Source organism: Streptomyces sp. PL-25, from assembly GCF_058344915.1.
The window spans coordinates 6,900,666-6,956,481 of record NZ_CP136997.1 but is presented as its reverse complement, the minus strand read 5'-3'; the positions used below and the strand labels follow the sequence as shown (position 1 = coordinate 6,956,481).

Below are 55,816 nucleotides of genomic sequence, written 5' to 3'. Positions count from 1 at the left end.
GTCACCGTCGTGCAGCATCTGCCCGGTGTCGGCGGCAATCTCCAGGACCATCTGTTCGTCCCGGTGTGCTACCAGTCCCGCGAGGAGCACCCCGAGGGGGCGATGCTCTCCGAGGCGGGCCTGTTCACGCACACCACGGGCGGTGCGGGCGAGCGGGCGCCCGACCTCCAGTTCACGTTCGGGCCGGTGAAATTCCTCGCCCCGGACGCCCCCGCCGGGCAGCAGGCCGGGCCCGGCTTCACCTTCGCGCCGATCGCGCTGCTGCCGGAGAGCCGCGGCCGGGTCCGGCTGCGCTCCACCGACCCGGCGGCCCCGGCCGTCGTGCAGGCGGGCTACCTCACCGCAGCGGCCGACGTGGACGTCCTGGTCCACGGGGTCGTGCTGGCCCGGGAGCTGGCGCACAGCACGGCCTTCGACCGGCTGCGCGGCCCGGAGCTGGGCCCCGGCGCCGGGGTGCGCGACCCCGCGGAGCTGCGCGCCTACGTCGCCGCCCGCGCCACCACCCTGTGGCACCCGGCCGGCACCTGCCGCATGGGCACAGGACCGGACGCGGTCACCGACCACGAGCTGCGTGTGCACGGCGTCACCGGGCTCCGGATCGCGGACGCCTCCGTGATGCCGACGATCGTCGCGGGCAACACGAACGCGCCCAGCGTGATGATCGGCGAGCGCGCGGCCGAGCTGATCAAGGACTCACACCACCGACGGACCGAGGGGACCCACCATGCCCACGTCTGACAGCACCGCCGTGAACGCGAGCGTCGCCCTGTACCGGCGCTTCCTGGACGCCTTCAACGCGGCGGACTACGACACCGTGGCCGAGGTCATCGGCGCGGACTTCACCGACCACCACCCCGGCTTCGAGATCAAGGGCCTGGACGACTACCTGGCCGCGCTGCGCGCCGCCCACGCCACGTACGGCCTCAAGGGGGAGCTCCAGGAGGCCCTCCCCGTCGACGGCGCGGACGGCGGCGACAAGGTCGTCACCCGGGTGAAGCTGACCGGGACGCACGGTGACACCGTCTTCGGCTTCCCGGCGACCGGGCGCGGCGTGGAGTGGACCACCACGGAGATATGGCGCATCGAGGACGGCCGCTTCGTGGAGCGCTGGGCCCAGGACGACCTGCTCGGACTGCGCGAGCAGGTCTCCACCGACGCGGCGAACCTGGCCACCGTGCAGGCGGTCAGCGACGCGGTCAACGAGCGCCGCTACGACGACCTGGACGAGCTGTTCGGCCCGACCTTCCGGGACAACAACCCGGCCTGGGACGTGGCGAGCCTGGACGAGCTGAAGGTCATCATCAAGGCCGCGCACGACGCCCTCGACTTCACCGTGCACCTGGACGCCCTGTACCCGGCGTCCCCGGACAAGGTGATCATGCACATCACCTTCCGCGGCAAGCACATCGCCCCGTTCTTCGGCCAGGAGCCCGACGGCCGCGAGGTGTCCTGGACCAGCCTGGAGGTCTACCGGCTGGAGGACGCCAAGGTCGTCGAGCGCTGGGTGCAGGCCGACACCGCGGGCCTGATGCGCCAGCTCGACGTCCCGCTGCCGTGACCGCCGCGAACCGCCGACCCCGTGTGCCCTGGAGGCCGTGATGAACACCCGAGAGATCGTCGACACCTACTACCGGCTCGCCAACTCCGGTGACTGGGACCCCTGGTGCGATCTGTTCTCCGTCGACCAGACGATGGACGAGCAGCTCGCCGGCCATGTGGAGGGCCGCGAGACGCTGCGGGACATGATGAAGGGGTTCGGGCAGATGTACGCGTCCTTCTCCAACGTCCCCGTGCACGTCGTCGTCGACGGCGACCAGGCCGCCGTCGTCTCGCACATCTCCGCCCGCACCCCGAAGGGCGAGTCGGTCGAGGCGGACGTGTGCAACTACTTCCGGATCGCCGGCGGAGAGATCGTCTACATGACGAACGTGCACGACACGGTGCCCTTCGCCCCTGTCACCGGTGGGGCGTGAGGCCCATGTCCGCAACCGTGGGCGCCCGCTGGTCGCACGTCGGCCTCAACTGCCGTGACCAGCAGGCCACGGAGGCGTTCTACCGCCGCTGGTTCGGGTTCGAGCGGGCCCGGGTCGTCGAGGCGGACGGGGCCCGGGTCGTCTTCCTCAAGAGCGGCCCGGTCTACCTCGAACTCTTCCCCACCACGTCCGAACCGGCCTTCCCCACCGCCAAGGACGGCCCGGACAACCCCGGCGCCGCCCGCCATCTCGCCTTCCAGGTCGACGACGTGGACGCGTTCATGGCGGCGGCCGACGGGGAGCTGGAGGTGCTCCTCGGGCCGCTGGCCTTCGACGAGTTCATCTCCGGCTGGAAGACGGTCTGGGTGGCCGACCCCGACGGCGTCGTCATCGAGGTGAGCCAGGGCTACACCGACCAGACCCCCGAAGAACTGCGGTCCTACGCGTGAGCGCGTGACGCCGTACGCCCGCACCGGGCACGGCCGGTCGATCCCGACCGGCCGTGCCCACAGCCATGTTCCTACGCACCTGAGGAAACCGAAGACCATGAGCCCTGTCAGCGAACAGACCGTCCTCATCACCGGCGCCACCGACGGACTCGGCCGCGCCCTCGCCCATGAACTCGCCGAGCAGGGCGCCACGCTGATCCTTGCACGGCCGCAGCCCCCGCAAGGGCCAGGAGCTGCTGGAGGAGCTGCGGGCGAAGACCGGCGCCGACCGGTTCAGCTACGAGCTGGCCGACTTCTCCTCGCTGGCCGAGACCCGCGCGCTCGCCGACCGGATCCTGGCCGGGCACGACCGGCTCGACGCCCCTCGTCAACAACGCGGGCATCGGGGTCGAGCTGGCCCGCCAGGAGAGCCGGGACGGGCACGAACTCACCTTCCAGGTGGACTATCTGGCGGGCTACATCCTCAGCTGCCGGCTGGCCCCGCTGCTGGTGCGCTCCGCCCCCGCCCGCATCGTCAACGTCACCTCCGCGGGGCAGGCCCCCCTCGACTTCGACGACGTGATGCTGGAGCGCGGCTGGGACGGCGGGCAGGCGTACTGCCAGGCCAAGCTCGCCCAGATCAGTCTCACCAAGGACCTGGCGGAGCAGCTCGCCGGCACCGGGGTCACCGTCAACGCCCTGCACCCGGCCTCGTACATGCCGACGAAGATCGTGGTGAACCTGTTCACCCCGCAGAGCACCCTGGAGGAGGGCACCCGCAACACCGCCCGCCTGGTGACCGACCCGGCGCTCGCCGAGGTCACCGGCGAGTACTTCAACCGGGCCGCCGTCGCACGGGCCGGCGCCCAGGCCTACGACCCGGCGGCCCGCGCCCGGCTGCGGGAGCTGAGCGAGTCGCTGACCGGCGTCGCCTTCCCCGCGCTCGGCTGACCCGCGCACACGCCGCGGCCCCGCACCTCCCTCGGGAGCTGCGGGGCCGCGGTGCGTCAGTGCGCGGCGGTGACGGACAGCGCGTGGTGGAAGACGTCGCGCGGGTCCCACTTCTTCTTCACGGCCCGCAGCCGCGGCAGGTTGCCCTTCCAGTACAGGGTCTGCCAGGGCACCCCGGAGGTGTTCCACGCCGGGTCGGTCAGGTCGGGGTCGGGGTAGTTGATGTACGACCCGTCGGCGTCGCCGTCCGGCAGCGGCACGCCTCCGGTGGCGGCGTAGAAGTCGCGGTAGAGGGCGCGCAGCCAGGCCACATGCCGGTCGTCCTCGGCGGGGTCGGTCCAGTAGGTGAGGAAGTTGGCTTTGAGCATCGAGTCGCGCTGGGCGAGGGCGGTGGCGTCGGGCGCGACCTCGGTGACCTGGGCGCCGTAGGAGAAGAGGATCGCTCCGCCGTGCCCGGTGTAGGACGGGTCGCTCAGATCGCGGTACAGGACGGCGAGCTGCGCGTCGGACCAGCCCCGGCGCAGATAGGCGCCCTTGAACTTGCCGCGGTTGTAGAGCCCGGTGTCGTAGTGGTCCTTCAGGGACTCCTTGAGCCAGGGCGTGCTGTGCGCGGTGGTGGTGTGCGGCGCGCTCACCCCGGCGGCGACGGTGTCGATGTAACTGTCCAGCAGTTGCCGGGAGTCCGGCAGCGAGCCGTCGATCTGCGCGGTGAGGGAGACGGCGCCCTGGACGTGGTTGTAGAGCAGCAGGGCGCTGTTGAGGGTGTCGTAGTCGGTGCCGGGCTCGTTGTGGGCGGCGTGCCAGGCGTTGTGGTTGTGCACCAGGCGCGTGAAGTCCGCCTCGGTCAGGTCCGTCCACTTCCAGCTGGTGGAGGTCTTCAGCAGGCTGTGCGGCGGCTTGGGCAGCAGGCCCGCCGGGTCGGTGCCGGTGGCGTCCGGGGAGCGGAACCAGAAGGTGGTCACGATCCCGAACTGGCCGCCGCCACCGCCGGTGTGCGCCCACCACAGCTCGCGGTGGGGGTCGTCGGGCTCGCGGGTGGCGACCACGCAGCGGGCGGTGCCGGCGGCGTCGACGTGGACCACCTCGACGGCGTAGAGGTGGTCGACGACCGCGCCGTACTTGCGGTTGAGCGGGCCGTAGCCGCCGCCGGTGACATGGCCGCCGACCCCGACGGTGGGGCAGTCGCCGGCCGGTATGGTCACGCCCCACTCCAGGTAGAGGGTGCGGTAGACCTGCCCGAGGGTGGCGCCGCCCTGCACGGAGAAGGCCCGGCGGGAGGCGTCGTAGCCGATGGCGTTCATCTCGGACAGGTCGATCAGGACGCGTACGCCCGGGTCGTCGACGAGGCCGTCGAGGCAGTGGCCGCCGCTGCGCACCGCGATCCGGGCGCCGGCCGTGACCGCGTCCTGGACGGCGTCGACGACCTGGCGGGTGGAGTGCACGAGCCGTATCGCGTCGGGCCGGGCGGCGAACCGGGCGTTGTAGCCGCGCTGGGTGAGGTCCAGGTAGCGCGGGTCCGACGGGGTCACGGTCACCGTGTCGACGGTGGCTGCGCCTGCGCCGGCCGCCTCGGCGGGGGCCTGGGGCGCCGCCTGCGCGGCCGGGGTGCCGAGCACGGCGGCACCGCCGACACCGGTGGCGGTGCCGAGGAAGCCGCGGCGGGTCAGTCGAGCCATTTCCACTCCTTGAGGGACGAACTGGTCGGGTGGTACGGACCGGTGGGGCAAAAGGTGCTGCCGCCCCTGGAGCGGACTCCGGGAACGGCAGCGGGGTGGGGGCGGGTCAGCCGGTGGCGCGTGCGGCGTTCTCCGCTCCGACGGCCGGGCGGGCGGCGGGGCCCGCCGCGGGGGCCGGTGCCGGCGTCTGCCGCTTCACCATCAGGGCCGAGGCCACGGCGGCGACCATGCCGACCAGCGGCACCACGGCGAGCACACCGATCGCGGTGGACAGGCTCATCGCGCCGACCATGCCGCCGACCGCGGCGGAGCCGAGCGAACCGCCGGTGATGAACACGAGCTGGAACACACCGGCGGCCACCCCGTGCACGGAGCTGTCGACCAGGTGCGGCACCGCGGCCATCAGCGCGACCTGGCCGGCGCTGAACCCGGAGACACAGGCGGCCACCGCGATGACCAGGGCGACCGGCTGGCGACCGGCGAGCGCGGCGAGCAGCAGCCCGGCCGCGCTGAGCACGGTCAGGGCGGTGACCAGGCGCAGCGGGCCCACCTTGTGGGCGAGTCCGCCGGCCGTCCGCGACAGGATGGCGCTGACCACGCCGGTCGGCAGCAGGATCAGTCCGATCTGGGTGACGCTCAGATCGTGGTCCATGAGGATCAGCCGGGGCGCGGCGAACTGGATGATGAGGTAGCCGGCGAAGAGGGTGAAACCGGCCACCGCGGCGAGCACGAAGCGGCTGTTGCTCACCACCAGGCGCGGCAGGAAGCCCTCGGGCACCCGGCGCACGTGCCAGACGGTGGCCGCGGCCAGGGCGACGGCGAGCACCGCGAGCACCAGGACGAGGCTCTCCTTCAGATGGGTGGTGCGGGCCTGGAGGAGCACCGCGAGGGCCGCGGCGAGGGCGAGGCAGAGCACCGCGCCGCGTGCGTCCAGGCGTTCGGCGCGGGGCTGGGTGGCCGGGGCGATGCGCAGCACCCGGATCGCGGCGAGCGCGGAGAGTCCGGGCAGGGCGAGCGCGGCCTGCCAGCCGATCAGGTCGGTCAGGGCACCGCCGAGCAGCGCGCCGCCGCCGGAGACGATGCCGACGACGGCACCCATCGTGCCGATGGTGCGCCCGCGTTCGCGGGGCTCGGTGAACAGGCGGTTGGCGACGCCGAAGGAGAGCACGGCGGCGACACCGCCGCCGATGCCCTGGAGCATGCGGCCCGCGATGACGGCCGGGAACCAGGGGACGGCGACGACGAGGACGGTACCGGCCAGCAGCAGCACCATGCCGGTGACGATGGGCATGCGCAGACCGCGGATGTCGGCGAGGCGGCCGGCGAGGGCGGAGGCGACGGAGAGGGTCAGCGTGTAGCCCGCCAGCACCCAGGCCGTCGCCCCGGAGGCCACCGAGAGGCTGTCGCCGAGTGCGGGCAGTGCGATGGGCGTCGCGGACATTCCGAGCGCGCTGGGCGCCAGGAACGCGCCCAGCACGAGCCCGGCGGAGAGGGCGCCGGGGCGGGTTTGGTCGGACATTTCTACCTCAATCGACATTGACGTACACGGTCTTGTACTGCAGGTACTCCTCGATGCCCTCGGGGCCCAGCTCGCGGCCGTAGCCGGAGGACTTGTAGCCGCCGAAGGACGTGGAGTTCTCGAACGCCGCCCAGGTGTTGACCCAGACGATCCCCGCCTGCAGCCGGGCGGCCACGGTGTGGGCGCGCCGCACGTCACTGGTGTGCAGTCCCGCGGCGAGGCCGTACGGCGTGCCGTTGGCGATCTCGACGGCCTCCTCGTCGGTGTCGAACGGCAGCACCGTGACGACCGGGCCGAAGATCTCCTCCTGCGCGATGCGCATCTGCGGGTTCGCGCCGGTGAACAGCGTGGGCTGGTGGAAGTAGCCGGGGCCGTCGTGGCCGCGCTCGCCGCCGTAGGCGACGGTGGCGCCCTCCGCGCGGCCGATGCCGACGTACTCGACGACCTTGTCCAGCTGCTGCCGGTGCGCCAGCGGGCCGAGCACCGTGTTCTCGTCCAGCGGGTCGCCCACCGGGACGGCGCCCAGGACGCCGGTCAGCGCCTCCACCACCTGGTCGTGCACGGAGCGGTGCACCAGCAGCCGCGAGCCGCTCATGCAGAACTGGCCGGTGTTGAAGAACCCGGCCTGGAACGCGGCCTGCACGGCGGCCTCGATGTCCGCGTCGCCGAAGACGATGTTGGCGCCCTTGCCGCCGAGTTCGACGGTGACCTTCTTCAGCGTCCCGGCCGCCGCCGCGATCAGGCGCTTGCCGGTGGCCGTGGAGCCGGTGAAGGAGATCTTGTCGATGCCGGGGTGCTCGACGAGCGCGGCGCCGACCGTGGCGCCGCCGCCGGTGACCACGTTGTGCACGCCCTCGGGCAGTCCGGCCTCGGCCATGACCCGGGCGAGCACCAGGGCGGTCAGCGGGGTCTGTTCGGCGGGCTTGTCGACGATGGTGTTGCCCGCGGCGAGCGCCGGGGCGATCTTGTTGACCGCGAGGTTCAGCGGGAAGTTGAAGGGCGTGATGGCGCCGACCACGCCGACCGGCTCGCGCCGGGTGTACTGGAGCGAGCGGGCACCGGCCGGTCGGGCGGCGCCCTCCAGCTGCTCGACCATACCGGCGTAGTAGCGGAAGATCTCGGCGGCGGCCCGTACGTCGAAGCCGCGGGTGAAGGTGATCGGCTTGCCGACGTCGAGGGTCTCCAGCCGGGCCAGCTCCTCCCCCGCGCCCTCGATGCCGTCGGCTATCCGCAGCAGCAGCCGGCCGCGCTCCTTGGCCGGCATCCCGGGCCAGGGGCCCAGGTCGAAGGCGCGCCGTGCCGCCTGCACGGCGCGGTCGAGGTCACTCGTCCCGGCCCAGGCCACCTCGCATATCGGCTGCTCCGTCGCCGGGTTGATGTCCTGGACGGTCTCTCCGGAGTCTGCGGGCTGGAACTTGCCGTCGATGAACAAGGAACCGTCGTCGACGGTCTGAGGCGTTGGGATCGTCATCGGACCACTCCTTCGGAGACGGATACCGGGGCTGCCGCACGCACCAGGCCCCGCGGCTGGGCACCCCAGAACGCTAGGGGCGGCCGCGCGGTGGCCGCCGGGCCGCGGCGGGGGGTCGGCACACTGCGTCAAGTCGCCGGAAACACCTGGCCATTTGACCGGGTCAGGGCCCTTGCGGCCGCCCCGCGGCTCAGCGCTTGACGAAGATCAGCGGGACGTGCCGGCCGCCGGTCAGGAGGTAGTGCTCCAGCCCGTTGACGGCGACCAGCACGAAGGTCACGGCGCCGAGCGTGACCAGGCCCGGCAGCCGGGGCGCGGCGGCGGCGACACCGAGCAGGGCGAGCCCGCCGCCGAAGCGGGTCACGGAGGCGGCCCCGAACATCCGGCGGCGGGTGTAGCAGAAGGTGAGCGTGAACAGGGCGGCCCCGGCCGGCAGCAGCCCGGCGGCGAGCCGGTGCGGGGTGGCGTCGGGTTCGGCGACGATCCGTTCGGCGCCCACGGCCACCAGCAACAGGCCGGACACCAGGGCGAGATGGCCGTAGCTGAGCACGTCCCGTATGACCACGGAGGGCCGGGGGTGGGCGCGCAGGGCGTGGGCCACGGCGGAGGCGGCGAGGTGGAAGTAGAGCCACCACAGGCCGCATCCGGTGAGGAAGGCCAGGGCGACGGCGGTGAGTTCCGTCGCGCCGAGGTGGCCCCCGCCGGCCCAGGCGCCGACGGAGACGACGTTCTCGCCGAGCGCGATGATGATGAACATGCCGAATCGTTCCGGCAGATGGTTGACGCCGAAGGCGAGCTGCCGCAGATGGCCGCTGAGCACGAGCGGCGCGAGGATCTCGGCGACCACGGCGATCGCCCACCCGGCGGTGCGCATCCCGTCCGGCAGCGCCGTCACCCCGAACAGCCCCAGCGCGAAGGCGAGTCCGGCCCGGTAGGGGTGGATGGTGTAGACGGCGCACTCCCGCCGGATGGCCTCCCCGATGAGCAGCCGCAGGGCGAGATAGCTGCCCGCGTACAGCAGCGCCTCCGGCCGGCTCTCCAGCGCGTGCTGCGCCGACATGCTCATCCCGTACGTGGCGAGCCCGGCCAGCAGCAGGAACACCCGCTGCGTGTTCGTCTCGTGCACGGCGTTCATCGCCATCACGACGTCCACCCACGCCCACCACAGCGGCACCAGGACCAGCAGGCAGCCGCCCAGCCGCGGCCAGCCCGGGTGCAGCGCCAGCACGTGCGCCACCTGGCCCACCCCGAAGGCGAGCACCAGGTCGTAGAAGAGTTCCGTCCATGTGGCCCGGTCACGCACGTCCGCACGCGTCCGGGCAGTGACCTCGGCCACCGCTGCACCTGCTTCCTCTCGGCCTAAGCACCTACGAACCAGGACCTGCGACAGGAATCACGGATTGCAGCACTGACTGTGTACAGCGGCTCCGGGCGCGGCGCGTACGGGGTCCGGCCGGGCGGGGCATTGCGGGAAGTCGGCGGGCGGGCTTCCGCAACTCCGAGAAGTGGTGGAATTTTCAATCAATGACAGCGGTTGGAGCGCCCGAAGGAGGTCACAAGTGGAGACCACGTACTACGACCACGGGACGGCGGCCGAGCGCTGGGAGCGGGGAGGCCGGTTCTTCGACGCGCGCGACTACGCCGGTGCGGCGCGGGTGCTGGGCACGCTGGTGGAGGAGGTGCCGGAGCAGACGGGTCCGCGGCTGCTGCTGGCGCGGGCCTACTACCACTCGGCCCAGCTCGGCCGGGCCGAGGCGCAGCTGCGGATCCTGGTGGAGCGGGACCCGGTGGAGCAGTACGCCCGGCTGCTGCTGGGCCGCACCCTCCAGCGCCAGGGACGGCACGAGGAGGCCGCCGGGCAGCTGCGGATCGCCTCGGCCCTGGCGGGCGAGTTCGCGGACGCGTGAGGCGCGGGCGGCCCGCTACAGGGCGTGGTGGTGGCGGCCCGCTACAGCGGCGTGGCCGTGGCGACCCGCTACAGCGGCGTGGCCGTCTGGAGGACCAGGAAGAGGGTGACGGCGGAGTTCGCCGAGGACATGGCGGACACCGCCGCACCGGCGGCGGCGCCCCAGGCCGCCGCACCGGCCGCCGTGAAGAGCGAGGGCCAGTCGCGGACCGGGGGCGCGGGTGCCAGCAGGGCGGCCACCCGGCGGGGCACCGGTCCGGTGGCGGCGAGCGCCGCGAGGGTGGGCGCGGGCGCGGCGGCCGACCGGCCCGACAGCAGCGCCGCCCGGCCGATGGCCCGTGCCACCGTGCGCCGGTCGCCGACCGCGCGGGCCGCCTCCTCGTCGGCCCACCGCTCGGCGGTGTAGGCGACGGCGGAGCGCAGCGGGCGCAGGAACGGATTGGCGCGCGCCGCCAGGTGCACGGCGAGCAGATGCCGGTGGTGCCGGGCGGCCAGATGGGCGCGTTCGTGGGCGAACAGCGCGCGCCGCTCGGCCGGTGCCAGGCCGTCCAGCAGGGCGGTGGTGACGACGATCCGCCCGGGGGCGCCCGGCAGCGCGTACGCGTAGGGCGCCGCGTCGTCCGGGAGCACCGCGACCGTGCCGCCGCGCACCCCGGCCAGGGCCCGCCGGGCGCGCCGGGTCACCCGCCGGTGGCGCCACAGGGTGCGGATGCAGGCCGCCGTCACCGCCGCCAGGGCGGGGATGGCGGCGCGGCCCGCGATCCCGTCGTGCGGTACGGCGGCTCTGACCTCGGGGTCGGACCAGCCGTCCGGCAGCGGGTTGCCGGGCAGCTGGGCGGTGCCGACGACCATGAGCAGCAGCAGGCACAGCGTGCTGCACACCGCCATGACGACGGCCACCGCCGTCAGCAGCCGGGTGGCGGTGCGCGGGTGCAGACGCAGTTCGGCCAGGCGCGCGACCGGCCAGGCGGTCAGCGGCAGCACCAGCGGCAGGAAGACGAAGACTCCCATGTGCGGTCAGTGCTCCGTGCGGTCCTCGTCCGTGTTCCGGCCCCCGGGCGCGCAGCTCTCGTCCACCGAGTCCAGCAGGGCGCGCAGCACCTGCTCGTCGCCGGGCGGCAGCGCGGTGACGAAGCTGGCGAGGACCGCCTCGCGGTCGCGCTCGCCGTCCAGCAGCCGGCGCATCCTCAGGGCGGCGAGCCGGGCCACGTCGGCGGTCGGCGTCCATACGAAGGAGCGGCCCCGGCGCTCGCGGGCGACCACGTCCTTGGCGAGCAGCCGGGTCAGGATGGTGACGACGGTGGTGTAGGCGAGGTCGCCGCCGAGCCGTTCCTGCACCCAGGCGGCGGTCACCGGTCCGTCGGCCTCGCGGAGCGCGGCGAGCACCTGGCCCTCCAGCTCCCCCTGTCTGCGCCGGATCCGCCGGTCCTGCTCGGCCATGTCGGTCTCCCTCCGGCGTCGGCGTGCCGGACCACGCTACTTCACTCCGTGGCATGCTGACGGAATGGCTCTCGACAGTGCGCGTACGCCCCTTGCCGAACAGGTCGCGGAACTCCTCGCCGTGGACGGCCCGTTGCCCATCGTCACGGCCGGTGACCCGGTGCTGCGCGGCGCCGCCGAGCCGTTCGACGGCCAGTTGGAGCCCGCGTTGCTCGACCGGTTCGTCCAGGCGCTGCGCCTCACCATGCACGCGGCGCCGGGGGTGGGGCTGGCCGCGCCGCAGGTGGGCGTGGCCCTGCGGATCGCCGTCGTGGAGGACCCGGCGCCGGTGCCGGAGGAGGTGCGGCTGGCGCGCGGCCGGGTGCCGCTTCCGTTCAGGGTCCTGGTCAACCCCGTCTACGAGCCGGTCGGTCCGGACCGGGCCGCGTTCTTCGAGGGTTGTCTGAGCGTGCCGGGGTGGCAGGCGGTGGTGGCCCGGCACGCCCGGGTGCGGCTGCGGGCCGAGGACGAGCGGGGGCGCCCGGTGGACGAGGTGCTGACCGGCTGGCCGGCCCGTATCGCGCAGCACGAGACCGACCATCTCGACGGCACCCTCTACCTCGACCGCGCCGAGATCCGCTCGCTGTCCTCGAACGAGGTGGCGGTGGCCCGCTGGTCCCAGCCGACACCCGAACGGGCGGCGGAGGCGCTGGGCTTCCCGCTGGGGTGACGGGGCGCCGCGGGCGCACACGCGGTGACGGCGGCCCGACGGGTTCGCGGGGCTGCGGGGCTGCGGGCTCACGGCACCGGACTCCCTGAACCCGCGGGACCGCCGGGCGGCACTGCTCGCACCGCCGGGCGGGACTCCTCGCACCGCCGAGCGGCAGCGCCCGGCTCCCCTCCCGCACCCGACCACGTCGCTCACGCGCAGGACCGGCCGCCGCCCGCCCCCACCGGGCCCACCGAACGGCCGGTCCTCCGGCCCGCAGGCCATCGGCTCGCCGGACCTTCCCTCCCTTCCCGCGCCTGGGCTCAGCCCCGGTACGCCTCCAGCAGCCGCAGCCACGCCTCGCTGATCGTCGGGTACGAGGGGACCGCGTGCCAGAGCAGGTCGACAGGGATCCGGCCGGCGACGGCGACCGTCGCGGAGTGCAGCAGTTCGCCGACGCCGGGGCCGACGAAGGTGACGCCGCGCAGGATGTGCTCGTCGAGGTCGACCACCATGCGGGCGCGGCCCCGGTAGCCCTCCCCGTACAGTCCGGCGCCCGCGACCGAGGCGAGGTCGACGTCGACGGCGCGGACCCGGTGTCCGGCCTGTTCGGCCTCCGCCAGGGAGAGTCCGACGGCGGCGGCCTCGGGGTCGGTGAAGACGACCTGCGGGACGGCGTGGTGGTCGGCGGTGGCGGCGTAGGGCCCCCACGGCTGGGGTGCGGCGGGGGCGGTGCCCGCGGCGCGGGCGCCGATGACGTCGCCCGCGATCCGGGCCTGGTACTTGCCCTGGTGGGTGAGGAGGGCGCGGTGGTTGACGTCGCCGCACGCGTACAGCCAGTCGGTGCCCTCCACCCGCAGGGTGTCGTCGACGGAGAGCCACGAGCCGGGTTCCAGGCCGACCGTCTCCAGGCCGATGTCGCCGGTGCGCGGGGCGCGTCCGGTGGCGAAGAGGATCTCGTCGGCCTCGATCCGCTCGCCGGTGCCGGTGACGGCCACGACGGTGCCGTTCTCGCGGGTCACCGACTCCACCGAGGTACCGGTGCGCAGCTCGGCGCCGGCCTCGGTGAGCGCCTCGGCGACGACTTCCCCGGCGAAGGGCTCCATGCGCGGCAGCAGTCCCTTGCCGCGCACCAGCAGGGTGACCTGGGAGCCGAGGGCCTGGTAGACGGTGGCCATCTCGGTGGCGACGACACCGCCGCCGACCACGATCAGCCGCCGGGGCACCTCCTCGGCGCTGGTGGCCTCGCGGCTGGTCCACGGCCCGACGCCGTCGAGACCGGGCAGCTCGGGCAGGCTCGCCCGGGTGCCGGTGCAGACAACCACGGCGTGCCGGGCGGTCAGGGTCCGCCGCTCGCCGTCCGGGCCGGTGACCGTGACGGTACGGGGACCGGCGAGGCGGCCGTGGCCGCGGTACAGGTCCGCTCCGATGCCCTCGACCCAGGCGACCTGGCCGTCGTCGTGCCAGTGCGAGGTGTACTCGTCGCGGCGGGCGAGGACCGCCGCGGTGTCCAGCGGCCCCTGCACGGCCTGGCTCAGTCCGGGCAGGCGGCGGGCGTCGGCGCGGGCGATGACCGGGCGCAGCAGGGCCTTGCTCGGCATGCACGCCCAATAGGAGCACTCGCCGCCGACCAGTTCGCTCTCCACGATCGCGGTGGACAGGCCCGCCGCGCGGGTGCGGTCGGCGACGTTCTCGCCGACCGGTCCGGCTCCGAGCACCACGACGTCGTACGCGAGGGTTTCCGTTTCCGTCATGGGGTCAGTCTGGTGGTTGGCGTGTCCGGTGGCCACAGGGACCACGGGCCGTGTGACGGCGGGGCGCGCCCTTGACCAGGTGGGTTGCCGCGCCCTTGACCAGGTGGGTTGCCCGGTCGGCCGCTTGGGTACGCGCGCGGAATAGCCCGTAGGGTCGGCCGTGTTGTGCGGACGGCTCAACCCGACATCAGGAAGAGGGATCACGCCATGAGCAGCACCGTGGAGCTGACCAAGGAGAATTTCGACCAGACGGTCACGGAGAACGAGTTCGTTCTCATCGACTTCTGGGCGTCCTGGTGCGGGCCGTGCCGTTCGTTCGCCCCGGTCTACGAGAAGGCGGCGGCGGACAACCCGGACCTGGTGTTCGGCAAGGTGGACACGGAGGCGCAGCCGGAGCTGGCGGCGGCCTTCGGCATCCAGTCGATCCCGACACTGATGATCGTCCGTGACCAGGTGGCCGTGTTCGCGCAGCCCGGCGCGCTGCCGGAGGCAGCCCTGACCGATGTGATCGGCCAGGCCCGCAAGCTGGACATGGACGAGGTGCGCAAGGCGGTCGCCGAGCAGCAGGCGCAGGCGGAGCAGTCCGGCGAGTAGCGGACACCGAAGGCAGCCGGCGGCCGGTCCGGTCGCCGCCCGGCGCCGCGGGGCCCTCCCTGGTGGGACGGGCCCCGCCGCCGTGTCCGGGCCCGGTCAGCTGGATTCGCGGTGCACCACGGTGGCGCCCCGCACCGTGCGCCGCTCCGGTGCACCGCCGGGGTCGCGTACGGCGCGGTCGACCAGCTCGGCGAGGTCGCGGCCCGCGGGCAGCTCGATGTGCACCGTGCTCAGCCGGGGCCGCAGCAGTCTGCCGAGCATCAGGTCGTCGGCGCCCACCACGGCCGTCTCCTCGGGCACGCGCAGGCCCACGTCCTGGAGGGCGCGCATCAGGAGCATGGCGTACTCGTCGTTGTAGGCGAACACCGCGTCCAGGCCGAGCGCGCGCCAGCGGGCGGCGAGCCGGGCCGCCGACTCCTCGTCGTAGCCGAGGGGAAGCTCGGTGACGGTCCCGTCGGTCCCGCTCAGGGCGCGCCGTACGCCTTCCAGGCGGGGCCGGGAGAACACCCCGAGCCCGCGTTCCTCGGGGACGACCACGCCGATCCGGCGACGGCCGCGGGCGTACAGATGGGCTCCGGCGCGGCGGCCGACGCTGTGGTGGTCCAGGAGCACGGCGTGCGCCCCCTCGACGGCCTCGGGTCCGATGGTGACGACGGCCCGCGCCCCGGAGCGCCGCAGCACCGCGACCCCCTCGGGACCGATGCCGGTGCCGGGCACCAGGACGGCGACCGGGCGCAGTTCGGCCCAGGCGCGGGCGGCCTCCTCACCGCGCAGACCGACGCTGCCGTGCTGCACGACGGTGTAGTCGAGGCGGCCCAGCGCCCACTGGAGCTCGTCGATGAACCCGTGGTACAGCGGCCCCATCGGGACGGCGGGCGTGGGCATCAGGACGATACGGCTGTGCCCGGCGCGCAGGCTGCGCGCGGCGGCGTGGGGCACATAGCCCAGTTCCTCGGCGGCGGCGCGGACCCGGCGGCGGGTGGGCTCGCTGATCCGCACGGCGCTGGTGTTGTTCAGGACGTAGGAGACGGTCGCGCGCGAGACACCCGCGAGACGGGCCACATCGGCACTCGTGGGGACGGAGTGCGGCAGTGGGGGTGTCGTCGACGAGGGCGCGGCGGCCTTGGGTATCTGCACCATGACGTACCGCATCTTGGCAGAAGCGCAAGGGAGTTGAGCGCGCGGGGGAAGCATCCCGGCCGGGTGCGCGACGGCCCGGTGGCCGACGGGGGACGCCTCGCGGGCGGCGCGATCGACGCCGAAACGATTCGCCGTACGCAGGTGACGCGTCGTACGCGGGTGATGCGTCGTACGCCGGTGATGCGCCGTACGAGCACGAGCAGCCCGAACACGTTCGTCACGAACTTGTTCGGAGCGAACATGTTCGTTACGGTGCAGGCATGACCGCACGCCCCGACACCCCCCGCAGCCGCCGCGACCGCCCCGCCAAGCCCGCCCTGACCCGGGAGGGCATCGTCGCCGCGGCGGTCGCCGTGCTGCGCGCCGAGGGCTTGGCGAAGGTAACCATGCGGCGCCTGGCCCAGGAACTCGACACCGGCCCGGCCTCGCTGTACGTGTACGTGCGCAACACCGCCGAGCTGCACGCGGCCGTCCTGGACGAGCTGCTGGGCACGGTCGGCGCGGCGCCCGCGCCCGAGGAGGGCGACTGGCGCGCGCGGCTGGAGGGGGTGCTCACGGCGTACGTCCGGATGCTGCACGCCCATCCGAGCCTCGCCCGCTCCGCGCTCACCGCCCGGCCCAGCGGCCCGCACTACCTGAATCTCATCGAGACGCTGCTCGCCCTGCTCGACGAGGGCGGTGTCCCGCCCGAGCGGGCGGCGTGGGGCGTGGACCTGCTGCTCCAGCACGCAACGGCGACGGCCGCCGAGCACTCCGCGCGCGGCGCGACGGCCGCAGGGCAGCGGGACGCCGACACCGGTGCCGACCCCCGCCCCGACGCCGACTGGGACGCGCTCACCCGCGCCCTGCACGGCGCCCGCGACACCACCCACCCGCACATCGCCGCGCTCGCGGGCCCGCTGCTGTCCGGGGCGCCCGAGGAGCGCCTGGCCTGGGGCCTCCGGGCCGTCATCAGCGGCATCGCGCACACCCCGGTCCCGGGCACCGACTGACCCCTCACGCCTGCGCCCACCCCATCCGCGCCCTCGCCGCACCCGTACCCGCACCATCCCCCTTTATCCGGAGACACCCATGTCCCACACTCCCGTCCCGCACCACCCCATCGCCGTGATCGGCGCCGGGCTCGGCGGCCTCACACTCGCCCGCGTCCTGCATGTGCACGGGATCGAGGCGGCCGTCTTCGACCTGGACGCCTCCCCCGCCGCACGCACCCAGGGCGGCATGCTCGACATCCACGAGGACTCGGGGCAGGCGGCGCTGCGCGCGGCCGGGCTGCACGCGCGGTTCAGCGAACTGGTCCTGCCGGGCGGCCAGGCCACACGGGTGCTCGACCGGCACGGGACCGTCCGGATGGACGAGCCCGACGACGGCACCGGCGGCCGGCCCGAGATCGACCGGGGCGACCTGCGCGACCTGCTGCTCGGCTCGCTGCCCGAGGCAGCCGTGCGCTGGGGCGCGAAGGTCACCGGGGCGCGCGGGCTGGGCGGCGGCCGGCACGAGGTGGCGCTCGCCGACGGCACCGTGTTCACCACGGATCTGCTGGTCGGCGCCGACGGCGCCTGGTCGCGGATCCGCCCGCTGGTCTCCGCCGCGCGGCCCGCCTACACGGGCGTGTCGTTCGTCGAGGCGGACCTGCGGGAGGCCGACGCGCGCCATCCGGTGGCCGCCGAGGTGGTGGGCGGCGGGTTCTTCTTCGCGCTCGGCGCGGGCCGGGGCTTCCTCGCGCACCGCGAGACGCACGGCGACCTGCATGTCTACGCGGCCGCCGTGGCGCCGGAGGACTGGCTGGACGGGATCGACTTCACCGACACGGACACCGCCAAGGAGCGGGTCCTCGACCGCTTCGCCGACTGGGACAAGAGCCTGCGGTCCCTGGTCGCGGACGCCGACGGCGCGCTGGTCCCGCGCCGGATCCACGCCCTGCCGGTCGGCCACCGCTGGGACCGGGTGCCCGGCGTGACGCTGCTGGGCGACGCCGCGCACCTGATGTCGCCGTTCGCGGGCGAGGGCGCGAATCTGGCCATGCTCGACGGCGCCGAACTGGCCGGATTTCTCGCCGCGCGGCCGGACGACACCGAGGCGGCGCTGCGGGCGTACGAGGAGCGGCTGTTCCCGCGCAGCGAGTCGGCGGCGGCCGAGTCGGCCCGCGGCGCGGCCCTGCTGTTCGGCGAGGACGCCCCGGACGCGCTGCTGGAGATGTTCGCGTCCCACGGCTGAACGGGCCGGGAGACGCCGGGAAAAGGCGCCGGTCAGGCAGCCGGGGGCGCCGAGGCGGTCAGCCGGGTGACCAGGTCGTACCAGCCGGTCTGGAGGCGTTCCATCGGCATCTGGCGCTGCCGGGTCAGATGGAAGATGAGCGCCGGTTCGAGAGAGCCCATCAGCGTGTGGGCGAGCAGTTCGGCGTCCGCCTCGGGGACCGCGTGGCGCAGCAGCATCACGACATGGCCGTACCGCACCCGGTGGGCCGGGACCAGATGCCTGCGGTCGGGGCACGCCTCGGCGGCCAGTTGGAGTTCCAGGTCGTCGGCGGCGCGGCGCAGCGCGGCGCAGCCGAAGGCCCGCAGCCGCTCCACCGGCGGCGCGCCCGGTCCGAGGGGCGCGGGACCGCTCAGGAAGGCCGCCTGGAACTTCTTCTCGGAGTGGTCCAGGAGCGCCGTCAGCAGTCCGGTGCGGTCGCCGAAGCGGCGGAAGACCGTGCCCTTGCCCACCTGGGCGGCGGCGGCCACCGCCTCCATGGTGACCCCGGCGGCGCCGTGCTCGGCGACCAGCCGGGCCGCCGCGTCCAGCAGCCGGGCGCGGTTGCGCGCCGCGTCGGCCCGCAGGCAGGGCTCGTCCGAACCGGTGCCCAGCTCCAGCAACACCGGTTTGCCGTGGGGCTCTTGAGGCGTGGGGAAGGGCGGCAGAGCGCTGGACATGAAGACAGCGTAAAGCATGGGGAAGAAAACTGGACCGCGGTCCGGTTAACCTGGTAGAAAATTAAACGGACCTCGGTCCGGATCGTAACGGCAGTGTTTCACCCCCTTGGAGTCCCCCATGTCTGTTCGCATCCTCGCGCTCGTCGGCAGCCTGCGCGCCGGCTCGCACAACCGCCAGCTCGCCGAGGCTGCGGCGAAGCTCGCGCCCGAGGGCGCCGAGGTCCAGGTCTTCGAGGGCCTGGGCGACGTCCCGTTCTACAACGAGGACATCGACGCCGAGGGCAGCGTCCCGGCCGCCGCCGCCAAGCTGCGCGAGGCGGCCCAGGCCGCCGACGCCTTCCTGCTCTTCTCGCCCGAGTACAACGGCACCATCCCGGCCGTGCTGAAGAACGCCATCGACTGGCTGTCCCGCCCGTACGGCGCCGGCGCCTTCGGCGGCAAGCCCGTCGCCGTCGTCGGCACCGCGCTCGGCCAGTACGGCGGCGTGTGGGCGCACGACGACACCCGCAAGGCCGTGGGCATCGCCGGCGGCAAGGTGATCGAGGACATCAAGCTGTCCATCCCGGGCTCCGTGACCCGCTTCACCGAGATCCACCCGGCCGACGACACCGAGGTCGCCGCACAGCTGACCGAGGTCGTCGCCCGTCTGCGCGGCCACGCCGACGAGACCGTCGCCGTCTGAGGCTGCTGAACCACCGGCGAGGGGCCGGATCCGTGACATGCCCTGTCACGGATCCGGCCCCTTCGCGTCGCGCCCGCCCTCCCGGCTCCCGGTCTCCCGGCGCCCGGCCGCTTCGCTCCGCCGTCTCGCGCTGCCCGGCCGTCGTGCGGGTATGCGGGTACGCGGGTATCCAGCGGCCGGGTCGTACCCCGCCGCGCACCGCACCGAGCACCGGCTCCGCCGTCCGGAGCCCCGAGGAGACGCCATGAGCAGTGCCGCCACCGGGTCCGTACCGCCGCCGTTCGATCCGGAGCTGGCCGCCGCGCTGGAGGAGGCCGGGGACCTGGCACGGCCCGGGTTCGCCCCGCGGGACATCGAGAGCGCCCGGCGCGCCGCGGCCCTGGCCCTGGATCCGGCGGGCGGCCCGGACCTGACCCTGGACGGCGCCTTCGGGACCGCGGACCGGACCGTCCCGGGTCCACCGGGGGCGCCCGGGGTCTCTCTGCTCGTCTGCCGCCCCACCGCGAAGGCGGCGCCCGCGGCCCGCGCCGCCCGGCCCGTCCTCTACCACGTGCACGGCGGCGGCCTGGTCGCCGGGAACAACCGGGCCGGTCTGCCGACGGTCCTGGAGTGGGCACGGGAGCTGGGCGCGGTCGTGGTGTCGGTGGAGTACCGGCTGGCGCCGGAACACCCGCACCCCGCACCGGTCGAGGACGTGTACGCCGGGCTGCGGTGGACGGCGGAGCGGGCCGGGGAACTGGGCGGCGACCCGGAGCGGATCGTCCTCGTCGGCGCGAGCGCGGGCGGCGGGCTCGCGGCGGCGCTCGCGCTGCTGCTGCGCGACCGCCGGGGGCCGCGTCCGTACGGGCAACTGCTGCTGTCCCCGATGCTCGACGACCGCAACGACACGCCGTCCGCGCACCAGATGACGGGGGTCGGCCTCTGGGACCGCACGGCCAACGAGACCGCCTGGACCGCCCTGCTCGGTGACCGGCGGGGCGGTCCCGGGGTACCGCCGTACGCCGCGCCCGCCCGCGCGACGGACCTGTCCGGGCTGCCCCCGGCCTTCCTGGACGTCGGCTCGGCGGAGACCTTCCGCGACGAGGTCGTGGCCTACGCCTCAGGCATCTGGCGGGCCGGCGGTGTCGCGGAACTCCATGTGTGGCCCGGCGGCTGCCACGGCTTCGACGCCCTCGCCCCGCACGCGGCCCTGTCCGGCGCGGCGCAGGCGGCCCGGCTGGACTGGCTGCGCAGGCTGCTGGCGCCGGACCGGCGGGCCGGGTGAGGCTCCCGCGCCGCCCGAGGCGTCCGGGCGCCGCGCCCCTCACGCCGTCAGCAGCGTGATCCCCAGGGCGATCAGGACGGCCACCTTGACGATCTCCAGGGCCACATAGACCAGGTGGTCGTGCGAGCGCGGGCCGTCCACCGGCTCGTCACCGGACAGGACGCGGTCGGATCTGCGGTTCAACCGGGGCCGGACGAGGAGCAGTTGCACCAGGAGGAGCACCGCGACGGCCGCGGTCAGCGCGATCACCGGCGCGGGGGCGCCGCCCGCGGCGACCGCGGCGATCACCACGGCCGCCGCGACGGCCTCCACCAGGTTCAGCGCCCGGAAGACCAGGCGGCCGATGCCCAGGCCGACGGGGATCGTCACTCCGGGGGCGCGGAACTTCAGGGGCGCCTCCAGGAAGGAGATGCCCAGCACCATGCCGAGCCAGACGAAGGTGACCGCGCTCGCCGTGGCGGCCGACGTGGAGGCCATGAAGGTGTCGCCTTTCCGCCCGGGGCACGGGCCGTGGTCGGCTCGCCGCCCGAGCAGGAGCGGACAGCCTCTTCCCGCCAGGATCCCGGTCCGGATCCGGGCCTGTTCGCATCATTCGGCGCACGTCACTCGACGCACACCACTCGACGCACGTCGTCGGCACACGTCATCGGCACACGTCATTCGGCGGCCGCCGCTCCGGCCGGAGCGGCGGCCAGGTGAGCCAGGCAGGATTCCGCGGTGGCGAACGGCTCCAGACCGCTCGCGGTGAGCGGCGCGCCCAGCTCCGCCAACGCGCCCTGCATCAGGCCGAGATGGAGCGGGCACACCAATTCCCCGTACTCCTCGGCCAGTTCGAGGAACGGGCAGTGCCGCAGCCGGATCCGTCGCGGCGGCCCGTCCCCGCCGCCGCCCTCGGACACCGGGTCGAACCCGAGGTCACCGAGCAGCGCGACCAGCCGGTCCGCCGACTCGGCGGCGGTGGGCGACGGACCGGACGGCGTCGGCGTCGGCGTCGGCAGGGGCAGTGGCAGTGATTCCGCCCGGGGAACGGCCTGCGGCTGCGACCGCGATGGCGGCTGCGCGAGGGAGCGGCCCCAGGCGCGGCCCGTGCGCACGGCGGCGTCCCGGGCGCCGGGGCCGCGGGAGGCCAGCTCGGCGAGCAGCATCCGGGCCAGCAGGTGGTACCCGCGGACACCGGCGCGGTCCATGCCCGGCCGGGGGGCGTACACCGTGCGGGGGCGGCCGGGTCCGGGGCGGCGGCCCGCGCGCCGGGGCTCCTCCGTGCGCCGTTCGACGCGCCCTTCGGCCACCAGTGCGTCGAGGTGGAACCGGACCGTGTTGGGGTGCACGCCGGTCCGCTCGGCGGTCTCCGCGACACCCAGCGGACCGGCTGCCGAACGCAGCACGTCCAGCACGTCACGCCGCCGCGGGTTTCCCTGGGTCGCAGCCACGCCGGTCACCCCTTTCCACCTGCGGTGATTTTTCACGAGTCCGACATGGAATAATCGTAGGCGATGTGCCGCAGACACAAGGAAGAGGGGTGCGCCATGGTGTCGTCCGCCGCGCGGGACGCCGGTCCGGACGGAGCCGGGGAGCCGCAGCCGAGCCTCCTGTGCGACGCCCGGACGCTGGCCGGGGACCCTCCGGTGCCGGCCGGGGTGCTGTGGAAACTGGCGGAGAGCGGCCGCCAGCTCGACGCCAACCTCGTACGGCTCGCGCCGGGCGGGCGCGTCGCCCCGCACGCCGAACCGGACCTGGACGTCCTGGTGTACGTGGTCTCCGGCGCGGGGACCCTCGGCGCGGGCCAGCGGGACGAGCCCCTCGCGCTGGCCGAGGGCGCGACGGTCTGGCTGCCGCACGGCTCCACGCGCAGCATCGGCGCGGGGCCGGACGGCCTCGTCTACCTCACCGTGCACGGGCGCCGTCCCGGGATGCGGATTCGGTCGCACCGGGACAACTCCTGACGTCTCCTGACGATCCGTCAGCGACACCACCCCGAACTCCCCGGCCTCCTCGGCCTTCGTCCGCCGCGCGCGCCCGCGAGGTCCGCGGCGCCTTCCGGCGGCCGGTGGGGGACGCGTCCCGCGGCCCCACTAGGGTGCCCGCGTGACTGCTTTCACCCATGAGACCGACGAGACCGGCGGCCCCCGCGACGATGTCCCCGGCCGCCACGGCGCCGCCGCCACCACGGAGGCCGACCCGCGCGAGGTCGGCCGGGTGCGCACCGAGTACGCGCCCGCGCACGACGGCGATCCCGACCCCGGGGAGATCGTCTGGACCTGGGTCCCCTTCGAGGAGAACGACGGGCGGGGCAAGGACCGTCCGGTGCTCGTGGTGGCCCGGGAGGCGGCGGGGACGCTCCTCGCGGTGCAGTTGTCCAGCAAGGCGCACGACGGCGAGCGCGAGTGGGTGGCGATCGGGAACGGGCCGTGGGACCGCACCGGGCGCGACTCCTGGGTCGCCGTCGACCGGGTGCTGCGGCTGCACGAGGACGGCATGCGGCGGGAGGCGTGCGCACTGGACCGGGCGCGGTTCGACACGGTGGTGCGGCGGCTGCGCGAGCGGTACGGCTGGAGCTGACCCCGGGGACGGCGCCCCGCGTCCCGCGCGGGGGCGGACCCTCCGGTCAGGCGAACGTCCGTGCGAACGCCTCGCGCACGACGGTCCCCGGTGTGCGGTCCAGGACGCCGAACACCACGTGCTCGAAGGCGTCCGCGAACTGTCCGCCGGGCGCCAGCAGGGCCCGGAAGGCGGCCGCCACCTGCGCGGGGTCGTTGCGGAACACCCCGCACCCCCAGGCGCCGAGGACCAGCCGCCGGTAGCCGTGCGCGGCGGCGGTCTCCAGTACGCGTCCGGCGCGGACGGCCAGGGCCTTCGGCAGCAGGGCGGCGCGCTCGGGTGCGTCCCGCAGGACCACTCCGGCGTTCGGCGCGGCCGCGGTCAGGAAACCGGCGGTGAAGGGTTCGTCCAGCAGCCGTCCGCGGTCGTCGCGGAAGACGGGCACGGCCGGTGAGTGGATCACCCGGTCGGAGTAGAACGGATCCCGGTGCGCCCGGTGGTGCTCGTAGAACCTCCTGGCCCCGAGCAGACACGTGTGCAGCGCGGAGGCGCGGCACAGGGCCTCCTCCTGGGCCTGCGCGCCGTTGAGGTAGCCGCCGCCGGGATTGCGCGCCGAGGCGAAGTTCAGCACGGCCACCGGGCCGGCGAGGCGCCGGGCGGCGGCCAGGCTGCTCTCGCCCGTGACCTCGACGGTCGTCGCGACCGGTGTCCAGGCGGGCACGGGCACCGGCTCGGGGCCGTACACACGTGTGCCGGCGCGGGCGGCCTCGATGTCCGCCGCCAGCGGGACCGGGAGCCCGTCGGCGCGGCGATAGGAACCGGCCATGACGATCTGCTCGGTCTGCTGCGCGACACCGCGCAGACGCGCGCTCATGGCGTCACCCCCGTGCACGCCATGACCGCGCCCGGCGCGGCGCCCCCCGTTGCCCTCATGCACGCATCGTGGGCGACGCCGGGACCTCCGCGCAACGGAGTTTCCGCCACCGCGACGCCGCGAGAGGGCACTCGGCACCCGTCCGGCGCCGGGCCGCCCGAGCGCCTCCCCGGCACCGCCGACGGGCCGCGGTCGCGGCGTGACGCCGCGGGAAACATCGCGGAAACGGAGATTCCGGGGCACGATTGTCCCGTTCTGCACCCTTGTGCGAATCGGTCGCAGGGTTTTGGGTGGGACGGTGCGTCTCCGTCCCGGACCACCCGTCCCGGGCCGGTGGCATGGTGGAATCTCAGGAGGATCCCGACATGTCCGATTCGGCAAGTGGCTGTACGGAGCCCCGTACAGCCGTCACCGAGGCCGAGGTCGAGGCTCTGGTCAGTGGCATCTGCTTCAAGACCGGACCGCCCCGCACCCTCGGCGTCGAAGTGGAATGGCTCGTCCACGAGCTGCGCGCGCCGCGGCTCCCCGTCACACCCGAACGTCTCGAAGCGGCCTACGCCGCCCTGCGGACCGTGCCCCTGGGGTCGGCGCTCACCGTCGAGCCCGGCGGACAGCTGGAACTCAGCTCGCCGCCCGCCGCCTCCCTGACGGAGTGCGTCCGCACCGTCTCCGCCGACCTCGACCGCGTCCGCGCCGTACTGGCCGACGACGGCCTGTGCCTGGTCGGGCTCGGCCACGATCCCTGGCACACCCCGCGCAGGTTCCTGCGCGAGCCGCGCTACGACGCCCTGGAGACCTGCCTGGACCGGGGCGGCCCGGCCGGCCGGCACATGATGTGCACCTCCGCCTCCGTGCAGGTGAGCGTGGACGCGGGGCACGAGGAGCCGGGCCCGCTCGGCCATGTGCGGCGCTGGTGGCTCGCCCACCATCTGGGCGCCGTCCTGGTGGCCGTCTTCGCCAACTCCCCGCTGATCGGCCGGCGGCCCACCGGCTGGCTCTCCACCCGGCAGTTGCTGTGGACCGAGATCGGTCCGGGCCGGGCGGGCGCTCCCCCGCTGGACGGCACGCCTCGCACCACCTGGGCCCGGCACGTCCTGGACGCACCGGTGATGTGCGTACGGCGCTCCGACGGGCCGTGGCACGTGCCCGAGGACGTGACCTTCCGGGACTGGATACGCTCCGGCCTGCCGAGACCGCCGACCCGGGAGGATCTCGACTACCACCTGACCACGCTGTTCCCGCCGGTCCGCCCGCGCGGCCATCTGGAACTGCGCATGATCGACGCGCAGCCCGGCGACGACGGGTGGATCGTGCCGCTCGCGGTGACGGCGGCGCTCTTCGACGACCCGGAGGCCGCGGAGACCGCGTACCGGGCCGTGAAACCGCTCGCCGAGCGGGCCGGTACGCGGCCCGCGCCGCACAATCCGCTCTGGACGGCGGCGGCCCGCACCGCGCTGGCCGACCCGGAGCTGCACGAGGCGGCCGTCACCTGCTTCGAGGCCGCGCTCGCGGCCCTGCCCCGGCTCGGCGCCACCGCCGACGTCACCGGCGCCGTCGCCGCGTATCTGGACCGCTACGTCCGCGCGGGCCGCTGCCCCGCCGAGGATCTGCTCGACCGAGCGGGCGCCGGTGAGCACCGCCGCGCCCACGGGAAGGACAGCCGCACATGACCGACCCCGCGCTCGACACCGCGACCGGCCCGGCGACCGGCGCAGAGACCGACAGCGAGGCGCTGCGCGCCCGTGCGCTGGCCTCCCTGCGCACCGCCCGGGACCGCACCACGCTGCTGACCAGCTGTGTGGAGGAGCCCGACCTGACCGCCCAGCACTCGCCGCTGATGTCCCCGCTGGTGTGGGACCTCGCGCACATCGGCAACCAGGAGGAGCTGTGGCTGCTGCGCGCGGTCGGCGGCCGGGAGGCGATGCGCCCCGAGATCGACAGCCTCTACGACGCCTTCGAGCACCCGCGCTCCGAACGCCCCTCGCTGCCGCTGCTCGCGCCCGCCGAGGCGCGCGCCTACGCGTCGGAGGTGCGCTCGCGGGTGCTGGACGTGCTGGAGTCCACCGCGCTGCACGGCTCCCGGCTGACCGAGGCGGGCTTCGCCTTCGGCATGGTCGCGCAGCATGAACAGCAGCACGACGAGACGATGCTGATCACCCATCAGCTCCGCTCGGGGCCGCGGGCGCTGACCGCGCCCGACCCCGATCCGGTCCCGCCGTTCACCGGGCCCGCCGAAGTCCTGGTTCCCGGCGGCCCGTTCACCATGGGCACCTCCACCGAGCCGTGGGCGCTGGACAACGAACGGCCCGCGCACGTACGGGAGGTGGCGCCGTTCTGGATCGACACCACCCCGGTGACCAACGCCGCCTACCGGGCGTTCCTCGACGACGGCGGGTACGAGGACCCGCGCTGGTGGGCGCCGGACGGCTGGAGCCACATCCGGCGGCACGGCATCACCGCGCCGCTGTTCTGGCGCCACGACGCCGGGCAGTGGCTGCGGCGGCACTTCGGCACCACCGAGGCCGTACCGCCCGACGAGCCGGTGCTGCACGTCTCCTGGTACGAGGCCGACGCCTACGCCCGCTGGGCCGGGCGGCGGCTGCCCACCGAGACCGAGTGGGAGAAGGCGGCCCGGCACGACCCGGCGACCGGCCGCTCGGCCCGCTATCCGTGGGGCGACGCGGATCCGGCGCCCGAGCACGCCAACCTGGGCCAGCGGCACCTGCGTCCGGCCCCGGCGGGCAGCTATCCGGCCGGCGCCTCCCCGCTGGGCGTACGGCAGCTCATCGGCGACGTGTGGGAGTGGACGGCGAGCGACTTCCTGCCCTACCCCGGGTTCGCCGCGTTCCCGTACAAGGAGTACTCGGAGGTGTTCTTCGGCCCGGAGTACAAGGTGCTGCGCGGCGGCTCGTTCGCCGTGGACGCGGTGGCCTGCCGGGGCACGTTCCGCAACTGGGACTATCCGGTCAGGCGGCAGATCTTCGCCGGGTTCCGCACCGCCCGCTCCGCCGCTCCCGGAGCGCTCTGATGTGCCGCCACCTGGCCTTCCTCGGGCCCGACGAGCCGCTGGGCCGGCTCCTGACGGAGCCGCCGCACAGCCTGTACCGCCAGTCGTGGGCGCCCCGGCAGCAGCGGTACGGCACGGTCAACGCCGACGGCTTCGGGGTCGGCTGGTACGCCGCCGGCGACCCCGTGCCCGCCCGCTACCGCCGGGCCGGACCGATCTGGGCCGACCTGTCCTTCGCCGATCTGGCCCGGGTGGTGCGCTCCGGTGCGCTGCTCGCCGCGGTGCGGGACGCGACCATGGCGGGCGCGGACGCGGAGGCCGCGGCGGCGCCGTTCGCCGCCGACCGCTGGCTGTTCAGCCACAACGGCGCCGTGACCGGCTGGCCGGGCTCCCTCGCGGCGACCGCCCGTACCCTGCCCGCCGAGGACCTGCTGAGCCTTCAGGCGCGCAGCGACTCCGCGCTGCTGTGGGCGCTGGTGCTGGCCCGGCTGCGGGCCGGGGACACCGCTCCCCAGGCGCTCGCCGACACCGTGCTGGAGGTCGCGGCGGCGGCCCCCGGCTCCCGGCTCAACCTGCTGCTCACCGACGGACGTACGGTCACGGCGACCGCCTGGGGCGACACCCTGTGGTTCCTCGCCGACCAGGGCCGCCGCGCGGTGGCGGTCGCCTCCGAGCCGTACGACGACGATCCGCGCTGGCACCGGGTGCCCGACCGCACCCTGCTCACCGCGACCCGCCAGGACGTCCTGCTGACCCCGCTGAAGGACCTCAGCCGCAAGGATCCCGCCGGGGATCCGGCGTCCGCACCCGCAGAGGAGCCCCGCACGTGAGCCCGTTCCACCTCACCCGCACCCTGCCCGAGGACGCCATGGCCGCCGCGCTGCGCGCCGACGTCCGCCACGGCCTGACCAGCGACCCGAAGGCGCTGCCGCCCAAGTGGTTCTACGACGCGCACGGCAGCGACCTGTTCGAGCAGATCACCCGGCTCCCCGAGTACTACCCGACCCGGGCCGAGCGGGAGATCCTGGCGGGCCGGGCGGCCGAGATCGCCGCGGTCCTGCCCGCCCGCACCCTGATCGAACTGGGCTCCGGCTCCTCGGAGAAGACCCGCCATCTGCTGGACGCCCTGCCCTCTCTGCACAGTTACGTCCCCGTCGACGTGAGCGAGAGCGCGCTGCGCCAGGCCGGGCAGGCGCTCACCGCCGAACGCCCCGGCCTGACCGTGCACGCCCTGCTCGCCGACTTCACCGCCGGACTCACCCTGCCCGGCACACCGGGCCCCAGGCTGCTGGCGTTCCTCGGCGGCACCATCGGCAATCTGCTGCCCGCCGAACGCGCGGCGTTCCTCGCCGGGGTACGCGCCCTGCTCTCCCCCGGCGACGCGCTGCTGCTCGGCACGGACCTGGTCAAGGACGAGCGGGTCCTGGTGCGGGCGTACGACGACGACGCCGGGGTGACCGCCGCGTTCAACAAGAACGTCCTGGCCGTCGTCGACCGCGAACTAGGCGCCGACTTCGACCCGGACGCCTTCGACCACGTGGCCCTGTGGAACCCGGACGACGAGTGGATCGAGATGCGGCTGCGCTCCCGCACGGCGCAGACCGTGAAGGTGCCCGCCCTCGACCTCGCCGTCGACTTCGCCGCGGGCGAGGAGCTGCGCACCGAGGTCTCGGCGAAGTTCCGCCGCGAGGGCGTCACCGCGGAACTGGACGCCGCCGGACTGGACCTGGTCCGGTGGTGGACGGACGACGAGGGCCGCTTCGCGCTGTCGCTGAGCGTGGCGCGCTGAGCGGCGCCGCGGCTCGGTGCGTGCGGCGCGGGGGCGCCCGTCGCCTCGGGGCGAGCCGTCGGCCTGAACGGACGGCCCGGACGGGGCGCGGCCGGGGAACAGCCGGGTGACAGGAGCCGGGAGGTCCGGGAGGTGCGCGGTCCGCGCGAGGCGGCCGGCCTCAGCGGCCGGGAAGCCGTCCGGGCCGGGCGGCCGTGTCTCCCAGCCCGGACGCGGGCTGGGCCACCGGTCCGGGGCCCGGCCGCCGGTGCGGCGGCGGGTGCGGTCGGCCCGCGTCCGGGCCGGGCCACCGGCCCGGCCCCCGGGCCCTCGTCAGCCCAGGCTCGGCTTCAGTTGTTCGGTGATGCGCTGTGAGGCGTGGCGTGCCTCGGTCTTCGGGTCGGCGCCGTTGAGCACCTTGGTCATGTACTGCTTGATCGGGTTGTCGGCCTCGACGGCGGCCCACTGCGCCGTGCTGGGGGTGGCGCGGCCGTGCGCGGCACCGGCCGCCATGGCCGCGACACCCGGTTCACCGGCGACCGCGGAGGCGAGCGTCGTCTTGTTGGGGACGTAGTTCATCGTGCGGGCCAGTTCGGTGTCCCACTTGGCGCCGGTGAGGGCGGCGACCACCGCGACGGCGGCGTCGCGGTCGCCGGTGTTGCGCGGCACGATGAGGTCGGAGCCGCCGGTGAACACGGAGCCGGGCCGGTCGGCCGACTTCCCCGGGACCGGGAAGAAGCCCAGCTTGTCCTTGAGCGCGGGGTTCTTCTGCACGATGGCCTGGGCGACGCCCGGCACGGCCACGATCTGCGCCACCTTGCCCTTGGCGAACACACCGGCCTGCGGGGGGTGTTCCTCGTCGGCACCGACCGGTCCTTCGCCCAGCGCCTGGAGCCGCCGGTAGAAGTCCATGCCGCGCAGGGCGGCCCGGCTGTCCAGGGCGCCCTGCCAGAGGTTGGCGTTCTCCTTGGCCAGCTCGCCGCCCTCGTCCCAGATGAAGCCGGAGAGCGTGTACCAGTCCTGGCCGGCCAGGTAGATGCCCTGGTTGCCGCCCTTGTCGAGCTTCTCGGTGGCGCTCAGCCACTCGTCCCGGGTGCGCGGCGGGCTGTCGATGCCGGCCTCCTCGAACAGGTCCTTGCGGTAGACGACGACCCGGTTGGCGGCGTACCAGGGGATGCCGTACTGGGCGGAGTTGTCCTGCCCCGGCTCGGCCAGGCCCGGCACCCAGTCCTGCATGCCCCAGTCCCGCATGGACTCCAGTGTCAGGTTGGTCAGCCGGCCGCCCTCGACGTACTGGGCGACCTGGGTGTTGCCGACCTCGATGACGTCGGGTCCGTCCTTCGCGCCGCCGGAGAGGGCTTCCTGGACCTTGGGGCCGATGCCGGTCCATTCCTGGATGCGGATGTCGAGGCGGAGGTCCTTGTGGGTGTGCTCGAAGTCCTCAGTGAAGCGGTGCAGGAAGTCCTGCGAGGCGCTGTCCTTCATGAGCCAGACGGTGACGGTCTGCCGTCCGCCCGTACCGCCGGACAGTGGTCCGCAGGCGCTGACCAGCGCGGCGGACACACAGACGAGGGCGAGGAGTCGACGTCTCACGAGCGGGTTCCAGTTCTGTCAGGTGCACAGGGAAGGTCCCGATGTGGGGGTCGAGCAGCGGGCTCGTACGGGCGTGCTGGGATTTTGGTATGGACCAATACGGAGGTCAAGTGTCCGTCCGGTCACAATCCGCACATCTCGCGCGTGAGCCCCGTATGCGGCACCGTGGAGTGACGGGTGACACATGCCTCACGAGGTGTCACCCACCGCGACGACCCCGTCGTCCGGCGCCGTCGGCGCCGCCCGCGAGAGGAGCAACCCCGCCATGAGCGACCATGTGTACCGGGTCACCGAGATCGTCGGCAGTTCGCACCAGGGCGTCGACGACGCCGTCCGCAACGCCGTCGCCCGCGCCTCGCAGACCGTGCGCAATCTGGACTGGTTCGAGGTGACGCAGGTCAGGGGCCAGATCGAGAACGGGCGGATCGAGCACTACCAGGTGGGTCTGAAGCTCGGTTTCCGCATCGAGGACGCCGGCTGAGGACAGCTCCCACCGGCCGCGTGCGACGGGCCGCCGGGTCTCAGGTGCGCCCCTCCCGCTCCTGCGCGTCCGCCAGGTCGGCCGACGGGGCCGTCCAGCGGGCGCGCAGCACCCGGAACCCCGCCCGTTCGGCGTCCAGGCACACCAGTTCGTCGTCGTCCACGAGCACCCGGATCTCCCGGTCGCGGGCGAGCCGGCGCAGGACGTCCAGCTTGGTGGCGCGGGCGGGCCTGCGATCGGCGTCGCGCCGCAGGTGGATCCGCCCGGCCGGCAGTCCGTGCGCCTCCAGCCAGTCGAGCGTGTCCCGGCGGCAGCGCTCGGGCCGCCCGGTGAGGTAGACGACCTCGCACTCCCGCGCGCTGTCGCGGGCCAGCCGCACCCCCTCGGCGAGCGGCGGGTCCTGGGGCGCGGCGGCGAAGAACGCGTCCCAGTCGCGCGGCCTGCGCTCCAGGAAGCGCTGCCGGTGCGCCGTGTCGGCGAGGGTGTTGTCCAGGTCGAACACCGCGAGGGGCCGCTTGCTGCTGTCCGTCACGCGTCCACCCTAGACGGACCGGACGGGCCCGTCCGGATGCGGGGCGCGGCACCACGTCCGATGCTGGGTACATGCCCGGAGCGCTGCCCGTGACCGTGTACCCGCCCTCCCCCACCGGCGGGCGCCGGGTCCGTGTGAACGGCGAGATCCTCGGTCTCGCCTACGACACCGCGGACGTCGCCGAGTTCCTGCGCCGCGCCGGGCTCGACGTCGACCCCGTGGAGGTGACGGTCTCCCCGCTCATCGAGTGGCGCGGGGTCGGACCGGAGTACTGGGGCCCGGAGCCCGGCGCCGGGCCCGGCTGAGCGGGGATCCGGGACGCGGGGGCGCGAGCGGGAATCCCGGACGCCACGGCGCGTTGAAAGCGATGTGAGTTCTCTGATCGCGGCCACCCGCTTCTCCGTCCTCGACCGCTCCCGAACCCGCGAGGGCCGCCCGGCCGGCGAGGCGCTGCGGGACACCGTCTCCCTGGCGCGGGAGGCGGAGCGGCTCGGCTACCACCGGTTCTGGGTGTCGGAGCACCACGGCGTGCCCGGGGTCGCCGGGTCGGCGCCGACCGTGCTGGCCGCCGCCGTGGCCGCCGCGACGCGCACCGTCCGCGTGGGCACGGGCGGGGTGATGCTGCCCAACCACCGCCCGCTGGTCGTGGCCGAGCAGTTCGGGGTGCTGGAGTCGCTGTTCCCCGGGCGCATCGACATGGGCCTGGGCCGCTCGGTGGGCTTCACCGACGGCGTACGCCGCGCCCTGGGCCACGGCAAGGGCGACGCGGAGGACTTCGCGGCGCAGCTCGCCGAGCTGCTCGGCTGGTTCGAGGGCACCTCGCCGACCGGGGCGCACGCCCGGCCCGCCGAGGGGCTGCGGGTGCCGCCGTTCGTGCTGGCCATGGGCGAGGGCGCGGTGATCGCCGCCCGCGCGGGCCTGCCCATGGTCGTCGGTGATCTGCGCGACCGCGAGAAGATGCTGCGCGGCGTCGAGCGCTACCGGTCGGCCTTCCGTCCCTCGCCGTGGGCGGCCGAGCCGTACGTCGTGATCTCGGGCACGGTCGCGGTGGCCGGCACCGAGGTGGAGGCCCGCCGTCTGCTCATGTCCGAGGCATGGGCCATGGCCCACGCGCGCACCCGCGGCACCTTCCCGCCGCTGGCCCCGGCCGAGCACGTCGACGCCCTGCCGATGACCGCGAAGGAGCGCGGCCTCTACGAGTCCGGTCTGTCCGGCCAGCTCGCCGGGACCGCCGACCAGGTCGCGGACGCGCTGGAGGCGGTGCTGCGGGAGACGGCCGCCCAGGAGGTGCTGGTCACCACCAGCTCGTACGACCGGACGGCGCTGGTCGGCTCCTACCGGCGGCTGGCGGAGATCTTCACCGGCCGTGACGGGGCGGCGGCGCGCCCCGGAGTCCGGTCCGCCACCCCCTGACGGCCCGTCATCCCCTGATGGGCCGCCATCTCCTGGCTGACTGACCGCCATCTTCTGACGAGCCGCCATCTCCTGACGGGCCGTCAGACGATCGGCTCCTGCCCGGCGGCCGGGCCGGTGGCCAGCAGTGCGGTGATCTCGTCGGCGAGACGCGGGCCCAGCTCGCCCCAGCCGTCCTTGTAGCCGTAGACACCGGCCAGCGTGCGGGCCTCGTAGTCGCCGTTCAGGATCTCGATGTCGCCGGGGGTGATGAGTGCCGGGTGGGCGACACCGACGGCCGACGAGAGCTTCATCAGTTCCTTGCGCAGCTGGCGCAGGTAGACACCGGCCCGGTTGGCCTTGGAGGCGGGGTCGATGCCGCGGGCCAGCCACGGGTTCTGGGTGGCGATGCCGGTGGGGCACTTGTCGGTGTGGCACTTCTGCGCCTGGATGCAGCCGATCGACAGCATCGCCTCACGGGCCACGTTGACCATGTCGACGCCCAGGGCGAAGGCGACCGCGGCGTTCTCGGGCAGGCCGAGTTTGCCGGACCCGATGAAGGTCAGGTCGTCGGTCAGTCCCTGCTCCGCGAAGGTGCCGTAGACCCGGGAGAAGCCCATGCGGAAGGGCAGCGACACCGAGTCGGCGAAGGTCAGCGGCGCCGCCCCGGTGCCGCCCTCGCCGCCGTCGACGGTCACGAAGTCGACACCGCGGTCACCGCGCGCCATCAGCGCGGCCAGTTCCTCCCAGAAGCCCAGTTCGCCCACCGCGCTCTTGACGCCGACCGGCAGCCCGGTCTCGGCGGCGATCAGTTCGACGAAGTCGAGCATCGAGTCGACGTCGCCGAAGGCGGTGTGCCGCGACGGGGAGGCGCAGTCCCTGCCGACCGGGATGCCGCGGATCTCGGCGATCTCCGGGGTCACCTTCGCGCCCGGCAGCATCCCGCCGAGACCGGGCTTGGCGCCCTGGGAGAGCTTGATCTCGATGGCCTTGACCGGGGCGCTCGCGACCACCTGCTTGAGCTTGTCGAGGTTGAAGGTGCCGTCCTCGTCGCGGCAGCCGAAGTAGGCGGTGCCGATCTGCAGGACGAGATCGCCGCCCCTGCGGTGGTACGGCGACAGGCCGCCCTCGCCCGTGTTGTGCATCGCGCCCGCGAGCGCCGCCCCTTCGTTCAGCGCCGTGATCGCCGCACCGGAGAGCGAGCCGAAACTCATCGCCGAGATGTTCACCACGCTCGCCGGCCGGAACGCCCTGGCGCGCCCGCGCGGGCCGCCCAGCACCTTGGCCGAGGGCAGCGCCGACTGCGGGTCGTGCAGGTCGGGCAGCGGCCCGGCGAACGTGCGCTGCTTCAGGTACGCGTGGCCCTGCATGTGTTCCACGTCGTTGTCGGTGCCGAACCCGAAGTAGTTGTTCTCCTCCTTCGACGACGCGTAGATCCAGGTGCGCTGGTCGCGGCTGAAGGGGCGCTCCTCGTCGTTGGAGGTCACGATGTACTGCCGCAGCTCCGGCCCGATCGTCTCCAGCAGGTACCGGGCGTGGCCGACCACCGGGAAGTTGCGGAGCAGTGCGTGCTTCTTCTGGACGAGGTCACGGGCGGCGACCGCCGCCAGTGCCGTCGCGGTGGCCGCGACGATGGTCCGGGCGCGCATGGACGTTCCTCTCGGTGCTCGACTCCGTCGCCGGGCGACGGGCGTCGTCGTGTCGTGTCGGGCGTCGCACGGCGGGCACGACGAGGTGGGCGTCGGCGTCCGTCGGAGAACGCGGAATGATATTAGAGGTCCGCACGGACGGGCATGCGGCCAGGGCCGCGGTCCGGACGTTCGCCCTGGTGACGGCGGTGCGCCGACAGGACCGACGCCCGATGGGGCGACTCTGGGGTTTTTACGTAGGATCCTGTGGTTTGCCCGCCGTCGTCCCTCTCTGTCTGGAGCCGTGCCATGCCGACCCCTCACGACCAGTACGTCCGTGTCCGCGGGGCCCGCGAGCACAATCTCCGCGGGGTCGACGTCGATGTGCCGCGGGACGCGCTGGCCGTGTTCACGGGGGTGTCGGGCTCGGGGAAGTCGTCGCTGGCGTTCGGCACGGTCTACGCGGAGGCGCAGCGGCGCTACTTCGAGTCGGTGGCGCCGTACGCGCGCCGGCTGATCCACCAGGTGGGGGCGCCGAAGGTCGGGGAGATCAGCGGGCTGCCGCCGGCCGTCTCGCTCCAGCAGCGGCGGGCGGCGCCGACCTCCCGGTCCTCGGTGGGCACCCTGACGAACCTGTCCAACTCGCTGCGGATGCTGTTCTCCCGGGCCGGTGACTACCCGCCGGGCGCCGAGCGCCTCGACTCGGACGCCTTCTCGCCGAACACGGCGGCCGGGGCCTGCCCGGAGTGCCACGGCCTCGGGCGGGTGCACCGGACGACCGAGGAACTGCTCGTCCCCGACCCCTCGCTCTCGGTGCGCGAGGGCGCGATCGCCGCCTGGCCGGGCGCCTGGCAGGGCAAGAACCTGCGGGACATCCTCGCCGCGCTCGGCGTCGACGTGGACCTGCCCTGGCGCGAACTGCCCGCCGAGCGGCGCGCGTGGATCCTGTTCACGGACGAGCAGCCGGTGGTGACGGTGCACCCGGTGCGGGACGCGGACCGCATCCAACGGCCTTATCAGGGCACGTACATGAGCGCCCGCCGGTATGTGATGAAGACGTTCGCCGAGTCGAAGAGCCCGGCGCTGCGCGCGAAGGCCGAGCGGTTCCTGGCCTCCGCGCCCTGCCCGCTGTGCGGCGGGGGCAGGCTGCGGCCCGAGGCACTGGCCGTCACCGTCGCGGGCCGTACCATCGCCGAACTGGCGGCGCTGCCGCTGACCGAGCTGGCCGGCCTGCCCGACGGGGCCACCGAGGCCGCCCGGGTCCTGACCGGCGACCTGCGCTCGCGGATCGCGCCGATCGTCGAACTGGGCCTCGGCTACCTCTCCCTGGACCGGTCCACGCCCACCCTGTCGACGGGCGAACTCCAGCGCCTGCGGCTTGCCACGCAGTTGCGGTCGGGCCTGTTCGGGGTGGTGTACGTCCTGGACGAGCCGTCGGCCGGGCTGCACCCGGCCGACACCGAGGCCCTGCTCACGGTGTTGCGGCGGCTCAGGGACGCGGGGAACTCCCTGTTCGTGGTGGAGCACCACATGGACGTGGTGCGCGCGGCGGACTGGGTGGTGGACGTCGGCCCGCTGGCCGGGGAGCACGGGGGCCGGGTGCTGCACAGCGGGCCGGTGGAGGGGCTGGCGCGGGTGCCCGGGTCGGCCACGGCGCGGTTCCTGTTCGGCCGCGCCGCCGCGCCCGCGCGCCCGGCGCGGCAGCCGCGCGGGGAGGTGACGGTCGGCCCGGTCACCCGGCACAACCTGCGCGGGGTGACGGCCCGTTTCCCGCTGGGCGCCTTCACCGCGGTCACGGGGGTCTCCGGGTCCGGCAAGTCCACGCTGATCGGTGAGATCACCGAGGAACTGCCGGGCGTGGGGCGGCTGGTGTCGGTGGACCAGCGCCCGATCGGGCGCACCCCGCGCTCCAACCTGGCCACCTACACCGGGCTGTTCGACGTCGTGCGCAAGGTGTTCGCGGACACCGACGCGGCACGCGAACTCGGCTACGGCGTGGGCCGGTTCTCGTTCAACGTGGCCGGGGGCCGGTGCGAGACCTGCCAGGGCGAGGGGTTCGTGAGCGTGGAACTGCTCTTCCTGCCCAGTACGTACGCCCCCTGCCCGGACTGCGGCGGCGCCCGCTACAACCCCGGGACGCTGCGCGTGACGTACCGGGGGCGCAGCATCGCTGAGGTGCTGGACCTGACGGTGGAGAGCGCGGCGGAGTTCTTCGCCGACGTCCCGGCCGCCGCGCGCAGCCTGGACACGCTGCTCGACGTGGGGCTCGGCTATCTGCGTCTGGGCCAGCCCGCCACCGAGCTGTCGGGCGGCGAGGCCCAGCGCATCAAGCTCGCGAGCGAACTCCAGCGCGGCCGCCGGGGCCACACCCTCTATCTCCTGGACGAGCCGACGACGGGGCTGCACCCGGCCGATGTCGAGGTCCTGATGCGGCAGTTGCACGGTCTGGTCGACGCCGGGCACACGGTGGTCGTCGTCGAGCACGACATGTCCGTCGTCGCGGACGCCGACCATGTGGTGGACATGGGGCCCGGCGGCGGGGACGCGGGCGGCCGGATCGTGGCGGCGGGGACCCCGGCGGAGGTGGCGCGGGCGCGGGGCAGCGCCACGGCGCCGTATCTGGCCCGCGCCCTCGAACGCGTCCGGCCCGGCGGCACGGAGGAGGACGGCGGGCGGGACTGAGCGTCCGGGCAGCGCTCCCGCCGCCGCCCGGAGCCGGGGACCTCCGGCCGGGCGGGGCGCGGCGGACGTACGGGATCATGGTGTGCATGACACACACGTCCCGTCGCGGCCTGCTCGCCGCAATCGCCGCCTCCGCCGCGGCCGTCCCGCTCGGCACCGCGACCGCCGCCCCGGCGCGCGCCGCGACCACGGCCGACGGCGCGGGTGCCCCGGGCGCCGGTGCCGCCGCGTCCGGCGCCACCGTGGATCCGCTGCCCGGAGCGGGCGCCGCCCGCTCCGCGGTGACCCTGCCGCCCCTGGACGCCTCCTACTTCAGCCAGGTCGCCCTGACCGCGCCGCTCACCGCCACGGTGCTCCCCGGCACCCCCGCCCGCACCGAGGTCACCTCGGGCGGCAGCCGGGTCGCGCTGCTCACCCACGGCGCCCGAACCGTCCTGGTGGCGGGCCCGCGCAGGACGTTCACGGAGAACAAGCGGCCCTTCACCGACGACTTCGGCCGCACCCTGCCGGACACCACGCTGCCGGCCGCGCAGCGGAAGTACTGGGGGGCCTCGCCGGGCGGCGGCAGCTGGTCCACGCTCGGCCCCGCCGCCACGGACTACTCGGTGCGGCCAGGCACCGGCGTGATCGCGTTGACCACCGACTACGCCAGCCGCCACGCCAGCCTGCGCGACGACGAGATCACCGACGTCGACGTGCGCTCCGTGGCACGCTTCGACAAGGCGCCCGCCGGCGCGGCCTGTTCGTACGCGCTGTCCTTCGGCTACCAGGACACCCACAACAACTACCGGGCCCGGCTGTCCTTCCTGACCACGGGCGCGGTGCAGCTGCGCCTGGAGAAGGAGGTCGCCGACACGGTCACCCAGCTCGCCTCCCCCGTCGCGCTGGCCACCGCCGACCCCGTCGGCGCCGAGTGGACGATCCGGGTGCGCCGCGAGGGCACGCGGATCAGGGCCAAGGCGTGGCGCGGCGACACGGCGGAGCCGTCCGCGTGGGCCGTGGACGTCACCGACGGCACGTTCGGCAAGGGCCGGGTGGGGCTGCGCGCGCTGGCCGACAGGGGCTGCACCGTCCTCCCGGTCAGGCTGCTGGTGAGCCGCTTCCAGGTGGACGCGGCGAACTGGGCCGCCCCGCCGAGCGTCACCCACGGCGACTGGGTGCGGGTGCTGCCCGAGCCCTTCGACGGCACCTGGACGGCGGAGCTGGAGCGGACCGTGCGCGGCTGGGCCGGATCCACCGCGCCCGACGTGCTCGCCCACGCCGCGATGTTCCTCGCCGGGGCGCCCGCGGTCACCGCCGGGGACGGCCCCGCGCAGGGCAGGCAGGTGCTGGGCGAGGCCGGTTACGGCTATCTCGACCCGCACGGCTACCGCTACGAGGGCGCCGACTTCCACGAGTACATGGGCATCGGCTGGACCTTCCCCGACGGCGCCCGCACCGGCCCGTCGGGCAAGCAGGCCGGAAACCTGGACTGCTCGGGCTACACGCGCATGGTCTACGGCTACCACATGGGCGTACCGATGGCCGCGGGCGCGGACACCTCCGGGGAGCGGATACCGCGCACGTCCCGTGACATGGCCGACCACACGCCCGGTGTGCTCGTCGACCGCACCGACGGCACCGCGCCACCGGCGGCGGACCGGCTCCAGCCCGGCGACCTCGTGCTGTTCGACGCCGACTCGGGCGACGACGACCCCGACCGGCAGATCGTGACGGTCGACCACGTCGGCATCCACCTGGGCACGGACGCCACCGGCGGGCGCCGCTTCCTGTCCAGCCGCAAGACGGTGAACGGGCCCACCATGTCCGACCTCGGCGGCGCCTCGCTGCTGGACGGGACGGGCACGTACGCCACGTCCCTGCACACCGTGCGCCGTATCTGACACGAGCGGGCGCACCGCCGGGGCTCCGGCGGACCGGTCCCCGGCGGTGCTACGCGCGCACGGCGGCGCGTGCGGGCAGCGGCCGGGCCGGACCGCCGCTCCGGCCGCCGTGCTGGGCGGCGGCGGCCAGGGCGCGGCGGTCGCGGCAGGTGCCCGGCGGCAGGGCGGGCCGCACGTCGACGCGGGCGGACAGGCCGCGGGCCGAGGCGACCCGCCACAGCGACGCGAGCAGGCTGTCGTCGCCGACGAAGGCGGCGGCGGTTCCGGCCGCTCCGCCGCCCGCCCGGTAGTCGATCCGGACCGGCTGGACCGCCACCCGCGCGTCCAGGGCGGCCTGGAAGACGGCCCGGTGGAAGCGGCCCTGCTCCCGTCCGCACCAGGTGCTGCCCTCGGGGAAGGCGGCGACGGCGGTGCCCGCGCGCAGCGCGTCCGCGATCCGGCCGACCGTGCCGGGCAGGGCACGCAGCCGGTCCCGTTCGATGAACAGGGCGCCACCGCTGGCCGCGAGCCGGCCGGCCAGCGGCCAGCGGCGGATCTCCCGTTTGGCGAGCATCCTGGCCGGGCGCACCGCGGCCAGCAGCGGCACGTCGAGCCACGAGACATGGTTGGCCACCAGCAGCAGCCCGCCGGTGGGCGCGGCGGCCCCGTTGATCTCGACGCGGACCCCGGCGGCCCGGACGAGCGCCCGGCACCAGCGCCGGATCCAGTGCGCGGGCAGGCGCGGGCCGAGCGGGGACAGCGCGATCCCGGCCAGCAGCAGCGCCGCCAGCGCGGTGAGCCGCAGCACGGCCAGCGGGGCACGGACCGCCGGGGCGGCCCCGCTCAGACAGGTGCCCGGGGTGCAGGGCGCGGCCGGCAGCCAGGCGCTCACCGGACGGCCGGGGCGAGGGAGAGGAAGTGCCGCAGATAGCGCGGGTCGACGCGGCGCATGGACAGCAGCACGTACAGGTCGGCGACGCCGAAGTCGGGGTCGTGGGCGGGTTCGCCGCACACCCAGGCGCCCAGGCGGAGGTAGCCGCGCAGCAGGGCGGGCAGTTCGGCGCGGGCGGGCGCCGGGGCGGCGTTCGCGGGCAGCCAGGGCAGCAGCGGGCGCACCCGGTACTCGGCCGGTGCCAGGTGCTTGGCGCGCACCCGGTCCCAGGTGCGGGCCGCCTGCGCGCCGCCGTCGGCGAGCGGCAGCGAGCAGCAGCCGGCGAGCCACTCCTGGCCGTGGTCGACCATGTAGCGGGCTATGCCGGCCCAGATGAGGCCGATCACGGTGCCGTCGCGGTGGTCGGGGTGGACGCAGGAGCGGCCCACCTCGACGAGCGAGGGGCGGATCGGGCCGAGGGCCGTCAGGTCGAACTCGCCCTCGGAGTAGAGGCGTCCGGCGACCGCGGCCCGCTCGGGCGGCAGCAGCCGGTAGGTGCCGACGACCTGCCCGGTGGCGGTGTCGCGCACGAGGAGGTGGTCGCAGTAGGCGTCGAAGGCGTCGATGTCGTGCCCCGGTTCGGGGGTGGCGAGCAGGGCGCCCATCTCCCCGGCGAAGACGTCGTGGCGCAGCCGCTGCGCGGCGCGCACATCGGCCTCGTCGCTGGCGAGGGCTACGGTGTAGCGGGCGGGTGCCGAGGACTGCGGGGGCCGTGCGAGTGCGGTACCACCGGACATGGCTCTCTCCTGGTCACGGGCGGATCACGGGCCGGTACGGACAGGGAAGCGGGAAGGGCGCTCGCGGACCGGCGGTGCGGTCCGTCGTTCCTGTTCTTCCGGTGCCGGCTGTCCGGTGCGTGACCGGTGCCAGGAGAGGGGGTGTGCGGTTGTTGAATGCCCGGGTGCGAGGCGGGGCCGGGGATGAGCACCACTCCCGGCCCCGTCCGTCCGCCCCCTCGGCGAACGTCTTGTGGGCGGCCTACCGCTTGCCCGCCCTGCGGGTGGCCCGCAGCCACTCCTTGTTCATGCTGGTGATCGACACCAGGGGGATGCCCTTGGGGCAGGCGGTGGCGCACTCGCCGGTGAGGGTGCAGCCGCCGAACCCCTCCTCGTCCATCTGCGCGACCATGTCCAGGACCCGGCTCTCGCGTTCGGGGGCGCCCTGCGGCAGCACGTTGAGGTGGTTGACCTTGGCCGAGGTGAACAGCATCGCCGCGCCGTTGGGGCAGGCGGCCACGCAGGCGCCGCAGCCGATGCACTCGGCGTGCTCGAAGGCGAAGTCGGCGTCCGGCTTCGGTACGGGTGTGGCGTGGGCCTCGGGGGCGGCGCCGGTGGGGGCGGTGATGTAGCCGCCGGCCTGGATGATCCGGTCGAAGGCCGAGCGGTCCACCACGAGGTCCTTGACCACCGGGAAGGCGGCGGCCCGCCAGGGTTCGACGTCGATGGTGTCGCCGTCGCGGAAGGAGCGCATGTGCAGCTGGCAGGCGGTGGTGCGCTCGGGGCCGTGCGCGTCGCCGTTGATGACGAGGCTGCACGCGCCGCAGATGCCCTCGCGGCAGTCGTGGTCGAAGGCGACGGGGTCCTCACCGGCGAGGATGAGCTGTTCGTTGAGGATGTCCAGCATCTCCAGGAAGGACATGTCGGACGAGACGTCGTCCAGCTCGTAGGTGGACATGGCGCCCTCGGCGGCGGCGTTCCGCTGCCGCCAGACGCGCAGGGTGAGCTTCATGCGTAGCTCCGCTGGGTGGGGTGGACGTACTCGAAGACCAGGTCTTCCTTGTGCAGGACGGGGGCCTCGCCGGTGCCGGTGAACTCCCAGGCCGCCGCGTAGCCGAACTCCTCGTCCCGGCGGGCGGCCTCGCCGTCGGGGGTCTGGGACTCCTCGCGGAAGTGGCCGCCGCAGGACTCGGCGCGGTGCAGGGCGTCGAGGCACATCAGCTCGGCCAGTTCCAGGTAGTCGACGATGCGGTTGGCCTTCTCCAGGGACTGGTTGAACTCCTCGCCGGTGCCGGGCACCTTGATGCGCCGCCAGAACTCGTCGCGGATCTGCGGGATGCGCTCCAGCGCCTTGCGCAGCCCGGCGTCGCTGCGGGCCATGCCGCACAGCTCCCACATGAGTTCGCCGAGTTCGCGGTGGAAGGAGTCGGGGGTGCGGTCGCCGTCCACGGCGAGGAGCAGATGGAGCCGGTCCTCGGTCTCGGCCAGCGCCTCCTGGACGACGGGGTGGTCGTCGGTGACCGGGGCCTGGTGCGGGTGGCGGGCCAGGTAGTCGTTGATGGTGGCCGGCAGGACGAAGTAGCCGTCGGCCAGGCCCTGCATCAGCGCGGAGGCGCCGAGGCGGTTGGCGCCGTGGTCGGAGAAGTTGGCCTCGCCGATCGCGAACAGGCCGGGCACCGTGGTCTGGAGGTCGTAGTCGACCCAGAGGCCGCCCATCGTGTAGTGCACGGCGGGGTAGATCCGCATCGGCACCTCGTACGGGTTCTCTGCGGTGATCCGCTCGTACATGTCGAAGAGGTTGCCGTACTTCTCCTCAACCCCGCCGCGGCCCAGGCGCCGGACGGCGTCGGCGAAGTCGAGGTAGACGCCCTGTCCGCCGGGGCCCACTCCCCTGCCCTCGTCGCAGACGTTCTTGGCGGCGCGGGAGGCGATGTCGCGGGGCACGAGGTTGCCGAAGGAGGGGTAGATGCGCTCCAGGTAGTAGTCGCGCTCGTCCTCGGGGATCTCGTTCGGCGGGCGGTCGTCGCCCTTGGCCTTCGGCACCCAGATGCGGCCGTCGTTGCGCAGCGACTCGCTCATCAGGGTCAGCTTGGACTGGTGGTCGCCGGTGCGCGGGATGCAGGTGGGGTGGATCTGGGTGAAGCAGGGGTTGGCGAAGTAGGCGCCGCGCCGGTGCGCCCGCCAGACGGCGGTCGCGTTGGAGTTCATGGCGTTGGTCGACAGGTAGAAGACGTTGCCGTAGCCGCCGGAGGCGAGGACGACGGCGTCCGCGAAGTAGGTGTCGATCTTCCCCGTGATCAGGTCGCGGGCCACGATGCCGCGGGCGCGGCCGTCGACGACGATCAGGTCCAGCATCTCCGTGCGCGGGTGCATCTCGACGTTCCCGGCGGCGATCTGCCGCGACAGCGCCTGGTAGGCGCCGAGCAGGAGCTGCTGCCCGGTCTGGCCGCGGGCGTAGAAGGTGCGGGAGACCTGGACGCCGCCGAAGGAGCGGGTGTCGAGCAGGCCGCCGTACTCGCGGGCGAAGGGGACGCCCTGGGCCACGCACTGGTCGATGATCTCGACGGAGATCTGGGCGAGCCGGTGGACGTTGGACTCGCGGGAGCGGAAGTCGCCGCCCTTGACGGTGTCGTAGAACAGGCGGTGCACCGAGTCACCGTCGTTGCGGTAGTTCTTCGCGGCGTTGATGCCGCCCTGCGCGGCGATGGAGTGGGCCCGGCGCGGGGAGTCCTGGTAGCAGAACTGCACGACGCGGTAGCCCTGTTCGGCGAGGGTGGCCCCGGCCGAGCCGCCCGCGAGGCCGGTGCCGACGACGATGACCGTCTGTCCGCGCCGGTTGGCCGGGTTGACCAGCCTGGCCTCGAAGCGCCGGGTGTCCCAGCGCTGTTCGACCGGCCCGGAGGGGGCCTTGGTGTCGGCGACCGGTTCACCGGTCGTGTAGTCGGCGTAGGCGGTCATGTCAGCTCACCACTCCGGTCATCACGCCCACCGGTACGGCGATGAAACCGGCCGTGAGCAGTACTGCGAGGACGTCTGCGACGGTCTTCAGGGCGCGGTCGCGGGCCCGGCTGCCGACGCCGAGGGTCTGGGCGGCGCTCCAGAAGCCGTGCCGGATGTGCAGGCCGAGCGCCAGCATGGCGACGATGTAGATCACGTTGCCGTACCAGGTGGAGAAGGTGTCCACGACGTTCTGGTACGGGTGGCCCTCCTGGAAGCCGCCGGAGTGCACGGTCCCGGTGGTCAGGTCCAGCAGGTGCCAGACGATGAACAGGCCGAGGATGATCCCGCCCCAGCGCATGGTGCGGGTGGCGTAGCTCGCGCGGGGCCTGGCGTGCACGTACTTGGCCGGGCGCGCCCGGATGTCGCGGCGGCTGAGCTGGTACGCGGAGACGGCGTGCGCGACCACCGCGACGACCAGCACGACCCGGATCAGCCAGAGCGTCCACTCGTAGTGCATGAACGGCTCGCCCACGGTGCGCAGCCAGTGCGCGTAGTGGTTGAACTCGCCCGCGCCGAAGTAGATCTTCAGATTCCCGATCATGTGGGCGACCAGGTACAGCAGCATGATCAGGCCGCTGACCGCCATCACGGCCTTCTTCCCGACGGTCGACCGCCACACGGTGCGTGCCATGGACGGCCGTCGGTCCGTCCGCGTTGCCAGAGCCATGGGACCGACGCTAGGCCCGCCGGGGGTCATCGGTCCAAGACATGGTCCGGCTCGTTCCGATAGGCAGCGGCTATCATGGCCGGGTGCAGCTCCAGCAGCTCCAGTACTTCGTGGCCGTCGCCGAGACCCGGCACTTCACCCGGGCCGCCGATCTGGTCCATGTCGCCCAGCCCTCGCTGTCCCAGCAGATCAAGGCGCTGGAGCGGGAGCTGGGCGCCGATCTGTTCCAGCGGGCGCGCGGCAACATCACGCTCACCGACGCGGGCGAGGCGCTGCTGCCGCTGGCCCGGCGCATCCTCGCCGACGCGGACACCGCCCGGCACGAGGTGCAGGAGCTGGCCCAGCTGCGCCGGGGCCGGGTGCGGCTGGGCGCCACGCCGAGCCTGTGCACCGGGCTGCTGCCGGACGTGCTGCGCGCCTTCCACGACCGCTACCCGGGCATCCGACTGCTGGTCGAGGAGGGCGGTTCGCACGACCTCGTACGGGAACTGGCGCGCGGCGCCCTGGACCTGGCCCTGGTGGTACTGCCGCTGCCCAGCCCGTCCCCCGCGCTGACCACGGTGGAGCTGCTGCGCGAGGACCTGGTCGTGGTGTCCTCCTCGGACGTGCCGCCGCCCGGACCCGCGGGACGGCGGACGGTGCGCATCGCGGACCTGGCGGGCGCGCGGCTCGTGATGTTCCGCCACGGCTACGACCTGCGGGAGCTGACGGTCGCCGCGTGCCGCGCCGAGGGCTTCGAGCCGGAGTTCGCCGTGGAGGGCGGTGAGATGGACGCCGTCCTGGGCTTCGTACGGGCCGGTCTGGGCGTCGCCGTCGTGCCCCGCATGGTCGCCACCCGCTCCGGGCACGGTCTGCGGGTGACCCCGCTGGCCCGCCCCGGCCTGCACCGCACGATCGCCCTGGCCCACCGCAGCGACGTGGCGCCGCCGCGGGCGGCCAGGGAGCTCCAGCGGATGCTGCTGGAGCGGTGAGCGGGCCCGGCGCCCGGCACCGGGGGCGCTCCCGGCGGCGGCCGACGAAGGCGTACGGCGCTCAGCCGCGCACGGCCGGGGACAGCACCTCCTCGCACCACTGGCCAAAGCCGGTGGGCGCCGTGTCCGGGGTGCTCGGCACACCGGCGCCGTAGAAGCCCTGCTCGTCCTGGGCGCGGACCATGTCGACGACGCCCTGCGCCCACGCCTCGCCGGCACCGTGGTCCAGCAGGGCGCGCCGGAAGTCGTCGAGGGCGACCGGCCGCATCCGGACCGGGCGGCCCAGCACCTCGGACATCACCTCGGCCATGCCCTCGGGCGTCAGCGCGTCGGGGCCCACCAGCGGGACGTCCTCCTGCCCGGTCCAGGACGGGTCGAGCAGGAGCCGGGCAGCGGTGGCGGCGATGTCGCGGGTGGCACAGGTGCGCAGGACCCGTCCGCCGTCGTTGGCCAGGTGGAAGACCCCATGGTCATGGATGAGCGGGGCCTGCCCGAGCAGGTTCTCCATCAGGAAGGGCGGGCACAGCGCCCGGTAGTGCACACCGGTGGCCGCGATCGACTCGTCCATCGCCAGGGAGGCGGAGATCTGCCCGGCGTCCACGGCGGTCTTGCGGCCCAGGGTGGAGACGCCCACCACCCGCCGCACGCCCTGCTCCCCGATCACCCGGCACAGCGCGTCGGCGAAGGCACGGAAATGGCCCTCGACGCTCTCGGCGCCCGGCGCCGGCGGCACCAGCCAGAAGACCTGGTCGGCGCCCGCCGCCGCTTCGGCGAGCAGTCCGGGGTCGCTGTGCGAGCCGCGGAACACCTCGGCCCGCTCCCGGGCCCGCAGGGTGAGCCGGGCCGGGTCCCGGGCGATCACCCGGAGCCGTCCGGCCGTCTCCGGCTCGTCGAGGAGGAGGTCGAGCAGGCGCCCGCCGATCTGGCCGGTCGGAGTGGTCACGAGCATCACGAGGATTCTCCCGAAGTCACAGAAGTCGGAAAAGGTAAGGGTGGAGTAGAGGGTGAGAGTCGAGGCGGCGGGAGTCGAGGCGGCGCCGCCGTGCGACGAGCCGTCCGTCCCGTCCGCCCTCCTCCCCCGATCCTTCGCCCGTCACCTCCGGAACTGAAGGTCCGGTCCGGTCGCGGTCGTTACCCTGAAGGCAATACCGACCGGAAGGGGCAGCCGTGGAGTCCCGTGCCCTGCGCTATTTCGTCGCCGTCGCCGAGGAGCTGAACTTCGCCCGCGCCGCCGAGCGGCTCGGCATCTCGCCGCCCCCGCTGTCCCGCGCGATCCGCGCGCTGGAGACGGACCTCGGCGTCACCCTGTTCGAGCGGAGCACCCACCGGGTGGCGCTGACCCCGGCCGGCGAGGTGCTGCTCACGGAGGGCCGGATCGCGCTGGACGCGCTGACGGCGGCCGGACGCCGGGCGCAGCGGGCCGTCGCACCGCAGGCCGGGCTGGTCCTCGCGGTCAAGGCGGACGGCGACGCGGGGCTGCTGGAACCGATCCTGGAGCGCTTCGCCGCCGATCCCGCCGCCGTCCCGGTGACGGTCCGGCTGTGCGCGCTGCACGAGTCCGCCACGCTGCTGCGCCGCGGCGAGGCGGACGTGGCCCTGGTCCACGGCCCCTACGACCCGACCGGCCTGGACAGCGAGCCCCTCACCGTGGAGCCGCGCGTCGCCGCCGTGGCGGCCGCCCATCCGCTCGCCGCGCGCACCCGGCTCAGCCTGGACGACCTGGGCATGACCGCGGAGGACGTCGGCCGGCCCGTCGGGCGACCCCGGGACGACTGCCGCGATCTGGCCCAGTTGCTCACCCTGGTCGCGCTCGGCGAGGTCGTGACGCTGCTGCCCGCCTCCGTGACCCTGCGCTATCCGCGCCCCGGTGTCGCCTACCGCCCCGTCGTGGACGCGCCCGCCGCCGTCATGGCGGTCGCCTGGCCCCAGCAGTCGCGCTCGACCGCCACGGCGGCCCTGGTCCGGGCGGCCACGGCGGTGGCCGAGGCGCGGACACGGGCGCGGGAGCGCACGCCCGACGAGGCGTCGTTCACCCCCTGAACCGGCCTGGGAACCGGGGCCGTGGCCGGAGCCGGAGGCGGGACGCGGGGCAGGGCGGGCGCCGGAGCCGCGGCGGAGGCGGCGGAAGGCGTACCGGTAGGGCGCGGCCCGGCCGGGACGGCCCCCGACCGCGTCCGGCGCACGTAGCCGCACCCGCACCCGCACCCGCTACACATGCACCCGTCGCACGCACCCCCGGCCGCACACACTCGGGGCTCACCGCATACGCGGTCGGGGGCTCGCCGCGTACCACTGCCCGCGCCGGACTGCCCGCGCCGGGCGGAACCGTCCCGCCGCCTCAGCCCGTCGCGTCCGCCAGGGCCAGCTCGTGGAGCCGGTCCGGCGGGCCGGGGCGGGCGTAGTACCAGCCCTGGGCCGTGTCGCAGCCCAGTATCCGCAGCTGTTCCGCCTGGGCTCCGGTCTCCACGCCCTCGACGGTGACCGCGAGGTCCAGGCTGTGCGCCAGGGCGACGATCCCCTCGACGATCTTCAGGTCGACGGGGTCCGCCGGGAACTGCTGCATGCCCTGGGTGAAGGAGCGGTCCAGCTTGAGCACGCTCACCGGCAGCCGCCGCAGGTTGGCCAGGTTGGAGTAGCCGGTGCCGAAGTCGTCCAGCGCGATGTCCACGCCCATGTCGGCCAGCCGGCGCAGCGGCTTGAGCAGATCGTCGTCCGCGCCGATCAGCGCCGATTCGGTCACCTCCAGGCACAGCGCGTCCGGGGTCACCCCCGCGCGCTCCAGGATGTCGACGGTGTCCTGGACGAGCCCGGGGGTGGCCGAGCTGGCACGGCGACAGATTGACGTTGATGCGCAGCGGCCCGCTGGTGCCCTCACCGTGCCGCTCCCGCCACTCGCGGGCCTGGCGCACCGACTGCTCCATGACCCAGCGGCCCAGCGGCACGATCAGCCCGGTGTGCTCGGCGAGCGGGATGAACCGGTCGGGGCCGAGCACACCGTGCTGCGGGTGCAGCCAGCGCACCAGCGCCTCAGCGCCGCGCACACTGCCGTCGCCGAGGTGCACCAGCGGCTGGTACTCGATGAAGAACTCGCCCCGGTCGAGCGCGGCGGGCAGCGCCGTGGTGAGCCCGTGCCGGGTGATGGCGCGGGCGTCGGCCTCCGGGTCGGCCAGCTCGAAGCGGTTGCCGCCCGCCGACTTGGCCCGGTACATGGTGATGTCGGCGCTGCGCAGCACCTCCGCCGCGCTGCGCTCCCCCACCGGGCCCTCGACGACGCCGATGCTGCCGCGCACGGTCAGCTCGCGTCCGTCGATGCGGATGGGGGCGAGCAGCGCGTTCATGATGCGGGTGGCGAGGTCGTCGACCTCGCTGCGGCTGTCGGCTCCGGTGGTCAGCGCGACGAACTCGTCGCCGCCGAGCCGGGCGACCATCTCGCCGGGCGCGGTCGCGCACCCTTGGAGCCGGTCGGCGACCTCCACCAGCAGCCGGTCGCCGGCCGCGTGGCCGAGGCTGTCGTTGATGGTCTTGAAGCCGTCCAGGTCGAGGTAGCACAGCCCGAAGCGGCTGCCCTCGCCCGCGTTGAGCGTCTTCTCCAGCCGTTCGAAGAACAGGGTGCGGTTGGGCAGCCCGGTGAGCGCGTCGTGGGTGGCCTCGTAGCGCAGCCGCAGGTTGAGCAGCCGGCGCTCGGTGGTGTCCTCCATCAGGGCCAGCTGGTACTGCGGGTTGCCGTCGGGGTCGCGCAGCAGGGAGACGGTCAGGTTGGTCCACAGAACCGTGCCGTCGGGGCGGTAGAAGGCCTTCTCCACGTGGTAGTGCTCGCGCTCGCCGCGCACCAGTTCCTGGTACAGCCGCCAGGTCTGCGGGGCGTCGTCGGCGTGCGTCCACTCCTGGACGTTGCGCACGCGCAGGCTCTGCTCGGAGCCGCCGAACATGCGCAGCAACGCGCCGTTGACCTGGAGGACGTTGCCGTCGAGGTCGGCGATCCCGATGCCTATGGCGGCACCCTCGAACACGGCGCGGAAGCGGGCCTCGCTGGCGTGCAGCGCCTGGGCGACCACGCCCTGGGCGCGCAACGCGGCCTGCGCGATGGCCTCCTGCTCGGCGAGGGTGCGCTCGCGCAGCGCCCGCGCGAACCCGGCGGCCATGGCGTGCTGGAGGCGTCCGGAGCGGGCCCGCAGGTCCTCCGGGTCGCCGTCCTCGCCGCAGTAGAGCACGAGGTAGGCGTCCACGCAGTCCAGGGAGCGGCTCAGTGCCTCGGGCGCCGTGCAGTGCGCCCCGATCAGCGCGGCACCGACCGCCTCGCCCTCCGCTGCGTCGAACGCCCTGGCCCGCAGCGCCCCGCTCAGCCGGCGGGCCAGCGGCAGGAGTTGCTCCTCGAACTCCGGGCGGGTCAGCGACGTGGAGGTCACCGGGAAGACCGCCCGGCTCCAGATCGTCGTCAGCCGGCGCAGTCTGTCCTCCGGGCCGTCCGGCTGCGTGTTCACGCCGTACGCCCCACGCCGGCGTATCCGGAGAAGGCATAAGGATCCTCGTCCTCAGGCGCCGTCTCCGGCCGCCAGCGCGCCATCGGCACCAGTCCGGGTTCCACCATGTCGTACCCCTCGAAGAACCGCGCGATCTCCTCGCGCGAGCGCATGATCAGCGGATTGCGGATGCCCTTGTATACGTCGACCGCGCCCTCGCTCCGCTCCGGCGGCAGCGGGATTCCCTCGTACGAGGCATGCGTGAGGATCAGCAGGCTGCCGGGGGAGAGCGCGTCGCGCAGCGCGGCGACGGCGGTGTACGGGTCGTCCGTGTCTTCCACGAAGTGAAGTATGGCAACGAGAAGCAGCGCCACTGGCCGATTCAGGTCGATCAGCCGCCGCAACGGGGGGCTCTCGAGGATCTCGTGGGGCTTGCGCAGGTCCGCCGCGACCACGTCCGCGTCGTCGTTGTCCGCGAGGACGGCCTGGCTGTGGGTGACCGCGACCGGGTCGTGGTCGACGTAGACCACGCGGGCGCCGGGGCGGGCGCCCTGGGCGACCTCGTGGACGTTGCCGAAGGTGGGGATGCCGGACCCGATGTCGAGGAACTGCGTGACGCCCTCGTCCAGCGCGAACCGCACGGCGCGACGCATGAACGCCCGGTTGGCCTGCATGACCTTGGGCAGCCCCGGCATGAACTCCATGGCCCTGCGGGCCGCTTCGCGGTCGATCTCGAAGTTGTGCGAACCGCCCAGGTAGTAGTCGTAGATCCGGGCGACGCTCGGCACCGAGATGTCGATGCTCCGTGGGGCCCAGGCGGGACGCTCCATCTTCTCTCCACAACGTAGGCGATCCGGTGTTCGAGCTGAGGCTACTGATCGCCTGCCAAAGGGGCGAGAGGAAACGGAAATTGACCATCCGTTCCCGGTCACCACCTGCGGCGTACGGGTCCGTCGGGCGCCCGCATCACGGTGGATTGCGCCGATGTGCGGGCCCGGCGGAAGCGCTCGGGCGTGCGCTCCGGCACACCGCGACCGCCCCCCTTGGCGCGGTGCGGAAGGTGAGCGCTCCGGCGGACCGGGCATGTGCGGTGTGCGCGGTGTGCGCATACACACACCGTCACTTCTGTGTGCGGAGCCCACGGCCCGGCCCCGGGCCAGACCCCCGCGCCCGGACCCCACCGGCTCGCGACGGCTCACGTCGGCTCGCGTCGGCTTCGGGCCGGGTTCGAGTCCGTCTGCCGCCGCTCTCCACCACATCGCACGCGCGTCCGTATCGGCTCGGCGAAGGCGGTCGTCCGGCCAAACCCTCCTCCGCCCCGTTTCGCTCCTTCGGACCAATCGTCCGGCGCGTCGGAGTGCGCGGGTCCGGGGCGGCCCATGATCTCGGTCGTGCATCGACCGAAACCGACCCGATTCGCCCTGGTGATGCGGGTGTTGGCGCCGACGGCCGTGGCGTGGACCTGCGTGGGTGTCCCGGCCGCGCCGGCGGCCGCCGACGCCTGCGCCTACGCCTCCACGGGGCCGGGCGGAACCGTGGCGGTGGCGGTGGCCGGCGGCGGAACCTGGCCCCCGTTCCCTCCGTGCCCGAGGCCCACGCCCACGCCCACACCTACGCCCACGCCCACGCCGACTCCGCCCCCCAGTCCCACCCCGTCGCCCACGCCGAAACCCCCGCCGCCGCCGAAGCCCACCCCCCGCCCGACCCCACCGCCGAAGCCCCGGCCCACGCCGCCGCCCCCGCGACCGGCCCCCGTGGTCCCCGCGCCCCGCCCGGCACCGCCGAGGCCGGCCCCGCCCCCGCCTCCCTCGCCCACTCCTACCCCGTCACCGAGTCCCACGCCCCGCCCCGGCCCCTCGGCGCGGCCGGTCGCCTATCCGCACTACCGGGCCCAGCCGCACCGGCACACGCCCCGGCGCGCTCCGTCGCCGATCACCTACGTCCTGTTGATCGCGGTGCCCGCGCTGGTCGCCGTCGCCGCGCTCCGCCCGCGCTGACCCCTGGAGGAACCCGTTGTCGGAATGGCTTGTTCTCGTCCTCGCGATGCTGGCCGCCTGTGCCGTGGTCGTGATCATCACCCTCGTACGGGACCGCACGGCGGCCGAGGACGAGGACCCCAGCGACACCCCGGACGTCATCGAGTACATGACGATGTGGATCGGTGTGGTGTACGCCATCGTGCTGGGCCTGGCCATCGCCGGGGTCTGGGAGGCCCGGGTCTCCGCCCAGGACCACGTCCAGGCCGAGGCCCAGGCGCTGCACGAGATCTCCGAACGCGTCCGGGTCTATCCGCCGGATGTGCGCGACCGGATCCGTTCCGATGTCAACGCCTATGTCGGACACGTCGTGCACACCGAGTGGAAGACGATGGTCGACCACGGCCATGTGACGAAGCAGGGCGACCAGTTGCTGGAGAAGATCCGCGCCGACGTCACCGACTACCAGCCGAAGTCCGACTTCGAGGCGCAGGCGTACCAGCCGCTCGTGGACCAGGTGACCGCCGCCGACCAGGCCCGCGCCGCCCGCTCGGACTCCACCGGGACGACGATGCCCGGCGTGGTCTGGTTCGGGCTGATCGCCGGGGCGGTGATCACCATCGGCATGGTCTTCGCGCTCCAGATCCGGCGCACCCCGCGCGAACTGGTCCTCGCGGGGGTGTTCTCCGCGCTGATCGCCTTCCTCCTCTTCCTGATCTGGGACTTCGACGCGCCCTACAGCCGGGGCGTCGCGTCGTCGACGGCGCCCTTCCTGGACATGTTCCCGGGCATCACCCGCTGAGGCGGGCGGGTACGGAGGGGGCGCGCGGGAGTGACGGGCACTCACCGGCCGGTACCCCGGCCGCGGGTGCGCCGTCCCCTGTGCGGCCCACACGGTTGCCCCGTTCGCCCGGGTGCGATAGCGCCGGAGTGCACATGTTCCTAGCGTTTCGATCATCGAGGTGCATTTCAGGCGCACGCGGAAAAGGTCCGCAGCTGCTCCTCGGGGACCGGAGGAATCACCATGCGCGTGATACGCGTCGTTTCGGCGGCACTGCTGGGTCTGGGCGCCCTCACCCTCTCCGCACCCGCGGCCGTCGCGAGCGGCGGTGACGGCGGCTCCTACGACGGCGGCGGCCACTCGTCGTACGGCGGCGGCGGAGGCGGCGACCGCTCCTACGGCGGCGGAGGCGGCGACCGCTCCTACGGCGGCGGAGGCGGCGACAGCGGCTCCTACGGGGGCGACGAAGAGGACGAGGGCCGCGGCGGCCGGGGCGGAGGCAAGCCCGAGCACTTCCAGCACGGCGTCCGCGCGGGCGGCGGCGGCACCGTCGCCGGGTTCGACCTGAAGGAGGTCGGCATGGGCACGGCGCTCATCGCCGGTTCGGTGGGCACGGCGTACTACCTGTCGCGGCGCCGCACCGGCGAGGAGGGCGTCGCCTGACACCGTCGCCCCCACACATCTTCGCCCCGGACCTGTGCGGGTCCGGGGCGAAGGTGTGTCAGGAAGGTGCCCGCCGGGCCCGGTCCCGCCGCGGACGGATGCGCGCGGGTGCCGCCGCGACGCGCGGCGGTCCGGCCTCCGCCGCGCGGGACGGAGACCGGACCGGAGGCCGTGGGCGTACGGCGCCGTCAGACGCGCTTGCCGGGCCGGCGGCGCATCAGGAGCACCCCGCCGCCGACGACGCCCGCCGCCACCAGACCGCCGCCGATGGCGATGTCCGCCTTGGTCGCGCCGGTGGTCGTGGCGCCGCCGAGGCCGCCGCGCACACCGCCGACGACGGTGAACGCCCCCGGGCGGGTCAGGGTGCGGCCGTCGCACCGGACGGTGATGTCGTACGTGCCGGGGCGGGCGTCCTCGCGGACGGTGGCCACGCCCCGCGCCCTCTCGCCCGCGCCGTCGACGGGTCGCAGTCCGGTGGTCGAGAAGGCGCGTGAGGCGGCGGTCCCGCCGCCCCGGCAGCCTTCCACCGTGATCGCCAGCTGCCCGCCGCGGGCGATCACGCCGGGCAGGGCGGTGATGTCGCGGATCCCGCCGGAGCCACCGCCCGGACCACCGCCGGGACCGCCACCACCGGGACCGCCGCCACCGGGGCCCCCGCCGGGACCGCCTCCGGTCCAGCCGCCCGGCCCGCCGACCTGGCCGCCCCCGTGGCCGCCGCCGTGCCCCTCGCCGAACCCGCCGACCTGGCCGTGTCTCGGCCGGTGTTCGTGCCCCCGCCCGAACCCGCCGTCCGGGCCGCGCCCGAAGCCTCCGTCCGGGCCCCGGCCGCCGCCGAACCCGCCCATCTGGCCGTTGCCCGGACCGCCGTCGTGGCCACCGCCGAAGCCGCCCGCCCCGCCGACTCCGCCCACGCCGCCGACACCGCCGACACCGCCTGTGCCACCGATGCCGACGCCGCCACCGACCTGGCCGCCGCCGGGGCCGCCGATCTGACCGTTGCCGGGTCCTCCGACCTGACCGTTGCCCGGACCGCCGACCTGGCCGTTCCCGAAGCCGCCGATCTGGCCGTTGCCCGGCCCGACGTCCCAGCCGCCGGGGGCGTCGCCGCCCTTGGCGGCGGCCACCGGGGCGGCCAGCCCTACGGCGGCGACGGCGGCCACCAGGGCCGCCAGGGGGGTACGAGTGATGGACATGTGTTCCTCCGCGGAAGGCGCCCCGGGGGCCCGTACCCGGTCGATCGGCGAGAAAGCGCCTCCCGCGAGAACCCTCGGACGGCCCGTACCCGACCGCATTTCGGCGCTCGTCCGACCCGGTGAGCCGATCCGCCGGTGAATTCACCCCGTTGAAGGTCGCCGCAGGTCACGGGTTGTCATAAAGCCCCCGTACGGCCCGACTCGGATGGCGCACGAAAAGGCGGTGCGCCACCCGTTCGCCACCGTCCCGTCGCCGGTTCCCGGCGCCGGACTTAGCGTGCAGGCACGGGCGATGAGAACGGTGCCGGCCGCGCCGAGAGGGGATGGCGTATGACTGCGAGCGAGCTGTCCGGATTCCGGGAAGAGGAGGAGCCGCAGCCGCGGCGGAAGCGTGCGCCGTGGGGCGTGATAGCGCTGGTCCTGCTCTCCGGGCTCGCTCTCATCCGCAACGGCTCGGGCGAGTTCGACGCCGGTCCGCCGCAGCCCGCCAAGGCGGCGGCACCGGACGTCGCGCGCGCGGTGCCCAGCACTCCGCAGCCCACGGACGGCGCGGACGTACCGGCCCTGGGGCGCTCGGTGCCCGACCGGATCAGGGTCCCCGTGATCCAGGTCGACGCGCCCGTCACCCCGGTCGGCGTGGACAGCGACGGCTGGGTCGCGGCACCGCCCCCGGACGACCCGAATCTGGCGGGCTGGTTCAACGGCGCCGTCACCCCCGGGGAGAAGGGGACCGCGGTCGTCGTCGGCCATGTGGACAACACCATGGGCCCGGCGGTCTTCTACGGCCTCGGCGCGCTGAAGAAGGGCAACCACGTCGAGATCCACCGCGAGGACGGGAGGACGGCCGTCTTCGAGGTGTACGGCGTGGAGGTGTTCGAGAAGAGCGACTTCCCCGGGGACCGCGTGTACGGCTCGAAGGGCACACCGGAGCTGCGGCTCATCACCTGCGGCGGCGACTACACCAAGAAGACCGGGTACCAGGGGAACGTCGTCGTCTTCGCCCGGCTCGCCGAGGTCCGCTGACGGCGGGGGCGGGGTCCGCCCCGGCTCGGCGGCACCGCCGGCCGGGCGGGCCCGGAACACGAACGCGCGGGCGGCCCCGGGCGCGAACCCGGGGGCGCGCGGGCGCGTCAGGTGTATTTCCGGCGCGGGACGGTGAAGTGGTAGCCCTCGTCCAGCAGCTTGGGCAGATAGGTGCGCAGCGCCCGCACGGTCTGCGAGCGGTCGCCCCCGGCGTCGTGGGAGAGCACCACCACCCCGGGGGCGGCGCCCCGCTCCACCCGGCGCACGATGGCCTTGGTACCGGGCGTCGTCCAGTCGAGGCTGTCGACGGTCCAGGCCAGGGGCTCCATGCCGAGTTCGGCGTTGAGCCGGAAGACCGTGCGGTTCCAGGCGCCGTAGGGGGCGCGGAACCAGAGGGGCCGCTCGCCGTACGCCTTCTCGATGACGTCGCTGGTGCTCTCGATCTCGTCGCGGATCTCGCTCCGGCTGAGCTGGGTGAGCAGCGGGTGGGTCCAGGTGTGGTTGCCGACGACGTGGCCCTCGTCGGCCATCCGGGCCAGCAGGTCGCGGTTCCAGTCGGCCATCTCGCCGCACACCATGAACGTCGCCCGGATGTCGTACTTGGCCAGCGTGTCCAGCACCTGCGGGGTGTACTCGGGGTTGGGTCCGTCGTCGAAGGTGAGGAGCATCGTGTTGCC

Annotated in this window: 51 protein-coding genes and 2 pseudogenes (2 of these 53 only partly in view); 28 read left to right on the top strand and 25 right to left on the bottom strand. The window is 74.2% G+C overall.

Annotated elements, in window-relative coordinates; translation table 11 throughout:
- The 5 genes and pseudogenes from R4Z62_RS30715 to R4Z62_RS30695 all read left to right on the top strand — a co-directional run.
- Nucleotides 1–738, top strand: the end of a protein-coding gene (locus tag R4Z62_RS30715) for a GMC family oxidoreductase (RefSeq protein WP_491521501.1). Its footprint begins 849 nt before the window's first position; the window shows 738 of its 1,587 coding nt (coding positions 850–1,587); the start codon falls outside the window, past its left edge; its stop codon occupies nt 736–738.
- Entirely contained in the window at nt 725–1,558 is an 834-nt protein-coding gene (locus tag R4Z62_RS30710; RefSeq protein WP_491521500.1) for an ester cyclase, read from the top strand. Before R4Z62_RS30715 ends, R4Z62_RS30710 begins: the two co-directional genes overlap by 14 nt.
- Nucleotides 1,559–1,598: 40 nt before the next feature.
- Complete coding sequence (locus R4Z62_RS30705) at nt 1,599–1,973, top strand: nuclear transport factor 2 family protein (protein WP_064536629.1); 375 nt, start codon at nt 1,599–1,601, stop codon at nt 1,971–1,973.
- A gap of 5 nt (nt 1,974–1,978) precedes the next feature.
- Nucleotides 1,979–2,422 (top strand): VOC family protein, encoded by a 444-nt coding sequence (locus tag R4Z62_RS30700; protein ID WP_018568070.1) that lies wholly within the window; start codon nt 1,979–1,981, stop codon nt 2,420–2,422.
- A gap of 97 nt (nt 2,423–2,519) precedes the next feature.
- A pseudogene (locus tag R4Z62_RS30695) lies at nt 2,520–3,352 on the top strand (SDR family NAD(P)-dependent oxidoreductase).
- Nucleotides 3,353–3,408: 56 nt separating this feature from the next.
- On the opposite strand, the gene R4Z62_RS30690 reads toward R4Z62_RS30695, so the two are convergent.
- The 4 genes from R4Z62_RS30690 to R4Z62_RS30675 all read right to left on the bottom strand — a co-directional run bounded on the left by R4Z62_RS30690 (nt 3,409) and on the right by R4Z62_RS30675 (nt 9,354).
- The gene (locus R4Z62_RS30690) at nt 3,409–5,028 is read right to left on the bottom strand and encodes an FAD-binding oxidoreductase (protein ID WP_491521499.1); all 1,620 of its coding nucleotides are present in this window, start codon (nt 5,026–5,028) and stop codon (nt 3,409–3,411) included.
- Nucleotides 5,029–5,134: 106 nt separating this feature from the next.
- Complete coding sequence (locus R4Z62_RS30685; protein ID WP_064536623.1) at nt 5,135–6,547, bottom strand: MFS transporter; 1,413 nt, start codon at nt 6,545–6,547, stop codon at nt 5,135–5,137.
- 7 nt (nt 6,548–6,554) lie between these two features.
- Nucleotides 6,555–8,018: an aldehyde dehydrogenase family protein gene (locus tag R4Z62_RS30680; RefSeq protein WP_491521498.1), complete on the bottom strand. Its 1,464-nt coding sequence runs from the start codon at nt 8,016–8,018 to the stop codon at nt 6,555–6,557.
- A 190-nt stretch (nt 8,019–8,208) separates the two neighbouring features.
- A complete protein-coding gene (locus tag R4Z62_RS30675; protein WP_491521497.1) occupies nt 8,209–9,354 on the bottom strand; it encodes a low temperature requirement protein A in 1,146 nt (381 codons plus the stop codon).
- Between the two features lie 223 nt (nt 9,355–9,577).
- On the opposite strand from R4Z62_RS30675, the gene R4Z62_RS30670 reads away from it, so the two are divergent.
- Nucleotides 9,578–9,925: a tetratricopeptide repeat protein gene (locus R4Z62_RS30670; protein ID WP_491521496.1), complete on the top strand. Its 348-nt coding sequence runs from the start codon at nt 9,578–9,580 to the stop codon at nt 9,923–9,925.
- A 68-nt stretch (nt 9,926–9,993) separates the two neighbouring features.
- Here R4Z62_RS30670 and R4Z62_RS30665 read toward each other — a convergent pair whose 3' ends face one another.
- Together R4Z62_RS30665 and R4Z62_RS30660 are read right to left on the bottom strand one after the other, a co-directional pair.
- Nucleotides 9,994–10,935, bottom strand: coding sequence for a M56 family metallopeptidase (locus tag R4Z62_RS30665; protein ID WP_491521495.1), 942 nt, complete (start codon nt 10,933–10,935; stop codon nt 9,994–9,996).
- Between the two features lie 6 nt (nt 10,936–10,941).
- Entirely contained in the window at nt 10,942–11,364 is a 423-nt protein-coding gene (locus R4Z62_RS30660; RefSeq protein WP_064536615.1) for a BlaI/MecI/CopY family transcriptional regulator, read from the bottom strand.
- A gap of 64 nt (nt 11,365–11,428) precedes the next feature.
- On the opposite strand from R4Z62_RS30660, the gene R4Z62_RS30655 reads away from it, so the two are divergent.
- Entirely contained in the window at nt 11,429–12,073 is a 645-nt protein-coding gene (locus tag R4Z62_RS30655) for a peptide deformylase (protein WP_355478470.1), read from the top strand.
- A gap of 302 nt (nt 12,074–12,375) precedes the next feature.
- Here R4Z62_RS30655 and R4Z62_RS30650 read toward each other — a convergent pair whose 3' ends face one another.
- Nucleotides 12,376–13,806, bottom strand: coding sequence for a dihydrolipoyl dehydrogenase family protein (locus R4Z62_RS30650; RefSeq protein WP_491521494.1), 1,431 nt, complete (start codon nt 13,804–13,806; stop codon nt 12,376–12,378).
- 207 nt (nt 13,807–14,013) lie between these two features.
- Between R4Z62_RS30650 and trxA the strand changes: the two genes are divergently transcribed.
- On the top strand, nt 14,014–14,400 hold the full coding sequence (trxA, locus tag R4Z62_RS30645) for a thioredoxin (RefSeq protein WP_381744131.1): 387 nt from the start codon (nt 14,014–14,016) through the stop codon (nt 14,398–14,400).
- A gap of 96 nt (nt 14,401–14,496) precedes the next feature.
- Here trxA and R4Z62_RS30640 read toward each other — a convergent pair whose 3' ends face one another.
- Entirely contained in the window at nt 14,497–15,540 is a 1,044-nt protein-coding gene (locus R4Z62_RS30640; RefSeq protein ID WP_491521493.1) for a LacI family DNA-binding transcriptional regulator, read from the bottom strand.
- 260 nt (nt 15,541–15,800) lie between these two features.
- On the opposite strand from R4Z62_RS30640, the gene R4Z62_RS30635 reads away from it, so the two are divergent.
- Both R4Z62_RS30635 and R4Z62_RS30630 read left to right on the top strand, forming a co-directional pair.
- The gene (locus R4Z62_RS30635) at nt 15,801–16,532 is read left to right on the top strand and encodes a TetR/AcrR family transcriptional regulator (RefSeq protein ID WP_491521492.1); all 732 of its coding nucleotides are present in this window, start codon (nt 15,801–15,803) and stop codon (nt 16,530–16,532) included.
- 79 nt (nt 16,533–16,611) lie between these two features.
- Nucleotides 16,612–17,757, top strand: a complete 1,146-nt coding sequence (locus R4Z62_RS30630) for an FAD-dependent oxidoreductase (protein ID WP_491521491.1) — start codon at nt 16,612–16,614, stop codon at nt 17,755–17,757.
- Between the two features lie 32 nt (nt 17,758–17,789).
- On the opposite strand, the gene R4Z62_RS30625 is transcribed toward R4Z62_RS30630, so the two are convergent.
- Complete coding sequence (locus R4Z62_RS30625) at nt 17,790–18,455, bottom strand: TetR/AcrR family transcriptional regulator (protein ID WP_037873706.1); 666 nt, start codon at nt 18,453–18,455, stop codon at nt 17,790–17,792.
- 118 nt (nt 18,456–18,573) lie between these two features.
- On the opposite strand from R4Z62_RS30625, the gene R4Z62_RS30620 reads away from it, so the two are divergent.
- Complete coding sequence (locus R4Z62_RS30620; RefSeq protein ID WP_018568086.1) at nt 18,574–19,137, top strand: NAD(P)H-dependent oxidoreductase; 564 nt, start codon at nt 18,574–18,576, stop codon at nt 19,135–19,137.
- Between the two features lie 244 nt (nt 19,138–19,381).
- Nucleotides 19,382–20,401, top strand: coding sequence for an alpha/beta hydrolase (locus R4Z62_RS30615; protein ID WP_491521490.1), 1,020 nt, complete (start codon nt 19,382–19,384; stop codon nt 20,399–20,401).
- Nucleotides 20,402–20,440: 39 nt separating this feature from the next.
- Here the strand turns inward: R4Z62_RS30615 and R4Z62_RS30610 are convergent, their stop codons facing one another.
- Nucleotides 20,441–20,878, bottom strand: a complete 438-nt coding sequence (locus tag R4Z62_RS30610) for a hypothetical protein (RefSeq protein WP_491521489.1) — start codon at nt 20,876–20,878, stop codon at nt 20,441–20,443.
- A 179-nt stretch (nt 20,879–21,057) separates the two neighbouring features.
- Nucleotides 21,058–21,840: a helix-turn-helix transcriptional regulator gene (locus R4Z62_RS30605; protein WP_491521488.1), complete on the bottom strand. Its 783-nt coding sequence runs from the start codon at nt 21,838–21,840 to the stop codon at nt 21,058–21,060.
- A gap of 87 nt (nt 21,841–21,927) precedes the next feature.
- Between R4Z62_RS30605 and R4Z62_RS30600 the strand changes: the two genes are divergently transcribed.
- Together R4Z62_RS30600 and R4Z62_RS30595 are read left to right on the top strand one after the other, a co-directional pair.
- Nucleotides 21,928–22,344: a cupin domain-containing protein gene (locus R4Z62_RS30600; RefSeq protein ID WP_491521487.1), complete on the top strand. Its 417-nt coding sequence runs from the start codon at nt 21,928–21,930 to the stop codon at nt 22,342–22,344.
- Nucleotides 22,345–22,486: 142 nt separating this feature from the next.
- On the top strand, nt 22,487–22,960 hold the full coding sequence (locus tag R4Z62_RS30595) for a type II toxin-antitoxin system PemK/MazF family toxin (protein ID WP_491521486.1): 474 nt from the start codon (nt 22,487–22,489) through the stop codon (nt 22,958–22,960).
- A gap of 46 nt (nt 22,961–23,006) precedes the next feature.
- On the opposite strand, the gene R4Z62_RS30590 is transcribed toward R4Z62_RS30595, so the two are convergent.
- Nucleotides 23,007–23,813 carry a TIGR02452 family protein gene (locus R4Z62_RS30590; RefSeq protein WP_491521485.1) on the bottom strand — a complete coding sequence of 269 codons (807 nt, stop codon included), beginning with the start codon at nt 23,811–23,813 and terminating at the stop codon, nt 23,007–23,009.
- 365 nt (nt 23,814–24,178) lie between these two features.
- On the opposite strand from R4Z62_RS30590, the gene egtA reads away from it, so the two are divergent.
- From egtA to egtD, 4 genes are read left to right on the top strand one after another with little or no spacing between them, the layout of a single operon-like run.
- Nucleotides 24,179–25,483, top strand: a complete 1,305-nt coding sequence (gene egtA, locus R4Z62_RS30585) for an ergothioneine biosynthesis glutamate--cysteine ligase EgtA (protein WP_491521484.1) — start codon at nt 24,179–24,181, stop codon at nt 25,481–25,483.
- Nucleotides 25,480–26,841 carry an ergothioneine biosynthesis protein EgtB gene (gene egtB / locus R4Z62_RS30580; RefSeq protein WP_355478444.1) on the top strand — a complete coding sequence of 454 codons (1,362 nt, stop codon included), beginning with the start codon at nt 25,480–25,482 and terminating at the stop codon, nt 26,839–26,841. The genes egtA and egtB overlap by 4 nt, the downstream gene beginning before the upstream one ends.
- Nucleotides 26,841–27,650: an ergothioneine biosynthesis protein EgtC gene (gene egtC / locus R4Z62_RS30575; RefSeq protein ID WP_491521483.1), complete on the top strand. Its 810-nt coding sequence runs from the start codon at nt 26,841–26,843 to the stop codon at nt 27,648–27,650. Before egtB ends, egtC begins: the two co-directional genes overlap by 1 nt.
- Nucleotides 27,647–28,609, top strand: coding sequence for an L-histidine N(alpha)-methyltransferase (gene egtD, locus R4Z62_RS30570; protein WP_064536584.1), 963 nt, complete (start codon nt 27,647–27,649; stop codon nt 28,607–28,609). The genes egtC and egtD overlap by 4 nt, the downstream gene beginning before the upstream one ends.
- Nucleotides 28,610–28,921: 312 nt before the next feature.
- On the opposite strand, the gene R4Z62_RS30565 is transcribed toward egtD, so the two are convergent.
- Nucleotides 28,922–30,181 (bottom strand): extracellular solute-binding protein, encoded by a 1,260-nt coding sequence (locus R4Z62_RS30565; protein ID WP_491521482.1) that lies wholly within the window; start codon nt 30,179–30,181, stop codon nt 28,922–28,924.
- A gap of 265 nt (nt 30,182–30,446) precedes the next feature.
- On the opposite strand from R4Z62_RS30565, the gene R4Z62_RS30560 reads away from it, so the two are divergent.
- Nucleotides 30,447–30,662 carry a dodecin gene (locus R4Z62_RS30560; protein WP_026252576.1) on the top strand — a complete coding sequence of 72 codons (216 nt, stop codon included), beginning with the start codon at nt 30,447–30,449 and terminating at the stop codon, nt 30,660–30,662.
- Nucleotides 30,663–30,702: 40 nt separating this feature from the next.
- On the opposite strand, the gene R4Z62_RS30555 is transcribed toward R4Z62_RS30560, so the two are convergent.
- A complete protein-coding gene (locus R4Z62_RS30555; RefSeq protein WP_491521481.1) occupies nt 30,703–31,194 on the bottom strand; it encodes a phosphatase domain-containing protein in 492 nt (163 codons plus the stop codon).
- A gap of 71 nt (nt 31,195–31,265) precedes the next feature.
- On the opposite strand from R4Z62_RS30555, the gene R4Z62_RS30550 reads away from it, so the two are divergent.
- Together R4Z62_RS30550 and R4Z62_RS30545 are read left to right on the top strand one after the other, a co-directional pair.
- Nucleotides 31,266–31,499, top strand: coding sequence for a hypothetical protein (locus tag R4Z62_RS30550; protein ID WP_064536578.1), 234 nt, complete (start codon nt 31,266–31,268; stop codon nt 31,497–31,499).
- A 64-nt stretch (nt 31,500–31,563) separates the two neighbouring features.
- Entirely contained in the window at nt 31,564–32,607 is a 1,044-nt protein-coding gene (locus R4Z62_RS30545; RefSeq protein ID WP_382852199.1) for an MsnO8 family LLM class oxidoreductase, read from the top strand.
- Between the two features lie 83 nt (nt 32,608–32,690).
- Here R4Z62_RS30545 and R4Z62_RS30540 read toward each other — a convergent pair whose 3' ends face one another.
- Nucleotides 32,691–34,235: an FMN-binding glutamate synthase family protein gene (locus R4Z62_RS30540; RefSeq protein WP_491521480.1), complete on the bottom strand. Its 1,545-nt coding sequence runs from the start codon at nt 34,233–34,235 to the stop codon at nt 32,691–32,693.
- 288 nt (nt 34,236–34,523) lie between these two features.
- On the opposite strand from R4Z62_RS30540, the gene R4Z62_RS30535 reads away from it, so the two are divergent.
- Complete coding sequence (locus R4Z62_RS30535; protein WP_491521479.1) at nt 34,524–36,896, top strand: ATP-binding cassette domain-containing protein; 2,373 nt, start codon at nt 34,524–34,526, stop codon at nt 36,894–36,896.
- An 86-nt stretch (nt 36,897–36,982) separates the two neighbouring features.
- Nucleotides 36,983–38,779: an NlpC/P60 family protein gene (locus R4Z62_RS30530; protein WP_385489050.1), complete on the top strand. Its 1,797-nt coding sequence runs from the start codon at nt 36,983–36,985 to the stop codon at nt 38,777–38,779.
- A 49-nt stretch (nt 38,780–38,828) separates the two neighbouring features.
- Here the strand turns inward: R4Z62_RS30530 and R4Z62_RS30525 are convergent, their stop codons facing one another.
- The 5 genes from R4Z62_RS30525 to R4Z62_RS30505 all read right to left on the bottom strand — a co-directional run bounded on the left by R4Z62_RS30525 (nt 38,829) and on the right by R4Z62_RS30505 (nt 44,036).
- Entirely contained in the window at nt 38,829–39,650 is an 822-nt protein-coding gene (locus R4Z62_RS30525; RefSeq protein ID WP_385489053.1) for a lysophospholipid acyltransferase family protein, read from the bottom strand.
- Nucleotides 39,647–40,426, bottom strand: a complete 780-nt coding sequence (locus R4Z62_RS30520; RefSeq protein ID WP_385489056.1) for a GNAT family N-acetyltransferase — start codon at nt 40,424–40,426, stop codon at nt 39,647–39,649. The genes R4Z62_RS30525 and R4Z62_RS30520 overlap by 4 nt, the downstream gene beginning before the upstream one ends.
- Nucleotides 40,427–40,667: 241 nt before the next feature.
- Entirely contained in the window at nt 40,668–41,417 is a 750-nt protein-coding gene (locus tag R4Z62_RS30515; protein WP_064536565.1) for a succinate dehydrogenase/fumarate reductase iron-sulfur subunit, read from the bottom strand.
- A complete protein-coding gene (locus R4Z62_RS30510) occupies nt 41,414–43,363 on the bottom strand; it encodes a fumarate reductase/succinate dehydrogenase flavoprotein subunit (RefSeq protein WP_385489060.1) in 1,950 nt (649 codons plus the stop codon). The genes R4Z62_RS30515 and R4Z62_RS30510 overlap by 4 nt, the downstream gene beginning before the upstream one ends.
- Before the next feature lies 1 nt (nt 43,364).
- Nucleotides 43,365–44,036, bottom strand: coding sequence for a succinate dehydrogenase (locus R4Z62_RS30505; RefSeq protein ID WP_355478427.1), 672 nt, complete (start codon nt 44,034–44,036; stop codon nt 43,365–43,367).
- A gap of 119 nt (nt 44,037–44,155) precedes the next feature.
- On the opposite strand from R4Z62_RS30505, the gene R4Z62_RS30500 reads away from it, so the two are divergent.
- Nucleotides 44,156–45,043, top strand: a complete 888-nt coding sequence (locus tag R4Z62_RS30500) for a LysR family transcriptional regulator (RefSeq protein ID WP_064536559.1) — start codon at nt 44,156–44,158, stop codon at nt 45,041–45,043.
- Between the two features lie 61 nt (nt 45,044–45,104).
- On the opposite strand, the gene R4Z62_RS30495 is transcribed toward R4Z62_RS30500, so the two are convergent.
- Entirely contained in the window at nt 45,105–45,995 is an 891-nt protein-coding gene (locus tag R4Z62_RS30495) for an NAD(P)H-binding protein (protein WP_385489064.1), read from the bottom strand.
- 215 nt (nt 45,996–46,210) lie between these two features.
- On the opposite strand from R4Z62_RS30495, the gene R4Z62_RS30490 reads away from it, so the two are divergent.
- Nucleotides 46,211–47,083 (top strand): LysR family transcriptional regulator, encoded by an 873-nt coding sequence (locus R4Z62_RS30490; RefSeq protein ID WP_064536557.1) that lies wholly within the window; start codon nt 46,211–46,213, stop codon nt 47,081–47,083.
- A gap of 298 nt (nt 47,084–47,381) precedes the next feature.
- Here the strand turns inward: R4Z62_RS30490 and R4Z62_RS30485 are convergent.
- Together R4Z62_RS30485 and R4Z62_RS30480 are read right to left on the bottom strand one after the other, a co-directional pair.
- Nucleotides 47,382–49,524: pseudogene (locus tag R4Z62_RS30485) on the bottom strand (putative bifunctional diguanylate cyclase/phosphodiesterase).
- Nucleotides 49,521–50,333 carry an SAM-dependent methyltransferase gene (locus R4Z62_RS30480; protein WP_385489071.1) on the bottom strand — a complete coding sequence of 271 codons (813 nt, stop codon included), beginning with the start codon at nt 50,331–50,333 and terminating at the stop codon, nt 49,521–49,523. Before R4Z62_RS30480 ends, R4Z62_RS30485 begins: the two are co-directional and overlap by 4 nt.
- A 1,183-nt stretch (nt 50,334–51,516) precedes the next feature.
- On the opposite strand from R4Z62_RS30480, the gene R4Z62_RS30475 reads away from it, so the two are divergent.
- Together R4Z62_RS30475 and R4Z62_RS30470 are read left to right on the top strand one after the other, a co-directional pair.
- Nucleotides 51,517–52,281 (top strand): bestrophin-like domain, encoded by a 765-nt coding sequence (locus R4Z62_RS30475; protein WP_079159167.1) that lies wholly within the window; start codon nt 51,517–51,519, stop codon nt 52,279–52,281.
- Nucleotides 52,282–52,503: 222 nt separating this feature from the next.
- Complete coding sequence (locus R4Z62_RS30470; protein WP_385489075.1) at nt 52,504–52,923, top strand: hypothetical protein; 420 nt, start codon at nt 52,504–52,506, stop codon at nt 52,921–52,923.
- Between the two features lie 188 nt (nt 52,924–53,111).
- Here the strand turns inward: R4Z62_RS30470 and R4Z62_RS30465 are convergent, their stop codons facing one another.
- Complete coding sequence (locus tag R4Z62_RS30465) at nt 53,112–54,116, bottom strand: hypothetical protein (protein WP_385489078.1); 1,005 nt, start codon at nt 54,114–54,116, stop codon at nt 53,112–53,114.
- Between the two features lie 330 nt (nt 54,117–54,446).
- Here R4Z62_RS30465 and R4Z62_RS30460 point away from each other — a divergent pair, with 330 nt between their 5' ends.
- Complete coding sequence (locus tag R4Z62_RS30460) at nt 54,447–55,139, top strand: class F sortase (RefSeq protein WP_064536551.1); 693 nt, start codon at nt 54,447–54,449, stop codon at nt 55,137–55,139.
- Nucleotides 55,140–55,246: 107 nt separating this feature from the next.
- Here R4Z62_RS30460 and R4Z62_RS30455 read toward each other — a convergent pair whose 3' ends face one another.
- Nucleotides 55,247–55,816: the 3' portion of a polysaccharide deacetylase family protein gene (locus tag R4Z62_RS30455; protein WP_064536550.1), read on the bottom strand. 273 nt of this gene lie beyond the right edge of the window; the window shows 570 of its 843 coding nt (coding positions 274–843); its start codon lies beyond the right edge, outside the window; its stop codon occupies nt 55,247–55,249.

Coding starts and splice junctions, on each gene's coding strand:
- R4Z62_RS30660 (WP_064536615.1), bottom strand. CDS start 11,364: ATGGCCGAGCAGGACCGGCGGATCCGGCGCAGACAGGGGGAGCTGGAG.
- egtA (WP_491521484.1), top strand. CDS start 24,179: ATGTCCGATTCGGCAAGTGGCTGTACGGAGCCCCGTACAGCCGTCACC.
- R4Z62_RS30480 (WP_385489071.1), bottom strand. CDS start 50,333: ATGGAGCGTCCCGCCTGGGCCCCACGGAGCATCGACATCTCGGTGCCG.
- R4Z62_RS30630 (WP_491521491.1), top strand. CDS start 16,612: ATGTCCCACACTCCCGTCCCGCACCACCCCATCGCCGTGATCGGCGCC.
- R4Z62_RS30510 (WP_385489060.1), bottom strand. CDS start 43,363: ATGACCGCCTACGCCGACTACACGACCGGTGAACCGGTCGCCGACACC.
- R4Z62_RS30520 (WP_385489056.1), bottom strand. CDS start 40,426: ATGTCCGGTGGTACCGCACTCGCACGGCCCCCGCAGTCCTCGGCACCC.
- R4Z62_RS30530 (WP_385489050.1), top strand. CDS start 36,983: ATGACACACACGTCCCGTCGCGGCCTGCTCGCCGCAATCGCCGCCTCC.
- egtB (WP_355478444.1), top strand. CDS start 25,480: ATGACCGACCCCGCGCTCGACACCGCGACCGGCCCGGCGACCGGCGCA.
- R4Z62_RS30690 (WP_491521499.1), bottom strand. CDS start 5,028: ATGGCTCGACTGACCCGCCGCGGCTTCCTCGGCACCGCCACCGGTGTC.
- R4Z62_RS30700 (WP_018568070.1), top strand. CDS start 1,979: ATGTCCGCAACCGTGGGCGCCCGCTGGTCGCACGTCGGCCTCAACTGC.
- R4Z62_RS30515 (WP_064536565.1), bottom strand. CDS start 41,417: ATGAAGCTCACCCTGCGCGTCTGGCGGCAGCGGAACGCCGCCGCCGAG.
- R4Z62_RS30710 (WP_491521500.1), top strand. CDS start 725: ATGCCCACGTCTGACAGCACCGCCGTGAACGCGAGCGTCGCCCTGTAC.
- R4Z62_RS30620 (WP_018568086.1), top strand. CDS start 18,574: ATGTCTGTTCGCATCCTCGCGCTCGTCGGCAGCCTGCGCGCCGGCTCG.
- R4Z62_RS30615 (WP_491521490.1), top strand. CDS start 19,382: ATGAGCAGTGCCGCCACCGGGTCCGTACCGCCGCCGTTCGATCCGGAG.
- trxA (WP_381744131.1), top strand. CDS start 14,014: ATGAGCAGCACCGTGGAGCTGACCAAGGAGAATTTCGACCAGACGGTC.
- R4Z62_RS30680 (WP_491521498.1), bottom strand. CDS start 8,018: ATGACGATCCCAACGCCTCAGACCGTCGACGACGGTTCCTTGTTCATC.
- R4Z62_RS30600 (WP_491521487.1), top strand. CDS start 21,928: ATGGTGTCGTCCGCCGCGCGGGACGCCGGTCCGGACGGAGCCGGGGAG.
- R4Z62_RS30625 (WP_037873706.1), bottom strand. CDS start 18,455: ATGTCCAGCGCTCTGCCGCCCTTCCCCACGCCTCAAGAGCCCCACGGC.
- R4Z62_RS30465 (WP_385489078.1), bottom strand. CDS start 54,116: ATGTCCATCACTCGTACCCCCCTGGCGGCCCTGGTGGCCGCCGTCGCC.
- R4Z62_RS30635 (WP_491521492.1), top strand. CDS start 15,801: ATGACCGCACGCCCCGACACCCCCCGCAGCCGCCGCGACCGCCCCGCC.
- R4Z62_RS30610 (WP_491521489.1), bottom strand. CDS start 20,878: ATGGCCTCCACGTCGGCCGCCACGGCGAGCGCGGTCACCTTCGTCTGG.
- R4Z62_RS30460 (WP_064536551.1), top strand. CDS start 54,447: ATGACTGCGAGCGAGCTGTCCGGATTCCGGGAAGAGGAGGAGCCGCAG.
- R4Z62_RS30590 (WP_491521485.1), bottom strand. CDS start 23,813: ATGAGCGCGCGTCTGCGCGGTGTCGCGCAGCAGACCGAGCAGATCGTC.
- R4Z62_RS30655 (WP_355478470.1), top strand. CDS start 11,429: ATGGCTCTCGACAGTGCGCGTACGCCCCTTGCCGAACAGGTCGCGGAA.
- egtC (WP_491521483.1), top strand. CDS start 26,841: ATGTGCCGCCACCTGGCCTTCCTCGGGCCCGACGAGCCGCTGGGCCGG.
- R4Z62_RS30535 (WP_491521479.1), top strand. CDS start 34,524: ATGCCGACCCCTCACGACCAGTACGTCCGTGTCCGCGGGGCCCGCGAG.
- R4Z62_RS30705 (WP_064536629.1), top strand. CDS start 1,599: ATGAACACCCGAGAGATCGTCGACACCTACTACCGGCTCGCCAACTCC.
- R4Z62_RS30560 (WP_026252576.1), top strand. CDS start 30,447: ATGAGCGACCATGTGTACCGGGTCACCGAGATCGTCGGCAGTTCGCAC.
- R4Z62_RS30470 (WP_385489075.1), top strand. CDS start 52,504: ATGCGCGTGATACGCGTCGTTTCGGCGGCACTGCTGGGTCTGGGCGCC.
- R4Z62_RS30665 (WP_491521495.1), bottom strand. CDS start 10,935: ATGGGAGTCTTCGTCTTCCTGCCGCTGGTGCTGCCGCTGACCGCCTGG.
- R4Z62_RS30550 (WP_064536578.1), top strand. CDS start 31,266: ATGCCCGGAGCGCTGCCCGTGACCGTGTACCCGCCCTCCCCCACCGGC.
- R4Z62_RS30650 (WP_491521494.1), bottom strand. CDS start 13,806: ATGACGGAAACGGAAACCCTCGCGTACGACGTCGTGGTGCTCGGAGCC.
- R4Z62_RS30540 (WP_491521480.1), bottom strand. CDS start 34,235: ATGCGCGCCCGGACCATCGTCGCGGCCACCGCGACGGCACTGGCGGCG.
- R4Z62_RS30640 (WP_491521493.1), bottom strand. CDS start 15,540: ATGGTGCAGATACCCAAGGCCGCCGCGCCCTCGTCGACGACACCCCCA.
- R4Z62_RS30505 (WP_355478427.1), bottom strand. CDS start 44,036: ATGGCACGCACCGTGTGGCGGTCGACCGTCGGGAAGAAGGCCGTGATG.
- R4Z62_RS30685 (WP_064536623.1), bottom strand. CDS start 6,547: ATGTCCGACCAAACCCGCCCCGGCGCCCTCTCCGCCGGGCTCGTGCTG.